The organism is Pectobacterium brasiliense, from assembly GCF_013449685.1.
Taxonomy (GTDB): domain Bacteria; phylum Pseudomonadota; class Gammaproteobacteria; order Enterobacterales; family Enterobacteriaceae; genus Pectobacterium; species Pectobacterium brasiliense_A.
In genome coordinates this window covers 250,111-305,148 of sequence record NZ_JACDSF010000016.1, presented here as the reverse complement: position 1 = coordinate 305,148, position 55,038 = coordinate 250,111, and the positions used below count along the sequence as shown (strand labels likewise).

Genomic DNA, 55,038 nt, shown 5'->3' with positions numbered 1-55,038 from the left:
TCAACCAATTAGAGTCATTACCAGGAATTCTATAAGGTGCAGCTTTCCGATGAGGTCACGGAAGTCACCTGGGATCGTTTTTTTAAAGCCGAGATTCCCGTGTATTGCGCCGTGGCGCGGGAAGGGTCGCACATTATTGGTTTCGTACACTTTGTTTTTCACGATTCGACATGGGGAGTAAACTCTTATTGTTATTTAGAGGATCTGTTTGTTACCCCCACCGCTCGCGGTAAAAACGTTGGCAAAAAACTGATTGAATACGTGAGAGAACAGGCACAGGAAAAAAGCTGCGATCGGCTGTATTGGCATACTCAGGAAACCAATAAAACCGCCCAGCGACTTTATGATTGGGTCGCGGAAAAACCCGGTGTTATCGAATATAGAATGCCGATTTAACTATCGTATTTATGCAGAAAATATAGTACTTATGCAGAAATTATAGTGCTTATGCGGAGTGAAACTTCCCTGTAAATAACACCCGCCTACTCCACCCGCCGCACCGATTCTCTGACCACCACCTGTCCGGCTAGCTCGGTGCGCTGGGCAATACCCAGCGCCTGTGCAGGCGTCATTTGCTGTGCCAGCAGCTGTAGCGCCGCGCGGGCGATGGTCTCAAACGGCAGATGCACCGTGGTGAGCGAAACGGGTAGCATGTCGAACGGCAGAATGTCGTCCATGCCCATGACGGAAATATCCTCCGGCACTCGTAGCCCATGCTGATACAGCGCGTCGATCACACCGATAGCCTGATTATCCGCGGCGCAGAAAATCGCGGTGACGCCCAGCCTGTCGGGGTTAGCCGTCAGCCAGCGCAGCAGTGCATCACGCGCGGTACGCGGATGGAAATCCGGCAGCGAGAGGATCAAATCCTCATCCACCGCAATCCCCGCCTGCGTGAGCGCATCCCGATAGCCGCGCTCGCGCTGTTTGATCGTCATGCGCGATGTCCAAGTCAGATGCAGGATCCGCGTATGCCCTTGCTCGATCAGGTAACGCACGCCCGCCGCCGCCGCATAGTGATTGGCGGGCGTCACGCTGCTCAGGCGCATTGAGGGATCTTCACCGTTGATCAGCACCGCCGGAATCCCGCTTTCCGCAACGGCGTTCAGCAGCGTTGGGTGATCGTCATTCACAATCAGAATGCCGCTCTCTTTTCCGCCCTGAAGCTCACGCAACAACTGTTGTTCGTTAATGGTGTCGTGCTCCCCCAGAAACGGACGCAACTGGATATTACGTTGCAGGCAGAGCGTTTTTAGGGCGTTGATCAGCGTCAGCGACACCAAATTGTACTCGCTCTCCAGCATCAGGTTGCGCGGCGTCGCTAGCAGAATGTGGCGCAGCGGCTCCGTCTGCGCGATGGCCGCTTTGCCCACTTTATGCAGCGGATAACCCTGCTCGGTGGCAATCGCCATAATGTGCTGCCTGACTTTGGCGCTGATCGGTGCCGTCCCGTTCAGAGCGCGGGAAACCGTGCTGATGGAAACCCCAGTGCGGTCAGCAATATCCTTGAGTGTCGCCATTATTTCATCCCCGTGTTGGCAATCCCCGTCGTGATGTATTTTTGCAGGAAGACGAACACCGCCGTCACCGGCAGAAGCGAGAGCATCGTCATCGCCAGTATATAGTGCCACTGCACCGAGAACTGCCCCTGAAACGCATTCAGCCCGATTTGTAGCGTAAAGTTCTCCTGGCTGGAGAGGACGATAAGCGGCCAGAGGAAATCATTCCAGCGCCAGATCACCGAGAAGATCGCCAGCACCGCCAGCGCGGGGGCGGTTAACGGCAGGATGATCTTCCAGTAAATACGGAACTCGCTGGCGGCATCGATACGCGCCGCTTCGATCAGCTCATCGGGGATCGTCAGCATGTATTGCCGCAGCAGGAATACGCCAGTCGGCGTCGCTACCGTAGGGATAATCACGCCCCACAGGTTATCGCCCATGTTCAGGCCAATCACCACTAGGAACGTCGGCACCATCACCACCGACAGCGGAATCATCATGGTGGAGAGAAACAGCGTCAGCACCGTACCGCGCCCGCGAAACTCGTATTTCGACAGTGCAAACGCCGCCATCGAACTGAGCAATAGGGTCAGCAGCGTCGCTATCACCGTCACGAACACGGTATTCTTCAGGTAGGTAGCAAAGTGGAACTTCGTTATCGGCGTCGTGTAGTTCTCCGTCTCCAGATGCAAGGCCTTCATTGGCACCAGATCTTTCGTCGATACACGCACCACCTCACTGGGCGCAGTTGGGTTCACCATCTGCGCGATCAGGCCGATGCGCCTGACCAGCGCCATGGTTTTCGCTTCGCCGTCGTCCTGCTTAACCTGCCACAACTCCAGCGGTTTCGGGTACTCAGGCAACGTGATGGTATCCGCCGCCTGTGGCAGAAAGCTGGGCGGAAAACGGTTGATCTCCGCAGGCGTTTTGAACGACGACATCGCCGCCCACATCACCGGAATCATCACCAGCAGCGTACCTACCACCAGCCAAACCCAGCTCATGATATCCGTGATGTGAATGCGCCCCGGATGACGGGTACGGGTGAGAAATGCGATTATTTTCATCATGGCTCCCGTTATTTTTTCCCTTCCAGCCGACGCGTCAGCAGGAACTGTAACGCCGTCAGGATCATCAACACCACGCCCATCAACACCGAGGCCGCCGAAGCCAGCCCGTAGAGCGATGCGTTTGACGAAAAGGCCGTCTGGTAGATGTACTGCACGATAAAGCTGTTGGCCGTGCCGGGGCCACCGCCGTTGGTGAGCACCCAGGCTTCATCGAAGATCTGCACGCTGTGGATGGTCAGCAGAATCACCACCACCAGAATGTTCGGTGCCAGCAGAGGCAGCGTCAGGCGATAGAAACCACGCCAGCGCGAGGTGCCGTCCACCGCCGCCGCTTCATAGATATCACGCGGGATCGCCTGCAATCCGGCCAGCAGGATCAGGGTATAAAACCCGACGTGAAACCAGACAGAAACAAACACCACCCAGAAACGCGATAGCGTCGGGTCGAGCAGGAAGGTAATCGGCTGCCCACCCAGCGATGACAGCACCAGATTCAGCAGGCCGTTGCGATTAAGGAACCATTGCCAGATCAGACCAACGACCACCGGCGACAACAGCACCGGATAGAAGAACATGGCGCGGAAAAAGCCACGGGCGATAATCTTGCGGTTGAGGATCAGCGCCGTCACCAGCGCCACCAGCAGCGTGCAGAGCACATTGAAAAAGGTGAACGACACGGTGTTGTAGACGCCGGTCCAGAACAGATCCTGTTCACAGGTGGATGGCTCGGCGTAGTTGCCGCAGCTCAACAGCGTGGAAAAGTTATCCACGCCAACGTAAGGGCGTTCCCACAGCAGGATATTGGTGCCGCCGGTAAAGGCGTAGCACACCGACAGCAGAATAGGAATGAAGACAAAAACAGCGAACAGCAGCATATTCGGCGCGATAAAAAACCACGGCATCACTTTGCGGCCACCGAGTTTTTGTAGCAGGTTCACCGCTTTTTCCACTGGCGTGACCAGCTTGTCGATCAGCGATCCTGCGGGCAGTAAGGCAATCTTTTTCATGTCGTCCTCTCCCGTCGCGATAATTAGTGCTCGGTACAACGCGGCAATGTGTCATCCGTTTTGCCGTCGAACAGATGGCAATACGCCGGTGGAAAGCGGACGAACACCGATTCGCCCGCGGCGAACTCACGGTGCTGCGCCAGATGGACAATCATCTCATCGTCAATGCCGCTCATTCGCCCGTAGATAAAGGTTTCATGCCCCATCATCTCGCAGCGATCGACACACAGCGCCATGCCCTCGCCATCCCCCACCAACTCACAGTGTGAAGGACGAATGCCGAGCGTGACGTTCTGCCCGACGGTGCCAATAAATGGCAGCACCAGACGGTTGCCAGACGGACACTGCACCTCAACGCCGTCTGCACAAGTGGCGACAATCTGCGCCGGGAACATATTCATCCGCGGTGAACCGATGAAGCCGGCGACAAATTTGTTTTTCGGCCGATTGAACAACTCCAGCGGCGTGCCAACCTGCTCAATGCGACCGGCGTTCAGCACCACAATACGCTGCGCCATCGTCATCGCTTCCACCTGATCGTGAGTCACATAAATCATGGTGGTGCGCAGCTTCTGGTGCAGGCGAGACAGCTCGCCGCGCGTCTGCACGCGCAGCTTGGCATCCAGATTGGAGAGCGGTTCGTCGAACAGGAACAGGTCGGGTTCACGCACAATCGCGCGACCTATCGCCACGCGCTGCTGCTGCCCACCCGACAGGGCACGCGGTCGGCGATCCAGATAAGGTTCCAGCCCCAGCATGCGGGCGGCTTCATCAATACGGCGAGCGATTTCGTCTTTGGGGAAGTGCAGGTTCTCCAGTCCGAACGCGAGGTTCTTACGCACCGAAAGGTGCGGATAGAGCGCGTAGGACTGGAACACCATCGCAATCTTGCGCTCTGCCGGTGTGAGATCGTTCACCTTGCGGTTGTCGATCAACAGCTCGCCGCTGCTGATCTCTTCCAGCCCGGCAATCATGCGCAGCAGCGTGGATTTTCCACAGCCCGACGGGCCAACAAAGACCATGAACTCGCCATCATGAATCGTTAAGTCCACACCTTTGATGATGTTCACCGCACCATAATTTTTGTGGACGTTTTTTAGTTCCAGACTCGCCATTGTCAGCCCTCGCAAACAGAATCTAACTGTGCCAATAACATCAGCATGACCAGCGCCTGCCCGTAAGGCACGGCGACATTGGGAATATCGCGATAGAACTGTAAGTCGTGTCCCATCGCCGTGCCGTCCGAGACACCCTGCACCACGCCCTGTGCGTCAATCTGCGCCACCACGGCGGCATAGCCTTTTTCCAGTACGTCCTGCGGGAAATCGTGCAGCATGCCCAATCGACGCGCCGTCAGAATCCCAGCAATGAATCCCGCGCTGGCGGAGGTCTCCAGCGGCGAATCTGGGTCATCCAGCAGCGTGTGCCACAGGCCAGACTCGTGCTGGCAGCGTGCCAGCGTGGTCGTTTGCTGTTCCAGAATCGCTTCCAGCGTGCGCAGAACTGGCGCGGACAGTTGATCCTCCGCCAGCACTCGCATTTCCGGCAGCACCAGCGTGATCCAGGCGTTGCCGCGTCCCCAGAACGCATTGGCATAGTGATGGCGACCGACAAACGTCCAACCGTGATACCACAGCCCGCTGCGCACATCGGCCAGATAGCGCGCATGCGTAACGAGCTGGTATTCCGCCTCTTCGATCAGATCGCGGCGGGAGAGCAATTTCCCCGCCACCACCAGAAACAGACCGGCCATGAACAGCGTGTCATCCCACAGCTGTCCGGTGTTCGGGCGCTCTTTCACCGTGTGCTGGAAGCCGCCGTCCTCGGTTTTCGGCAGCGAGTGCAGCAGCCAGTCCGCCCAGTCGCTCACCGTTTCACGCCACTGCGCGGGCGCATCCGGCTTGTCCTGACACAGCAACGCCAGCACCAGCATCGGTGCCGTCGAGTTGATCTGGCGCGGCGGCAGCCCGGCATCCAGCTTTTGCTGATACCAGTTCGCCAGCGTCGTCAGCATGGTGTCGTCCTGCGTCAGATGCGCCAGCTTCCAGAAACCGTACAGCCCGACGCCAACTTCCCAATCCCACTCTTCGAATTGAATCGTCAGTCCAGCGTCCGGCGTGTCGTCCTGCATCACGCTGTCGATTGCTTTCAGGCGGCAAAATGCCCGCGCCACCTGCGCCAGCAGCGCTTCGGTTTGTTGTCGGTTAAGTGAACCTGTCTGCATGTCATGGGTTTCCTGTGTTGAACTGCGGGACGACCGGGACATCGTCGGGAAAAATGAAAGGCTGCTGCGCCACGCTGAATCCTGCCGCGCGGCTAAAGGCCAGTTCGCCGTAATCGGGATCGTCGATACGCACGCCGTCGCTGTCCTGTATCAGCAAACGCCCTCGGAAGCGGGCAGCGAATGCGGCGAATCCTTGTGCGCCGTCGCCGCTGTCCACGGCAACGAACCAGACGTTCTGTTCGCCATACGCGCGCAGTTCGCCTTCCGCCTGCTGGCCTGCGGTCGCAACCGGCTGTAACCCAGCGGGATTATGGAAGGCGGCATAGCCGTTGCCGCCGCGTACGAAGCACCAGACGCCTTCAACGATGACGTCATCCAGCGCGGTTTGTGGCAGATAGAGATGTGTCCAGGGGCGGATATCCTGTTGCAGATCGAACACCATCAGCGCGCGATTGCGGTACTGCATCAGGTGCGGCAAGCGTCCGTTGCCCGCCCAGTAAGAAGGACGGTGCACACCGTCAGGGCGATCTTCGCCGGGGTGATTCACCCACAGGCGGGCGGCATAGTGCATACCCAAACGTACATCCAGCAGATGCTGCTGGTGTCCGGGCTGGCCGGGGTGATGATCGAAGACGGAAGAAAAGGCAACATCCTGCTGCTTCCAGGCAATGATGCGGGCGCTACGGTTCAGCCCTTGCACCCAACGTGCTTCTGCGCCGTGCGGCAGTGACCAGTGCGCGATCCGATCCGTTGTTTCCGGCGGCTGATAGTCGCTCAGGCACAGCAGCGGCAGCGCGGCGCAGTGCGGAATCAGCCAGCCCTCGCCCCACATCAACGCACACAGGCCGGACAGCTCGGTCAACATGCCGGAGCGCAGTTCTTTATCGTAGGCGCGTCCCATGGTGCCAACCGCGACGCCATTCTGATGCACCCACGCCGTCATCAGCATGATGCGGTCAATCACCACGCGAGATTTCTCGCGCAGATCGGCATCCTGCGCCAGTTCGTACAGCGCCACCAGCCCAATCAGATCGATGGGGTAATAAGCTGCCGAGTTCCACTCCACCAGCCCGTGCTCCAGAATGGAATCAAACCAGCGCGTCAGGCGCTCGTGAGCAATCGCCTTTTGCTCCAGACCGCGACGGCCGCTGCATGGGAAGGTGTCATCAGGGAAGTTTTGCCCGGCCAGATATTGCGCGACGTGGAAGCACAGGCAATGATTTTCGCTCCAGAACCACATGGTGTCGTTGCCTGGTTCATCAATCCAGTAGCGGAAGCCAAGAATGGCACTGCGCACGCGCCGCCAGTCCTGCGGTGGCAACTGCTGCCCCTGATAGCGCTGCCACAGCCAAATTAGCGGCACCAACTGGAAATCGGCACAGTCTTCGCGGCGACTGATTTTCTGCAATGCGCTGTTGAGAATCGGCGCAGCCGCATCACTGCCCTCACCCGTCGCGACAATCGCCAGCAGCCTTCCGAGGCGTTCAAAACCGTGCAGCGCGGTATGGCGCAGTACCGCTTCACGCCGTGCGGCCAGCGTCGGTAACGCAGGCATCGTTTGCGATGGCAAGCGCCCGAAACTGAGCGTGCGCGTCAACGTAATGCCGTTGCAGGTCGCGGCGCAGACCAGATCGTAGTAGCCGACTAAAACATCTGGCAGATCCACCTGCCAGCCCAGATTACTAGCAGGCAGCGTCTGTTTCTGCTGCCATGCGGGGACGGATTCGTTGACGTTGCCAATCAGCCGATGCGCCATCGTCACGGACTCCGGCAACGGCTGCGTGCTGTTCAGCACCAGTACGGGCGGTTGGAGCAGGTTATTTTCCAGCGTCAGCCCGTTTATCCAGCCATCCAGCGCGGCCAGCTGTGCGCTGAACGCCGCGTCGTCATCAAGCTGCCAGAAGAGCGTGTCGTCTCCCTGATAGCACAGGCTGAACAGGTAGTCGGTATCGCGCTCACACAGCTCTTCGCTATGCACCACCAGCGTGTTCGCCCCTGCTTGCAGCGGCAGAGTGATAGTACAGGTGTGTTCGGTGTTGCGGGTAAACGGCGTAAAGCGGGTAACCTGTTCGCCGTTCAGCCACAGCGTGACGCCGCCGCAGGTGGTGAGCGTAAACGGTGCTGGCTGCACGCTGTCGCTATGGATTACGCAGCGGGAAAAGCGCTGCACGTGAACCGGACACGGCCAGAAATCGCTGAAATTCACGCTGCGGCTTTCATCGCCGCCGCTCCACATCAGCGGGAAACGTAAATCGTCCGGCAGCACCACCTCACGCTTTGCCTCTTCCTGCAAAAAACGCACGCGACAGGGCAGCACGCCGACATCGACAAAACCGTTAATAAAGCGGTAATTCACCTTATCCGGTAGCGTATCCGGCTCGGCGAAATAACGTTTTTCCGTCAACTCGGTGATGAGAAACCGATTAATGACGCCGTTCTTCTTTAATTTCCAACCGATATTCATACGGAATCCTGTTTACGGCGTTGAAAAATAAAATAACGAAAAGGTATGGCGTAACTTAATTTGCACTTTCGCTGTGCACACCCTGCCAATATTTAGGGCAGCGAGTCATTCCCTGCACCGTGATATCGCAATTTAATGCAAATTTGCATTAAAATTTCATTTGCATTCATTTATTGACATTTCGCATTAATAAATAAGATTATCGCGTTTACATATGTGATAAATATCACAAAAATGCTTTATTTAAATCAATATTTAAAATATCTTTAACCTGCTTCACATAAATCAATCAGGGTTCTGTCCATGATTGCATGATGAAAATGACAGATGAATGCAAATTTGCATTAATAAGAAAACGGAATAATTCACAGAAATAAAATAAACCCCGTCGCCAACGCCAGGGTATTTACGTCATTAATCAAACATAAGATGTGCTCACCAACGGAGAGGTTTATGATGCGTTCCAACACCGCGTTATTTTTTTCCGCCCTTGCACTGGGGTTATTCAGCAACAGCGCGTTAGCCGCTAAAACGCAAATAACATTTTTATATAGTGACGACGATCCCGAATTAGTGCATTTCATGGAGCAGAAAGTAAAATCTTTCTCTCAGAGTAATGAGCGCATCGATGTGAATTTTGTCAGCACCGGCTATAACGCGCTGCAAACACAGTTACCGATGCAGTTGGCGGCGGGCTTAGGCCCCGATATTGCCAAAACCACGCAAATGGGGCTGCTCGGCTATACGCTAGATTTGCGCCCCTATCTGAAAGATCCAGCCGCCTTTGAGAAACGCTACAGCGCGGGTATCGAAAAGATCATGCGTGTAAAAGGCGTGCATAAAGCCGATGCACTGCCGGGCTTTGTCGCCTCCTGGACTGCCGACCTGCCATTTATTAACGTGACGCTGTTTGAGCAGGCAGGTGTGCCTCTGCCGCAGCCGGGCTACACGATTGATGATTTGATGAAAGCCTCGAAGCTGGTCGCGGAAAAAATCGGCGTGCATATTCCCTTCACCATCGACCGCAGCGGTTTCCGCTTCTCCGGCCCAGCCTATTCTTACGGTGCACGTTACGATAAAGACGGGCTGATCAACTTCCCGGACGCCGCCGCGCAGCAGTGGATTAAAGATCTGAAACGCTGGTCGGACGAAGGCGTGTTCCCGCGTGAAATGTGGGGCGCGGCAGGCGGTGGTCAGTACAAGAGCATGGCGGACGATTTCGTGAACGGCAACATCGTGACCTACTTCTCCGGCAACTGGCTGTTGAACCAATTCAGTAAGCAGATTGGCGACGGTTTTGACTGGAAAGTCCTGCCCGCGCCGTGCAAAGAGAAATGCATCTCGATGGGCGGTGCGACCTTCATCATGCCGTTCACCACCACCAAACACCCGCAGGAAGTCGCCGAATTTATGGAGTGGCTGGGCAGCGAACCGCTGCAACGTGAGATCGCCGAGCGCTTCAATATCATCGTCGGCGCGGATATCACCGATCTGCACTACCAGACCAAAGATAAGCACGTGATCGACGGCCTGAACATCGCGCGTGAAGAGATCAAAAAGATCCCGTCTTACGTCTTTGATTGGGAGCGTATGGAAAGTCTGGGCGCGAACGAACTGTATCCCATCATCCTGACGCGCTTTACCCAATATCTGAACGATCAGGTGTCGTTTGATGAGTATCTGCGCCTGACGTCAAACGATGTGAAGCGCCTCAACGAGACGATCGCGACTAATCAACAACAGCGGAAAAATGCACCGTGAAATGGCAACTGAGGGAGATCGACATCGATGGCGATCGTCCCTTTGATCGCATTAGCGAAAGCACGATATGCGAACAGCGCTGGCCGGGACAACACCGTTATTTACTGGTCACCGGCGGTTTCACCCGCCTGCTGCACTGGCATGACGGTCTGCTGACCTGCCGCGGCGGCGGCAGCTTTCCCATCGGCGACCCGGCCAGCCTGTCGCGGCTAGGGCTGTGGGCGGTACAGGAGATGCTTCAGGCCATTGAGGGCATCACGCCGCTGACACCGCTCAGTGAAGCGCTGTTCCTGCATTTCGATAAGCATATCGATCGGGTGATCGACTGGTCAAAGCAGGCACAGGCCGCTGACTACAGCACGCTCGGGCACGTTGTGCTGGCACACCCGCAGGATGCGCTGTCGGTGCAGTTGCTGACCCGCTGCGCGGGCGAGTTGAGCCTGCTACTTAACAGCCTTCCGGATTCACAAACTGAATCCGTCAGCCTCAGCGGCGATCTGGCGGTGGCTTGCCTTCCCTATATGGATTCTGGAGCGCACGCATCATGACGACATGGCTCTATGCCGGAGTGGATGGCGGCGGCACAGGCTGCCGCGCACGTATTTATCAGGCCGACGGTACACCGCTCGGTCAGGGACACGGCGGGCGCGCTAATCTGCTGCTTGGCGTGGAAAGCGTGCGCAAGTCGGTGGACGATGCCATCGCGCAGGCGTTGAAACACAGCGGGCTATCGCCGGATGACGCATCCCGGTTGAAAGTCGGGCTGGCACTCGCCAGCGCAGAACATCGCGCCGCCTACGAGGCGTTTCTGGCGTTGCCACATCCTTACGCGACGCAGGTGCTCAATACCGATGCACTGGGTGCCTGTCTGGCCGTCAATCAAGGGAAAGACGCCGGCGTGGTCATTGCCGGAACCGGCTCCTGCGGGCTGGCGTGGCAGAACCAGACGATTACCGCCTACGGCGGCCATGAATTCCCGATTTCCGATCAGGGCAGCGGCGCACGGCTTGGTCTGGCAGCGCTGCAGCATACCTATAATGTGCTGCAAGGCTGGTGCGCACCGTCTGCGCTCAGTCAGCGTATCGACGATTTCTTTTCTGCCAGCACAGCGCCCACGCAGGCCGCGAACACGCTCGATGCGCTACAGACTGTTAGCCAGCAGGCGAAACCGGGCGACTATGCGCAGTTCGCCCGCCACGTATTTGACTGCGCTCAGCAGGACGATGCCGTGTCTCATGCGCTGCTAGCGCAAACGGCCAGTGAAATCAGCATGCTATTGGCCGCCGTGGCATGCCACGCAACACCTCGCTTATCGCTCATGGGCAGCATCGGCCTGCATATTCGGCCCTGGCTACCAGACGAGTGGCAATCCCAACTCGCCGCCCCAGTGGGTGATGCGCTCGACGGTGCACGATTGATAGCCTGTCATAATTATGCGTTATACAGCCATCCGTTATAAAAAATAAATAATGCCGGAGACATTAATGACATCACTCACTCGCAGAACTTTCGTCAAGCTCGGCGCAGGCAGCGCCATTACGCTGGCTGGCGGTTTCTTTCACGCTAACGCCGAATCAGCAGCGCCCGCCAGTCCGCTGCGTATTGCCATTATTTCGGATGTTCACGTCCACAATATCTATGGCCACTACGATTTTGACGGTCTACCCGATGCACAGACCGGAAAGACGCTAACCATTCGCACCCTGAAAGATTCGGTGAATTCGACACGCATCTTCAATGAACCCTACTTTGCGCTGCTGGCCGCGCTGGATGAACTGGCAAAACAGCAGGTGAAATACGTGGTACTGTCCGGCGATTATTCTGATGACGGCCAGCAGCCTACCGTTGAAGGGATTGCCACCATCCTGACGCAGTATGAACAGCGCCATGGGATGCGCTTTTTCGCCACGACCGGTAACCACGATATCAATCGTCCGCAGGGGGATGACAGCTCGGAGAGAATGCTCAATGCTGATGGCAGCAGCACCATGCTGAGCAGCAAACCCGGCGTTAAACTTGGCGACGCGCAGTCGCTGATTGTCACCGCCAAGATGCAGGCGCTCGGTTATGAACGCGGCCTGCCGCTGATGAAGCCGTTTGGTTTCTTTAAACGCGACGACTTCCTGCACTGGGAAACGCCGTTTGGCGACAGCGATGAACTCAGCAAGCGTCAGTACCTCGCCCGCTCGCCGGACGGCAGCAAGCAGTGGAATATCGTGGACGCCTCCTATCTGGTGGAGCCGGAAGCGGGGCTGTGGCTACTTTCCATCGATGCCAACGTATATCAGGTCAAAGACGGCCCAGAGAAACGCGAAGAGATTAAAGGCTACTCAACCAGTAACGACACTGGCTGGAATGCCTTATTGACGGAAAAGCCGTTTATGCTGCCGTGGGTGAAATCGGTGGTACAGCGGGCGAAAGCACAGAATAAGAAGCTACTGGTATTCTCACATTATCCGCTGGTGGATTTCCTCGACGGCACAGTAGAGGACGAAAAGCAGCTGTTTGGCAGCAACAGCTTCATTAAACGCACGCCGCGGCCGGAGGTTGCCGAGCAGGCGCTGGCGGCTGGAATCCGCCTGCACTTCAGCGGTCACCTGCATGTTAACGATACCGGCGTGTATCGCGGAGCACAGGGGACGCTGGTGAATGTCGCGGTGCCGTCGCTGGCCGCTTACCCGCCCGCCATGAAGCTAGCGACGCTGCATAGTGACCGAGTCGATATCGATACGCTGGTCCTGCGCAACGTGCCGCAATTCAACCATCTATTCCCGTTCTATCAGAAAGAGTTGGATCGCACCGGCGAGCCGCTGGGTGACATTCTGAAAAGCCGCGATTATTACGACTTCCTGCATCATCATCTGGCGCTGCTGGTGCGTCAGCGTTTTCTGGTGCAAGACTGGCCGGAAGATTTATCGCCCCTCATCAACACGCTGAACTGCGCCGATCTGCTGTGGATCGCACAGCAACAGGAACCGCTCAGCGCCAAAACGCTGCCCGACGCCGCTGAGCGCAAACCGAATGCGGTAGCGGGTACAGATGGGTTACAGGATATTTCACTGCTCACGCTGGTGACCGACTGGTACTGCCTGCGCAACGGCAGCGATCTCGCCTGGCAGGATATTCCGGCTGCACGGGTGAAACAGTACCGCGCTCTGCTGGCGGCCTACACGCCAACGGCTACGCTACCGCCAGACAGCCTGCAATACCGCTTCGGCCTGATGCTAAAAATCCTCGCCGGTTATATCAACGATGAACCCGCGACGCACTTTGTGGTTGATATGCAGGGGAATTTCGTCACGGTGTAATGTATTCATGGAATTGGCTTTTAGTCACATTGGCTATGTAAGCTATAGAGGTGGTTTCGTGCGCTTCAAACATCGTTTTCTTCATGCTACGTCGTAGCACGCGCCCGACATAGGGGGCTACGCCAGCCCCCTATGAACCCCGGCTTTTGGCGGAAATTATGCCGCTAAAGCGGTGCCTTCGGTGCCCATGCCCGCGTTTCGAGCCGCCACTGACGCGTTCCCTACGCGGCACTGGCTTTCGCGGCATCCATGCCGCTCACTCGGCGTTCATGTTCCCCTCAGCATAATTTTTTACGCCGTGAAAAGAAGCGTCATCGCGATATGAGTTGGCTGGGGTTTGTCAGCAGTGTGGCGCACGAAATATTCCCCCAAACCAAACCAAACCTACTCGCCTTACATACTTTCTTACCTATTCCCTCTGTCGTCATCGCCAAAAAGCGATATGTTATAATATAACAATTAATCTTTTGCTGATGATAATGACACGTTTTTACTCCCTCTCCGCGCTGAAGCGCGTGTTACTGGTTTTCCTGCTGTTGGTGCCGTTGTGGCTAGTGGTTTGGTGGGCGGTGATGTTGCCATGATCGCCCTGCAAGAACTGGCCTTTGGCTATCATCGTAATCAACCACCGCTCGCGACGCTCAGCGGGTGCTTTCATCAAGGCTCGCTGACAGCAATTATCGGCGCAAACGGCACGGGCAAATCCACGCTACTAAAAACGCTGGCGGGTCTGTTGCCGCCACTATCCGGCTCACTCAGCCTCGGTAGGGGTTGTGAAGATAGCGCTATCGGCTATTTGCCTCAGCTCTCCGAATTTGATCGGCAGTTTCCTATCAACGTACGCGATCTGGTGCTCATGGGGTCACTGCCCCATCGCGGATTACTACGCAGTATCAATGCCAACTGGCATCGTAAAGCGGCAGACGCACTCGACGCCGTCTCAATGGCAGACTTTGCCGATCGGCATATTGGCATCCTGTCCGGTGGGCAGCTACAGCGTGTGCTCTTCGCGCGGCTGATGCTGACACAGGCTTCCATCATTCTGCTGGATGAGCCTTTTACCGGGGTCGATAGCCACACCACGCAGGCGCTTTTGCAGATTATTGAGCAGCTTCACGCCGAAGGCAGAACCATTCTGGCCGTGTTGCACGATCTGGAACTGGTCGGTCAGCACTTCCCGAATATCTTGCATCTCACCCCGGACGGCCCTCACTGGGGAGAGGCTCAGCCCATCTTACATAGCCTGCGCAAGGCCGACAGCGATACACCAATGCTCAGGATCGTCACGTCATGATGTTATTTCACCTTATTGCTTCGCCTTTTACCGAATTCGGTTTTATGCGTCGTGCGCTGGTCGGCTGCCTGGTCATCACGCTGAGCGCCGCGCCGTTAGGCTGTTTCCTGCTGTTGCGGCGCATGAGCCTGATTGGTGATGCGCTGTCGCACGCGGTCTTACCCGGCGTCGCCATCGGCTACCTCATATCCGGGATGTCACTGCTGGCGATGGGGATTGGCGGCTTTATCGCTGGACTGGCCGTCGCCATGCTCTCCGGCTTCGTCACCCGCCACACGGAATTAAAAGAGGACGCCAGCTTTGCCGGATTTTACCTCGGCTCGCTGGCGCTCGGCGTCACACTGGTGTCCCTGCGCGGATCCAGCGTCGATCTGCTGCATGTGCTGTTCGGGTCGATCCTCGCCGTGGATCGCACCGCGCTGATCGACATTGCGCTGATCGGATCGACCTCTTTGCTGGTGCTGGCTGCTCTCTATCGGGCGCTGGTGATTGAATCGTTTGACGTAACCTTCCTGCGCATCAGTTCAGGCCGCTATCGGGCGTTGATCCACGGCCTGTTTCTGTCGCTGGTGGTGCTTAACTTGGTCGCCGGATTCCAGCTGTTAGGCACGCTGATGACGGTCGGCATGATGATGCTGCCTGCCGCCAGCGCACGATTCTGGACACAGCGTCTGCCCGTCATGCTCGGCATTGCGGTGCTGCAAGGGATGCTCGCCAGCCTGATCGGGCTGCTGTGGTCTTACTATGCCGAGCTGCCCGCCGGGCCTGCCATCATCCTGACGATTACGCTGTTTTTCTGTTTCTCGGTTTGTGTTGGTCACAACGGTGGGCTGTTACGCCAGCGTCGTTGACCGATGAATCTCGTTATCTGCAACTTTCTGTGAGGGAAAAATGAAACGTTCACTGTTAGCTATTGCGTTATCCGGCCTGCTGCTTAGCCCACTGGCGATGGCAAAAAATCTTGATGTTGTAGCCAGCTTTTCCGTACTCGGCGATATGGTCAGCCATATTGGCGGCGATCGCGTTACCGTGACCGATCTGGTGAAGGTCAATGGCGATCCACATGAGTTTGAACCCTCTCCGAAAGACAGCAAGACGCTGGCTCACGCCGATCTGGTGTTCGTTAACGGGCTGGGGCTAGAAGGGTGGATCGACCGACTGGTCACTGCCTCCGGCTATCATGGCGACGTCATTACGGCCTCAAACGGAATTGAAACCCGCACCATGGTGGAAGATGGCAAAACAGAAACCGACCCGCATGCCTGGAACAGCATGAGCAACGGCGTGGTCTACGCGCACAACATCGTCAATGCGCTGGTAAAAGCCGATCCAACGAATGCCGATTACTATCGTCAGCAGGGTGAAGCCTACATCAAGCAGCTACAGGAGCTGGATAGCTATGCGAAGAAAACCTTTGCCGCTATTCCGCCAGAAAAGCGTAAGGTGCTGACCAGCCACGACGCGTTTGGTTATTTCGGCCATGCCTACAGCGTGACGTTCCTGTCGCCGATGGGCTACTCTACCGAATCGGAAGCCAGCAGCAAAAAAGTGGCCTCGCTGATTAAGCAAATCAAACAAGAGAAGGTGAAAAGCTACTTCATTGAAAACCAAACCGATGGTCGTCTGGTGAAACAAATCGCCGATGCCAGCGGCGCGCAACCCGGCGGTGAACTGTACCCAGAAGCCCTGACTGACGCCTCCGGCCCCGCATCAACCTACACGGCTGCGTTTAAACACAACGTCGATACCCTCGCCGCCAGCATGAAGTAAACGTGATGGTGCGCGCCACTGCCGCTTTTTGCCGCTACTGAGAGCCGCCATAGGACTACAGCTAGTCAGAAGGAGCGGGCGTGATGTACCGTCCGTGATATGTCATCGCAGGCATCATCCTGATAGGATCTGCACCGGGGAAGCTTTACGCTGCCCGCCCATGGAAGAAAAAGGGCGGGCAGACGTTCAGGCATTAAGACGTTTGCCGCTGGCCTGATCAAAAACATGAACCGTATTGGCTTTAGGACGCAGATAAACCCGATCGCCCGCTTGCAGCATCAGGCGTGTTTTCTGGCTGACAGTAATGCGGCGACGATCGCTCAACAAGCAAAAAACATGCAGGTCACTGCCAGTATTTTCCACCGTTTCGACCGTAGCCGCGATCGTGTTATTACCCTCTTCCACCCATTCAAAGTGTTCAGGGCGTACTGCATAGACGATTTGTTGGCCTACCGTAACCGTCACATCTTGCGGCACGGGCATTTGGGTATGTTCATCCAGTTGCAACACGCAGGTGCCCTGATGTTCAACCGCCCAGCCGGACAATTGGTTAATCTCAGGAGAGCCAATAAATCCCGCCACAAAACGGTTGGCAGGACGATCGTACAGATCGAGTGGCGACCCTACCTGTTCAATCACGCCATCACGCAGCACCACAATCATTTCGCCCATGGTCATGGCTTCAATTTGATCGTGCGTAACATAAACCGATGTCGTATGTAGACGCTGGTGCAGTTCACGAATTTCCGCCCGTACCTGAGTACGCAGCTTGGCATCCAGATTGGAGAGCGGCTCATCGAACAAAAACACCTGTGGGTTGCGCACAATCGCACGTCCCATCGCCACACGCTGACGTTGGCCACCAGACAACTCTTTCGGCAAACGGTCAAGCAATTTTTCCAACCCAAGCAGGACGGCAACGTCATCCACCTTCTGGTTGATCTCTTTTTTCGGCATCTTTGCTAATTTAAGTGCAAAGCCCATATTTTCCCGCACTGTCATTTGCGGATAGAGGGCGTAGCTTTGGAACACCATAGCGATATCACGCAATTTGGGTTCCTGTTCGGTCACATTCAGACCATTGATGTGAACCTCTCCCTCAGTGACCTCTTCCAAACCCGCGATTAAGCGTAATAAAGTCGATTTACCACAACCGCTGGGGCCAACCAGCACGCAGAACTTCCCGTCTGGGATCTCCAGTGACACATCACGAATGATTTTCGTGTTATCAAAAGATTTGCTGACGTTTTTAAGAATGACAGAACCCATAGTAATCCTCAGTCTCATTCACAGGACGCGCATAACTGCCGCCAAAACCAACCGGTGGCGCNNGGCGCGCCACAACACAACGGGAAATCACCCTTTTACTGCACCAGACATCAGCCCACGGTTGAAATATTTTTGCAGTCCCAGGTAGACAATGGCGCTTGGCAACATCGCCAGCAGGGTGATCGCGATAAAGACGTTAGGTGAACTGTTTTCATCCGAGCTGAGCACACGCAACATCACCTGAATGGTATACATGCTCTCCTGATTCACCACGATCAGCGGCAGCAGATACTGATCCCAAATCATGATGAAACCAAAAATCACCACCGTACCCAGCGCGGGACGAACCAAAGGCAGAATCACATTCCAGAAAATTTGCCATTCGGAAGCCCCGTCGACGCGGGCAGCATCTTCCAGATCCTTAGGAATGGCGGACATAAATTCACTCAACACAAAAATCGAAAAGGCCCAACCAACAATCGGCAAGATCATGCCCATGTAGCTGTTGGCAATCGAGGCATCCAACACAGGTAACTTCCAGTTGATAATGACGTACAGCGGAATAGCGATCACTTCTTCTGGCAACATCATTGTGGACAGGATAATCAACCCGACGACGGACGCGCCGCGAAATTTTTTGCGCGACAGGGCGTAGGCAGCCAATGCGCTCACCCCAACCTGTAAGATCAAACCGAAAGCCACCACCACCAGCGAATTAAACAGAAATTTCCAAACGCCAACCTCAAACCAGGCGCGACGAAAATTCTCCAACGTAAAATGTGAGGGCCACAGCACCAGCTCTCCCGGTTTCACCGTCGCACCGCTGAACGCAGTCATAACGATACCGATAAACGGCCCCACGAAAACAATCAGTACCGCCGCATAAATAATGCCGCAACCGATACGATCCCACAGTTTCATTTTCATCTACTCATACCTCTGGTGCCTTTCAAATTAATACTTCACGTAACGTTTCTTGACGGCAAAATGAATTAACGTCAGCAACACGGTAAAGATGAACAGCACAAACGACACCGCCGAGGCATAGCCGTAATCAAACTGAACGAATCCGGCCTTATAAATTTGCGTCATCACCACTTCTGTCGAACCTGACGGTCCCCCTCCTGTTGAGGCGTAGATTTCGGCAAATACGCGAAAACCGCGAATGAAGGACAGCATAATGATGACCGAAATCGCAGGAATCAGCCCCGGCAAAGTCACATAACGCAAACGATTCCAACGACTGGCGCCGTCAACGTTAGCTGCGTCATACAGTTCCCGGTTAATGGTGGCGAGCCCAGCAATGAAGATCACCATGTTGTATGGCACCGCTTTCCAAATTTGCAGCAGCATCACCATCGGCATAGCCTGGTGCGGATCGGTAAGAAAGCCCTGCGCATCAATGCTAAACCACGACAACATGTGGTTGATCACGCCGTTGGGCGTAGGGTTGAACATAATTTTCCACATTTCTGCCACGATAGCCGCGCTGGTGATCGCTGGCAGGAAAATCGCAGTACGGATAAAACGCAAATGCCGTGCTGGCCCTTCCAACACAATGGCGATAAAGAAAGCAATAAATGCTGACGCCAGCGCGGTCACTACCACGTTAAGCAAGGTGTTGAGCGTGGCATCATGGAGATCGCCGTCGTTCACTATGCGTGAAAAGTTTGCCAGCCCGACCCAATTATCGGGCTGACCAAAGTTGATCTGATAAAAACTCATCACCATGCCCTGCACCATTGGAATGAATTTAAACCAGGTAAAAACGATCAATGCCGGTGCCAAAAATAGCCAAGGCGTTAACCAGCGTTTAGTACGTGGGGAAAGGATGCTCATATTCACCGCCTGAATGCATCGCCATCGCGGCCACCAACAACAAGTGGACGCGATGACGTGGAATGACTTATTTTGCTAAAACTTTTTGTTTACCCAGTTCAATATTCACTTTTTCATTGAGCTGTTTCAGATCAGTTGGAATATCAGACTGGCAATTGGACAGGATTTTGTTGAAACCATCGGCAGTTACCTGACGAATTGGCGTCCAGTTCGGCACGGCAGGCACATAGTGACCATCAGAGGCATACTGCTCAGCAAATACGCCCCAACGTTGATCCTGATAAATCGCATTGGCATCCACCGTTTTATTCACCGGCAAACGAACGATCGGTTCGTTAGGCGTGCCGACAGCAGTACCGATCTTCTGTCCTTCCGGCGAGATAAAGAAGTCGATAAACTTCAGCGCCTGTGCTTTTTGCTTACTGCTTTTTACTAGGAAGATCGCTTCACCTTCCGCCAGGCTAGCGTTGCTGACCGGACCACGCGGCGGTTTTACCACTTCAAACTTATCCGGACCTGGCTCATTAGAGAACACGGGCATACTGTATGGGCCAGACAGCACCATACCCACCTGACCAGAGCGGAAGGCGTTGGAAATATCAGAGGTTACTGCGTTGATAGCCCCCGGCTGAACCACTTTGTCACACACCATGCCCCGCATGAAGGTTACGGCATCGACCACGCCTTTATCATCCAGTGAGGCTTTGAAAGCATCACCTTGACGGCTCACAAATTCGCCCCCCGCCTGCCAAATAAAGGAAGAGAGGATCCAACTGGTATAACCACGCGTAGCGGAACCCGGTAGGCCAAAACCGTAGGTATCATTTTTACCGTTGCCATCGGGATCCTTTTCAGTAAAAGCTTGCGCAAGCGCCTTCAGATCATCCCACGTTTTCGGCTGCGGTAACCCAAGCTTTTCACGCCAGTCTTTGCGAATATAGAGTGCGGAAGCCTGCACCGACGTCGGAATACCGTAGTATTTACCATCGCCAAATTTCAGGCTGTTCAACGCCACAGGTTGCAGATCCTTCCCATAGGACAACTGACTTGGCTCAATAGCATCTACCACGTTTAATTGAATCAACTGCCCCATGTAAGCCGCATCATTAATGATCAGATCCGGCAGTGTATTGCCCACGGCTGCACGAGCCAGACGCTGTTCAAAGTCAGTGCTGGCACTGAAGTAGCTCACTTTGATACCGGTTTGCTTCTCAAACGCTGCTGCTTCTTGTTCATAGATGACGCGGGCGTTGTTGTTGGCCCGGATCCAGACATTCAGTTCATCAGCGGCGTGAACCGCCAACGAACTTCCCGCCAACAGCGCGGTCGCAACTACCTTGGCTACTATTTTTTTCATTATGGTTGTTCCTCGTTTTCGGATGGCCCTGGTGTCAGACGCATAAAGCGTTATTCTTCATTGCGATGACTGAACGGATGCAAAAACACTTCCCGCGATTCAATCTCTACAGGGAATGCCGCCTTGCACCAAATGATTACTAAACAGATATTTTTATAGTAAACAAAAATACAACATAGTAAATTGGACAGATCGCGATTTGTGATTAAGATCGACATGTCCTTTCCTATCAGACTGCGGTATCGGCATGGGCAAAACAGATAGCCACCGTCTTAATCTCATAAGGTGTGAACGTCAATGTCAGCGGTCCCTGCTGTGGCGCTTTCCCGCTTTCCGGCACTTCCAACAGATCGCACTCTCTCCACTCGCGGATAGGCAGCGAGCTATCAAGCGTGAGTTGCTGCCGCCCACCGGCAAACTCATGCAGTCGCACGATAACCCACTCGCTTTGTTCTGCTTTCTTAATCGCATCCAACGCAACAAAAGGATGATCACAGCGAATCACACCATTTGCTGCTTCTCGCCATTCTCCCGGCAATACCTGCAATGGCTCATTGAGCGAGAAGGCCTGTTGTGCCACGGCAGCATCACGCCAGTCTCCGGCATGTGGCAGCAGCGCATAAGTAAACTCATGTTCGCCGCGATCGGCATGAGCATCTGGACTAACCGCAGATTTGATCAGCGTCAGTTGCATCACGTTATCTTTGATCGCATGACCGTACTTGCAGTCATTCAGTAGGCTAACGCCATAGCCGTATTCCGAAAGATCGGCCCACTGGTGTGCCACGCTCTCGAAGCGCGCAGCGTCCCAGGTGGTGTTCCAGGTTGTGGGCCGTTTGACGTTGCCAAACTGGACGTCATAGGTGGCCTCTGTGGCACGCACCGCCACTGGGAAAACCACCTTAAGGAGTTGATTAAAGTCTTGCCAGTCGACACGGGTATGGAAATCGATACGGCGCAGTTGGCTATAAACCTGCATCTGCTGTACCACGCGACTGTGATGGTAACGCCATACAAACTCAATTGAGCAGCGCAAGGCACCTTGTTCAACAACGCGTACTGATTCCAATTCGGTTACTGGGTGCTGTTTCTGGAAGTAGAAAATTTCGATATCCCAAGCGTCGTATTTCAATGGTTTATCTTCATATACCGTCAATACGTTGCCGTGATCCGCCAAGACCTCACGCTGATACTGTCGGTCGTAAATACGCGTCAAATGGCCTTGTTCATTCCAGACAATCAGGTAGTGTGGCGTTTCCAATTGACCTTCACCGAACACAAACGGGGTATTTTCTTCGACATTCGTTTCCAACGGCGTAGCGTAGATCGTCGTACCTGACAGCGAAGGCAAATCACTTACCTGCACCAGGCTTCCGCCATCCACAGGCTGCGATAACAGCATTTGTCCTTGCGCATCACGCCATACCACATCGCTAGCACCAGGAATAAAGGCCATATCGTCGCGCTTCCAGGAGCCGCTGTTCACTAAGCTCACTGCATCCTGATGCGGCGTCACCAAGTGATGCCAGCTTTCATTAAGCACGTCAGCCACGATGTTTTCTGCCTCCTGATACTCCAACGCCGCATCCTGATACACCTCAGCAATGGAGGAACCAGGAATGATGTCGTGGAACTGATTGCGCAGCAGGATTTTCCAACCGTCAGTCAAATCGTCAGCGCGATACTGTGACCAGCCACCACCTGTCAAGGCGCTCAGCACCTGAACCCACTCTGCTCGACGGTAGCGTAACTCGGCCTGACGGTTCGCCTTTTTCACTTGAGCCTGACTGGTGTAGGTACCACGATGGCTTTCAAAATAGAGTTCACCGTCCCAGGTGTGTTGGTATTCATTACTGTCCTGCAAGCGCGCATCAAGGCGGGTAAAGTAATCATCCACACGCCCCATCTGAATCGCAGGTAGTGCCGGCATTTTTTCAAAGCGGCGTAACAACTCCAGCATCTCTTCCGTTGGGCCACCGCCACCGTCACCATAGCCGTAGGCCAGCAGTAATTCCTGATTGAGCGGTTTGTCTTTATAGTTGTCCCAAATGCCCTGCACCGATTCCGCATTCACCATGCCGTTATAGGTATAACGAGGATGACCAGCCTCTGGTGTAGTGATGAAGTGAGCCAACACATCGCTACCGTCAATACCGCGCCAGGTAAAAGTATCATGCGGCATCTTATTGAATTCATTCCAACTTATCTTCGTTGTCATGAAGTACTTGATACCGCTTTTTTTCAGAATTTGTGGCAATGCCCACGAATAACCGAAAACATCAGGCAGCCATAGGCAGTGTGGCGTGATACCAAATTCCTCTTGCATAAAGCGACTACCCAGAAGAATCTGGCGCACAAAAGACTCACCCGAGGGTAAGTTACAATCCGCTTCAACCCACATTGCCCCGTCCACTTCCCAGCGCCCTTCTTTGATGCGCTGTTTTATTTGACGATAAAGATCGGGGTAATCCTGTTTAATGTAGTCATACAACTGGGGCTGAGACTGGAAGAAGGTGTATTCAGGATAGCGTTCCATCAAGCGCAGCACCGTGGAGAATGAACGAGCGCATTTTTCACGTGTGTGTTTGAGTTGCCATAAAAAGGCGACGTCGATATGCGTATGCCCGACACAATGCACCGTCACTGGGTGTGACTTGTTGGGCTGCGCATAGTCACGCTCCAACTGAGTCGAAGCGTCAGTAATGGAGCGGTAAAAACCGTCACTGCCGGGATCTCGCCAATCAATCAGGCGGTAGGCAGCATCAGTGACCGTTAATAATCGTATACGCCAGGGATCGTTTTCCGGCAACACTGCCAGCGTTTGCAAGATTGCCAATGTGGTGTAATAGAGCGTGTCAGTCGGTTTATCCAGAACGGCAAATTGCGCCTTTTCAAACCCATTTCCGACATGAAATGCCTGAAAATGTTTACGAACCTTGCCTTCCAGAATACCCGACCAAAGACGGAAACAAAGTTCGAGGGTTTTACCCTGATATTCCTCAGGGAAAACAACCTGCGCATGGTTTTGATCGATGCCATGAAACGGCAGACCGTCAATATACAGCAGAGCTTCAAAGTCAGGCCGTTGCACGCCCAAACCAAAATCAAAATTCCCGACGACAGTGTATTGCGGGCACGTCTGTGGCAACGTTACACGTAATTTCAGCCAGGCATAAATATCCCGTTCCTGCCAACGGAATCCTTGTTTACAGGGCTGCCAGTCAGCCTCGGTGCCCGGTGGGTAAGCCCCGTTTTTTCCTTCACGATCAAAGCAAATCTCCGCCAGCTCCACCGATTGAATCTGTCGCAATCGATATTGGGCTACTTCGTCCAAGCGCTGGCTTAACTTTTCCTCGGTAAAAAACATAGCGTGCTCACTGTAATCATAGGGGGGTAAATGCGGCTCCTATGTAATAGCACTCAGTGTTTTTTTAGTAAACAAAATGAGTTTTTTAATTAAACATCCGTGATGTGATTCACAACATGGCGTTATTTTTTCATATGCCATGACAATAAAAAAACACAACACAATGATTAATAAAGGTTAAAACCAAAACACACTTGTCTAAACCCTCAAAACATCGATTGAGTTTAGTAAACATAAAAAGTACCCTAGACGAAAATTAACAATTTATAGCGCCTCTAATTTATGGCGTATCTCTGTCGCCAGTGGGCGGCATAGGAGCGAAACACCATGTTAAGTTTGGGCATTGATATCGGCGGGTCTAAAATCGAGGCCGTGGTGCTGAACGCAGCGGGCGAAGTCGTCTATCTACAGCGCTATGCCACAGAAAAGCAGAGCTATGAATCTTTCTTTCACCGGCTATGCCAAGTGATTGAAGAGGTGCGGAAAGCCCTTCAGCAGCCTTTTACCATTGGCATCTGCCTACCCGGCACGGTAGAAGCCAGTAACCGCTGTATCAAGAACTCCAATATTCTGGTGATTAACCAGCAACCGCTGCCAGCCATGTTGGAGGCATACGTAAAGCAACCCATCGCCATTAGCAACGATGCCAACTGTTTCACGCTCTCTGAAGCTATCGACGGAGCGGGCCAAGGCTACGATACCGTATTCGGTGTCATTCTCGGCACCGGTTGCGGTGGTGGTATCGCTATTCATCAGCGGGTACTGGATGGCCGTAATCGCTGTGCAGGTGAGTTGGGGCACAATGCGCTGCCACGCTATACGCCAGAGTATGACGGCCCAGCGGTCAGTTGCTATTGTGGGCAAAGCAACTGTATTGAATCGTTTGTCTCTGGTACCGGTTTAGCTCAACGCTACAACCACTTTAATGGTACTACACTGAGCGCCAGAGAAATTATGGATGCAGTCGAATTCAAAGAGAGCAATGCGCTGGCTTACTTTCAGCGTTATCAGGATCAACTCGCACGTGCATTGTCCAGTGTGGTCAACCTGCTCGATCCCGACGTGATCGTACTGGGCGGCGGGTTATCAAATAGTGAAGCGATTTATACCGATCTTGGCGATCGTATTGCCCGCTACGTGTTTAGCAATACCTTTATGACGCCGATCGTACAAGCCAGATACGGCGACAGTAGCGGTGTGCGGGGCGCTGCCTGGCTCGGTGCAAAAGCCGGTTACCCCATGCCGGACGATAAAACGTTGTGATAACATAATGCAATCATCACGGAGTTCCTTTTTATTCACAGCGTAAGGTAACGCATGACCAAGCGGATCAGGATCAGAGATATTGCCGCCGCATCCGGCGTGTCCACGGGAGCAGTGTCGCGAGCCCTAAAAGGACAGCCAGGACTAAAAGAAGAGACTCGGCAGCGCATTCTCTCTATCGCCCAGCAACAGGGTTATGATTTTACTCGATTGCGTACAGAAAAAATTCGTCGAGTCCTGTTTCTGCTACACCGTCAACACAACATTACCAGTGCATTATCCTTCTATTCTCCACTGTTGCTCGGTGTTGAAAATGCTTGCCGTCAGGAAGGCATTGCCTTGAGTTTTCTTGCATTAGGGCCGATGGACCCCGTCGAGGAACAAGTCAGGCTGCACGAGCCGGACGCATTACTGTGTGCAGGTTTCTTTGAGCCTGAGCTTCTGGCCGTGCTGCACAAGATGCAACTGCCTTTGGCATTGGTGGATCTTTGGGCACCTGATTTACCCAGCGTCAACCCAGATAATGTGCAAGGTGGTTATCTGGCGACCCAGCATCTGATCGCCCAAGGCCGGACACGTATCGCCTATTTGGCAAGCAGCTTGGCTCATTACAGTATTCGCCAACGAGAAAAAGGCTACCGCCAAGCGCTATATGAAGCGAAATTGCTGATGCCCCCAGAGTATGAAGCGATCGCCCCACCATTGCTGGATACCGAAAAGGCGCTGACGCAGGCGGTGGAAGAGCTGCTGGCACTGCCGCAGCGTCCTGACGCCATTTTTGCCTATAATGATTCCGCGGCGTTGATTGCTATGCGCGTCTGTCAAAAACAAGGGCTTAATCTGCCGCAAGATATGGCAATTGTCGGGTTTGATGACATTGATTCTGCACGTTTGGCTCATCCGCCCTTAACCACAGTTGCGATTGATAAAGCACAGTTAGGTCATCAAGCACTCGCTCTCTTACTTGACCCTGAACGGCGCGTGGGCGCTCAGCATCTCGCAGTGCAGCTAGTGATCCGTAAAAGTGCAGGTGAAGAGTAGTATTCCTTTTACCTTGGAGACATTATGCCTTCACAACCCCACCTGTTCTCTTTGACCAGCCATGATGGCCAACTTGCTGCCACGCTGAGTACGGCGGGTGGCATTTTGACTTCGCTACGTTACAAGACATCCGTTCTGCCGCCCCGAGAAGTGCTCTACCGCGCCCCTTGGCTGGATGATGTAGCAGCCTGTGCCAATCTTCCGCCATTAATGCAGCGCCTCGCGGGAGAGTGGGTGGCCGTCCCATTTGGCCATAGTTCACAGGATGGTGAGGGCTTTTTTCATCATGCTTCACATGGTTTGCCTGTTAACGGTGAATGGCAGGTTACATCTCAGAAAGAAAACGTCATTCAGCTCCAGTTTCTGTTTGCTGAGGATTTTCCGCTCACACGCTTAACGCGTGAAGTAACGTTGCAAGACGATGGAAGGGCCTGTTTTCGACTGATTGTTGAAGCGCGCCGAGAATGCCGTTTTCCTATCGGCCTACATCCCATCTTTCCCATCGGCAATGACGCAGGAGATGTCATTTTAACGGCAGAAAACATGCAAAGTGGGCTGGTGTACCCCGAAGCACCGGAGCCAGGCATCAGCCAATTACGCCCCTTGGCAAGGTTCAACAGCCTTGCTACTGTGCCAACGGTATCAGGCAATGTGATGAATCTGCAACGGCTTCCATTAGCAGAAGCCACGGAAGAAATCGTCCAGCTACTGAGCCCAGTATCAGCCATCAGTCTGCATTATCCAGCACAACAGCACCGCGTCACGCTGCGTTGGGACACGCAGTCGCTTCCTCACTGCTTGCTGTGGTTTAGCAATGGTGGCCGTGCTTATGCACCCTGGAATGGGCGAAACCGCTGTTTGGGGGTTGAACCCATTTGTTCGGCCTGGGATCTTGGCCCCAAAAGTCTCAAGGAAAATCCTATCGCCGCGCAAGGTTATGCGACCAACCAACAAATAACGCCGGAAAACCCACTGAAGATTGATTACCAGCTACATTGTCAGCCCGCTTAAACGGTAAACATGCTTAAACAAGATGCAGTTGATAAGGTTGTGCGTTGAGCTGCTGCTGCACCTCAAACGCTAACGCGCTGTCGGTGATGATATCGGTCAGCGCTGACAGCGGCGTGACGCAGAACAGTGAGTACGCGCCGTATTTGCTGCTGTCGGCCAGCAGTATCCGGCGACTGGCATTCGCGCCAAGATCTTGTTTTACGCCCGCTTTCTCTTCCGTCGGCGTGGTGACGCCTTTATCCAGACTCCATGAGTTACAGCTGATAAACGCAATATCGGGATAAATGCTGCGCAACAGACGGCGGCCGTGTTCGCCGATGCAGGACTGGCTGCTGTCATCAATACGTCCACCGATAATCGTCACTTCGATCTGCTTGAACTCAGACAGGAACAGCGCAATTTGCAGATCGGCGGTAATCACGCGCAGCGGCAGATGCGTCAGGTTTCGCGCCAGCTCCAGCATGGTCGTTCCTGCATCCAGCACCACCGCGCTGCCCGGTTTGACTAGCGTTGCGGCATAGCGCGCTATCGCCTGCTTTTCCTGAAGACTGCGTTGTAATTTCTCATTCGTGGTCGGCTGGGAAGGAATAAAACGATTGAGCGTCACACCGCCATGACTGCGACTAATCACGCCCTGCTCATCCAACTTGATTAAATCACGACGGATCGTCGCCGGAGAAGCGTCGATCACGGACACCAGTTCATCGACTGTCACCAGATTATGGCTTTTCAGATAATCCATAATCTGATCAAGACGACTCTGGCCTCTTACTTTATCCCCGCTCATGCGGAAAGCATCAGTTAATGTAGGATCCACGGCGATATCCATCTTGCGGTTGTTAAACTCTCTATTCTTTATTGCAGGATACCAGAAACCTTCCCGAACGCGGGAAGGAAGATATCCTGCAATGCGTGCTGTATCGCGTTTTATTCGCTTACAAAAACCGTGCTATCAACCGTGATGGGTTACCGCCAATCAGGCCAGCTGCATGGCGAGCTGGATAGAGATCGCCATACTTTCTGACTTCGCTTTACCCGTCCAGGCAATATCAAACGCCGTGCCGTGGTCAGCAGACGTACGGATGAACGGCAATCCGGCGGTGATATTCACCCCATCATAGAAGCCCAGCAGCTTCAGCGGAATGTGCCCCTGATCGTGATACATCGCCACCACCATGTCGTACTGGCCTTCATACGCCTGTAGATAGACGGTATCCGGCGGGCATGGGCCATACACATCAATGCCTTTGGCCTTCATGGCTTCCACCGATGGCGACACAATTTTGATCTCTTCATCACCAAACAGGCCATTCTCGCCCGCATGCGGGTTAACCCCAGCAACGGCGATACGCGGGTGGGTAAAACCAACGCGCTTGAGGAAGACATCCGCCATGTCGATCACCGTTTCCACGCGATCGCGGTTCAGCGTGTCCAGGAATTTACGCAGCGCGATGTGTGTTGAAACATGGATCACCTTCAACTTATCGGTATACAGCACCATCGCATAGTCGCGGCTGTTGGTCAGCTTCGCTAGCAGTTCGGTGTGGCCCGGATAGAGGTGGCCCGCCGAGTGCAGCGCTTCTTTATTCAGCGGTGCGGTGGCAATCGCATGGACTTCACCCGCCATCGCCAGTTCGGTCGCTTTCTTGATGCAGCGGTAAGCCAAATCGCCCGCCTGCGCCTGAACAACGCCAGGCTTCAGTGCCTGAGGATCTTCCAGCGGCTCATCAATCATGTTGATTACGCCCGGCGCGAAGACCGCGTCAGCCGGTTTATCAATGATTTTCAGCTCTACGGCTGGCACGATATTCAGCGCCAGAATACGTCGCATAGTCTGTACACAGCCCACCACCACAGCAGATGCGCCGGAAAGCTCGCCTTCGGCCAGCGACTTGATAATAATTTCCGGTCCAATCCCTGCCGGATCACCCATCGTTACCGCAATAATTTTACTCACTGACCTTCTCCTCAATAAAACGTAAAACGTCGAGCAAAGTAGTTTCGTTGCCAAAACCCCCCGCTTTAGTCATCACAGGGGTCGTGCCGACAACGCTGTTCAGCAGGTATCCCCAGGGCACACAGGATGCGATTTGCCCCTTAATCTGAAAGCCGGTCGCGCCCAGTGCGGTTGCCACGGCAATCGCAATGTCACCACCGGATAAATACAGTCCGCCCGGCAGACGCTGGTTAGCGCTGCCCGCCGTCAGGCTGTCTAGCGCCTGAACAATATTGCGCGTAAGTTCCCCCAGATAGTGGCTGATCGTTTCGCCAAGCTGCTGTCGGCTAAGCCCAAGCTGCTGGCACCGCGCGTCGATCTCGAAGCGCTGATTTTCGTTATGACAGGTGCGAATAATGCAGTGATTACCGCTCATCAGCGCCTTCACCGCGTCCTCACACTGGGATGCCATGACGGTGGATGACTCGGCTGAAAAGAGTGCGTTGATATCAATATCAACCAGCGTGACATCGCTGCGCAGCCTGACGGCCGCAATCTGTTTTTGAGCGATGTCGCTCATCGACCCGACGACAGCCAGCAGCGGCTTTTCGGTTTTACGCGTAAAATTCTGCGTATTCGCCAGCGCTTCGCTCAGCCCCGCCGAGCCGACCAGCAAGGGGCGAAACGGCAACTTTCTGGCGGCATCAACGATATGTGTCAGATCGTCCTGCACGTCCGTATCAAGAATAATCAGACGCACGCCCTCGTCCGCCAGCTGCTGCAAACGGTGGGCTAAATTAGCCTGACGGACGTCATCAAGGTGTATCTCCGCCACAGGTAACGCGGTTTGTTCTGCCAGACGGGCAGCGATAGAAGCGGAGGTCACCGGCGTTTTGGGATCGCTGGCAAACTCCGTGTCGGTAAGCAGGCGACCATTCACCCAGACTTCACCTTTGCGGGTCACACGCCCCAGCGTCGGCGACGCCGCGGCAATCAGCGCAACGGGCACGGCTGCCGCAGACAGCGCGGCGGCGATTTCCGCCCCCAAATTCCCACGCAGCGTCGAATCAATCTTCTTGATAATCCAGCCTTGTCCGCCAGCGGCGTGCCAGGCTGCAACCGCTTCTGCGGTACGTTGAGACGCCACGTCGTCACGCGCCGCACGGCTATCGGTGTTGATCACCACCGCATCGCCCAGTAAATCCGCGTGCAGTTTATTAACGTCAAAGACGACGCTAACCCGCGCGCCATGCTGCGCCAGACCGACGCCCGCATCATTGGCACCCGTAAAGTCATCAGCGACCACTAATACCTGTTCTGCTGATTGCTGCACGTTTGGCATACCTCATCCCCGGTTCATGATTACCTGATAATGATTATATTGAATCACATTTGATTATATGTGAGCAATATCAAATTATTTAAAAGGAATTTCACCTATAAATTATCACCACGATGTGGCAAATGGCGTTTAGCAGTGACTAAAACCATTCCATTTGACTGAAAGTAATCACCATCGCAACCATTATCATCGCGATAACGCTCTGGCGAAGAAGAGAAAAGGCAAGGTAATAAGCATGAATATCAATAGCACTATCCTCAGCGGTTACCGGGTACTTCAGGACATTAGTCACCTGTTGGCAGGGAAACAGCACGTTTTATTTGTCACCGACAAAAACATCGTCGGGCTGCCTGACGTTCAGGCGCTGATCGCACAAGTTAAGCACGCCGTTCCGCAGGTTCTGTTGGTTGATCATGTTCCTGCCGAACCAAGCCAGCACGACGTGGCACAGATACTGAGCCAGCTCAACCAAATCCAGACCGATCTGGTCATCGGCGTGGGCGGCGGCAGCGTACTGGACGTCGCCAAACTGCTTTCCGTACTGTGCGCGGGCGATGAAACCGTCACGCTGGATAGCCTGCTGGCGGGAGAGAAACCGACGCGCCGCACGACATCCCTGCTTATCCCGACCACCGCAGGAACCGGCTCAGAAGCCACGCCGAATGCCATTCTGGCGATCCCGGAAAAAGAGACCAAAGTCGGCATTATTACGCCAGTGATGCTGCCGGACTATGTTGCGCTGGTGCCGGAGCTGACCATCAGCATGCCGTCACATATCGCCGCTTCAACCGGTATCGATGCGCTCTGCCACCTGATTGAATGCTTCACCTCAACGATTGCCAACCCGGTCAGCGACAACTACGCGCTGATTGGCCTGAAAAAGCTGTTTGCCAACCTCGAAACCTCCGTGCGCGAGCAGAGCAATATGGAAGCCAAGCTGAACATGCTGTGGGCGTCCTACTACGGCGGTGCCGCCATTGCCCACTCCGGTACACATCTGGTTCACGCCATGTCTTACCCGCTGGGCGGCAAGTACCACATCCCACACGGCGTAGCGAACGCCATCCTGCTCGCCCCTTGCATGCGTTTCGTGCAGGACGCCGCACAGGAGAAATTCGCACAGGCGTATGACCTGCTGCCGGATGCCGATCTGACGCTCAGTACAGCGGAAAAAGCGCAAGCGCTGGTGACCTACTTCAGCGAGTTGGTTAAACGCCTCAACCTGCCTAACACCTTACAGCAGCTTGGCGTGGAAAAAGACCACCTGCCGTATCTGGTTGATGCCGCCTTACAGGTTCAACGCCTGATGAAAAACGTGCCAACACAGGTCAGCGCTGACGACGTCCGCGAGGTTTATCTGACCCTCTTTTAAAGCGCGGATTTAGGCAAAACGGTTTTAAATTTTCATCTTTTTGATTACGTGTCACGAGGAAGAACAATGCGTAAAAATATTACCGGCGTCCTGACCGCCATCGTCACGCCGTTTGATAACCAAGGCGAATTTAATCCCGCTGCTATGCGTCTTCAGGTTCAGCGCCAGATGCGCTATGGCAACGGTATTTTCTGTAACGGCACCAACGGTGAGTTTTTCGTTCTACACACCGATGAGAAAGTTGCCGTCACGGAAACCTGCGTTGATGAAGTTGCCGGAAAAGTGCCGGTTGTCGGCCATATCGGTGAAATATCCACGCGGGAAACCATCAAGCTCGGCAAGCGCATCGCCGCGCTGGGTGTTGATGCCGTTTCGGTCATCACCCCGTATTTCATCCCACTCAAACAGGAAGAACTGATCGCCCATTACACCGCCGTCGCCGATGCGCTGACTGTGCCGGTGTTTCTCTACAACATTCCTGCACGCACGGGGAATACGCTGGCGCCGGAAACCGTCCGCACGCTGGCGGATCACCCGAACATCATCGGCATTAAAGACAGCGCAGGCAGCTATGAAAGCCTGAGCGGTTATGTGCAAGCGGTGAAAGGTGTACAGGGCTTTAACATATTGAATGGCACAGACTCGCTCATTCACCAGGGCTTTGTTGACGGCTGCTCCGCCTGTATTTCCGGGCTGGCTAACGTGGCTCCGGAACCGATCAGCCAGATTTGGCATCGTTTCCACGCCGGTGACATCGAAGGCTCCCGTCAGGCACAAGAACAGGTTGCCGAGTTGCGTAAGACACTGTACGCCATCGCGTTCTCACCGGCTGTGGTGAAAAAAGCGCTGGCGATCATGGGTGAAGATGTCGGCGTCAGCCGCTATCCAATCCAGTTTTCCGCACAGGATGAAGACAACATCCGCAACATCCTTAATCAATTCTCGCAGTAACAGAGAAATATCAATTTCCATTTAAGGCCGAGAAGATATGAACCATTTTGACTTCACCGATACCCTCATCATCATTGGGATGATAGTGTTTTATATCGCGTTTACCTCTTGGTTAACGCTCAAACTACGCAGTAAATCAAACGCTGAGTTCATGGAAGGATCGCGTGCGCTACCGGCATTTATCGTCGGTGTTTTGCTGATGACCGAATTCATCGGCGCCAAATCGACGGTCGGTACGGCACAGTCTGCCTTTGAAAACGGCATCGCCGCCTCATGGTCAGTAATTGGTGCCGCGATCGGCTTTCTTTTGTTCGGTATGATTCTGGTTAAGAAAATTTATAACACCGGCAAATTGACTATTTCTGGTGCTATCGCCGAGAAATACGGTACAAGTACCAAAAATATCATTTCGATCATCATGATCTACGCTCTACTGTTGGTAAACGTGGGCAACTACGTCAGCGGTGCAGCCGCAATCTCTACAGTGTTGAAGATTTCTCTGCCCGTCGCCGCACTGATCACGGCGATCGTCAGTACCTTCTATTTCTACTTTGGTGGTTTAAAAGGCGTGGCTTACGTCACCCTGATTCACAGTGCCATCAAATACATTGGTGTGATGATCATCCTGTACGTCGCATTGAAAATGACCGGCGGCATTACCCCGATGATCGAACAAATGCCGGATTACTACTGGACATGGGACGGTAACATCGGGGCCAGCACTATCTTTGCTTGGTTGATTGGCACCATCGGTTCCATCTTCTGTACCCAGTTCGTGATTCAGGCCATCTCTTCAACCAGCAGTGCAAAATCAGCCAAACGCGCAACCTGGGTTGCTTTCTTTTTCTGTATGCCTATCGCAATTGCTATTGCGGTCATCGGTGTTGCAGCGAAGTTTGCTCACCCAGAAATCAAAAGCCTCTACGCTATGCCGATTTTTCTACAAGATATGAATCCATGGGTTGCCGGTCTGGTTACGACGTCACTGGTCGCGTCTATCTTCATCAGCGTGAGTACCGTCGCACTGGCGATTGCTTCACTGATTGTTAAAGACTTTTATGTTCCGTATTACAACCCAACACCAGAAAAAGAAATGAAGATGACGCGCGTATTCTCGCTCATCATCGGCTTCCTGCCATTGATCTTCGTTTTACTGGTGCCTGAAGTTCTCAAGCTGTCATTCTTTACCCGAGCCATCCGCCTTTCTATCTCGGTGGTCGCCATCATTGCCTTCTATCTGCCGTTCTTTAACAGCACCCGAGGCGCGAATGCCAGCCTGATATCAGCCTGCGTCGCCACCTCTGTTTGGTATATTCTCGGCAACCCGTACGGTATCGATAATATGTACGTCGCGTTGATTACTCCGGCTATCGTCATGCTGATCGACCGCATGATTCCGAACAAAGCACACAAAATTAAAGTTTCTCAAACTGAAAATAAATCAGGAGCCTGAGTCATGAGTAGCGAAACCATTACCGTGGAACGTAGCGGAAAAGTTCATCACGCAGAAGGCGATGCCGCGCGTCTGGATGCCTACATTCCATCGGAATGCCCGCAGAATCATGCGGCCAACCTGCTCCATCTGCCGAACGGCGATGTGCTGTGCGTCTGGTTTGGTGGTACACAGGAAGGGATTGCGGATATCTCTATCTATATGTCCCGCCTGGTGAAAGGCAGCGATAGCTGGACTAAAGCCGTTAAGCTGTCTGAAGATGCCACGCGTTCCGAACAGAACCCGGTTCTGTTCCTCGCGCCGGATAACGTCCTGTGGCTGCTGTATACCGCGCAGAAATCCGGTAATCAGGACACCGCCATTGTGCGCTACCGCCAGTCTACGGATTTGGGCGCAACCTGGGGCGAGATTGGCACGCTGCTCGATCAGCCGGGAACGTTCATCCGCCAGCCTATCACCGTGCTGGCAAACGGTGACTGGCTGCTGCCGGTGTTCTACTGCCGCGTTCAGCCGGGTGAAAAATGGGTCGGCAACGATGATGACAGCGCCGTAAAAATTTCCAGCGATCAGGGGAAAACCTGGCAGGAATATCCAGTGCCGAACAGCACGGGCTGCGTGCATATGAACATCACCCCGCTGAAGGACAGCACGCTGCTGGCGCTGTACCGTAGCCGCTGGGCGGATTTCATCTACCAAAGCCGTTCAACGGATGGCGGTAAAACCTGGTCGGATCCCGTGCCGACCGAGTTGCCGAACAACAACTCGTCCATTCAGGTGACGACGCTGGAGAATGGCCATCTGGCGCTGGTGTTCAACCATATGAGCGCCGCCGATGCCACCGAACGCCGTCTGTCGCTGTACGATGAAATCGAGGATGAAGAAGACAAAGCCAGCAATGCCAAAATGCCGGAAGTGCAAGCCGGTGGTCGTAGCGCCTTCTGGGGTGCCCCACGCGCGCCGATGACGCTCGCCATTTCGGAAGACGGCGGTAAAAGCTGGCCATGGCAGCGTAATATCGAAGTGGGCGACGGCTACTGCATGACCAATAACTCCACGGAGAAGCTGAACCGCGAGTTCTCTTACCCCAGCGTTAAACAAGCGCAGGACGGTAAGTTGCACGTTGCGTTCACCTACTTCCGTCAGGCGATCAAGCACGTCGTGGTGAGTGAGGAGTGGGTCAAAGCGAACTAAACCACGCTACTTTTTCTCTTTGTCAGCGGGGGGCGCTCCCCCGCTACCTTCAGGACACTATTATGATTGCAGGAAACCTCAACACCCTCAAACTCGCTACGCTGCCTGAAGCGCTATGGACCATTCTATCCGCACCCGGCATGTCGTTAGCTGAACTGAATGCGCTGCCCGAAGGCCGCTATCAGCCGGAAGGGGCCGAATGGTTCTACAACATCGGCACCGTGAACACCGCACCGCGCGCCACGCGACATACCGAATTTCACAGCAACTATCTCGATATTCAGTTGATTCTGGAAGGTGAGGAGATTATCGGCTACGGTCTGAATGATGTGCATGGTCAGCCCGCGACCGAGCGTAAACCGGATCTTTATATTCTGGATAACCCACAGGTGCCACATCAGATCCATCTGCGGGCAGGCGACTTCGTCACGTTTTATCCGGGCGAAGCCCATCAGGCGCTGTGTGCCATTAACGACAGCCCTGCTCCGGTCAAAAAAGCCGTGTTTAAAATCCCCGTCACGTTGTTGTGATTCAGAATGGGCATCAAAGCCGTTAAGTTTGATTAAGGAGACACATGTCAGCGACAGCCCCCAAACACGCCCTGATTACCGGTAGCAGCTCAGGGATCGGTGCCGCCATCGCACAAAAATTACTGGCGGAAGGCTGGCGGGTAACCGGCCTGTCGCGCAAGCTGGGTGATTATTCACATCCACACTTTACCCACCGTGCGGTGGATATCATGGATACATCCGCGCTGACGGCCATTCTGGACGAGATGACGCAGGTCGATGCCGTCATCCATGCCGCGGGCATCATGAAAGCCGCTCCGCTCGGTCAGCTTTCGCTGGAAGACGGTGAAACGCTATGGCGATTGCATATCAACGCGGCGCAGGTGCTCGCCGACCGTCTGGTCGATAAGCTGCCGCAAGGTGGCCGAATTGTGCTGCTGGGCAGCCGTACATCCAGCGGCTCCGCGGGGCGCAGCCAGTACGTCACGACAAAATCCGCGATGATCGGCATGGCAAGAAGCTGGGCAGCGGAACTGGCTCCGCGCGGCATTACGGTAAACATTGTCGCACCGGGTGCCACAGAAACGCCGATGCTGACGATGCCGGGCCGCCAGAGTTCTCCGCCGAAGCTGCCACCGATTGGGCGTTTCATCCGGCCGCAAGAAGTGGCCGATCTGGTGGGTTACCTGCTCTCCCCATCTGCCGCAGCCATTACCGGCCAGCAGTTGGTGATGTGCGGCGGTGCCTCGCTGTAATTCATCGTGATTTCCTTGCTAAACCGGCCCCGCAGGCCGGTTTAGTTAGCTGCTGGCGCGGGGTTCAAAGATAAACTTCACTTTTTCCACTACCGGTGGATGCTCGTCGTTGTCCATCATGGCAAGCACCAGACGCCCGACCTCCGCGCCCAGCTTTTCATAATCAAGCCGCATCGCAGTCAGCGCGGGAAACGCGTGTTCGCATTGTTCAGAACCATCCAGACAGGCAATCGCCAGATCGTAAGGAACTTTCATCAGACGGCGTTGGCATTCAAAGAGCGCGCCCAACGCAATTTCTTCATGGCTACAGATAATCGCATCCAGTTCCGGCTGGTTTTGTAGCAGCTCCGTCATCGCATAGCGGCCAAACTGTAGGCTGGGAGCTTCCGGGATCGTAATTTTCAAATCCGCATTGTGATAATGCACCAGCATGGCTTTATTCCAGCCGTTCAACTGCTGTTTTTGCAAACGGTTATCCGTATGCGCGCCGATATAAGCCACATGACGATACCCCTTTTCCAGCAAAGACCTCGTCAGTTGTTCCGCCGCTTCGGCAAGGGCGATATCAATATTGATGTTTGCACTCAGCGCGGCTGCGCCGGACACATTCACCGTAATGACGTTGCTGGCCTGTATGATGTCCTGAGTACGTTGTGAGAGTTGCGCACTGAATAACACCAGTGCGGCAGGACGCTGCTGCAAGAGTTTTTCCACCATTCCCGCTTCGGTATGCTGGCGATATTCATGGCAGCCCATGATTAACGAAACGTTATGCTTACCCACTGCCTGTTGCAGCGCCTGCACAAAACGCACGCTGGCGCGATCTTGCTGAAAAGGATAAAGCACCGCAATAGCGGGCTGATAGGCTGACGCCAAGGCGCCTGCGGCCTGGTTCGGTACATAGCCCAGCGTTTTTATCGCATCATTGATTTTCTTCTGTGTGGCATCGGAGACCAGTCCTGGCTCCCTCAATGCGCGGGACACCGTCATCGCGCCGACACCAGCATGGTTCGCAATGTCCTGTAGCGTGACGCGACTTGTACTTTCGGTAAGCTGGCTGGCTTCTTGATTGGGTTCATAGCCCAATGTTCTGGCGGCCAGTTCCACTTTGCTGCGTAACTTCTCAGAGACCAGATCGGGTTTGCGCATCACGCGCGATACCGTCATCGTCCCGACGCCCGCGTAGTCGGCGACATCCTGTAGCGTAACCTTACCGGTACTACGACGCTTACGCATGCTCACTTCCTCTCCATTCGTCATTTTTCTCATCGCATGGTCGCGATAACAGCCTATTACATCATTGCCTTCAGGCTAGCGTGAAGGGCGAACGCCCCGCTTGTGCTAAGCAGGTCACAGTTAATGATAGTCATATCAGTTAGCGCTATCTTTTTAGATGTTAATCACATTATTTTCGAGGACGGCACACTATCCTGCGTTCAGAATGATACAGAGGTGACTCTAATGCTTAACACTTTACTAACACCAGACGTTGTTCAGATTTTACCTGCCTGTGATGACTGGCGTCACGCTATCGCCTTGTCCTGTAAGCCTTTATTGGATAACAGGTCGATTGAACCCACCTATGTTGAAGCGATCTACCACTCTCATGAGGCTATCGGTCCTTACTATGTCGTCGGCCCGGGGATTGCCATGCCGCATGCACGCCCGGAAGACGGCGTGAACCAACTTGCCGTCAGCCTGACACTGATTCGCGACGGCGTGGTTTTCCATTCCGAAGGCAACGATCCCGTACATTTACTGATCGTTCTGGCCGCCACGGACAGCAATAGCCATATCGATATTATTTCACAGCTCGCTCAGTTGTTCGACACGCCTGATGACGTCGCCGCGTTAATTAACGCGACGGAAGTAGAACAGGTGCTTTCCGTTATTTCTCGTTATTAATTGCCACCAGAGGACACAGATTATGAAAATTACAGTCGTATGCGGTAACGGCCTGGGTACCAGCCTGATGATGGAAATGAGCATTAAAAACATCGTTAAAGAACTCGGCGTGGTTGCTGACGTGGACCACGTGGATTTAGGTTCGGCGAAAGGTACGGACAGCGACATTTTTGTCGGAACCAAAGACATTGCCGATCAACTCGTCGCGCAGGCAGTGGGGGGGAAAATTGTGTCCCTAAATAACATGATCGATAAAGTGGCGATGAAAGAGCGCCTGTCGGTCGCCCTGACAGAACTTGGCGCGTTATAAGCGAGGGATCAAAAATGGAATTCTTCCGTTTTTTAATGAGTGATGTGCTGTCTGAACCGTCCATATTGGTCGGTTTGATTGCGCTTATCGGCCTGATTGCACAGAAAAAACCGGCCACGGAATGCATCAAGGGCACGGTGAAAACCGTAATGGGCTTCCTGATCCTCGGGGCGGGCGCGAGCCTGATCGTGTCCTCGCTGGGGGATTTCGCCCAGATTTTCCACCATGCGTTTGGTATCGCCGGTGTGGTACCGAACAATGAAGCCATTGTCGCGGTAGCACAGAAGAACTTCGGCACCGAGATGGCGATGATCATGTTCTTTGCGATGGTCATTAACATCGCGATCGCCCGCTTTACACCGTGGAAATACATTTTCCTGACTGGCCACCACACGCTGTTTATGTCGATGATGGTTGCGGTGATTCTGGCAACAGCAGGCATGAAAGGGGTGATGCTGATTACCGTTGGGTCGCTGGTCGTCGGGGTATCGATGGTGCTGTTCCCTGCCATTATTCACCCGTATATGAAGAAAGTCACAGGCTCGGATGACGTCGCCTTTGGTCACTTCTCTGCGATATCACAGCTGCTGTCAGCGTTTATCGGCAGCAAGTTTGGTAATAAAGAGAAATCAACCGAAGACATGGAAGTGCCGAAGAGCCTGCTGTTCCTGCGTGATACGCCGGTCGCCATCGCCTTTACCATGTTTTTCATCTTCATTTTCACCTGTCTGTTTGCCGGCCCTGAAGCGGTGAAAACGATGAACGCCGGTGGGAAAAACTGGTTCATGTTTTCGCTGATTCAATCCATTACCTTTGCTGCCGGCGTGTACATCGTGCTGCAAGGCGTGCGGATGGTGATTGCGGAAATCGTGCCCGCGTTTAAAGGCATTTCTGACAAACTGGTTCCCAATGCTAAACCGGCATTAGATTGCCCCGTTGTCTTCCCCTATGCCCCGAATGCCGTTCTGGTTGGTTTCCTGAGCAGCTTTGCGGCTGGGGTGATCGGTATGGTGCTGCTCTACCTGTTGGGTATGACGGTGATCATCCCTGGCGTGGTGCCGCACTTCTTCGTCGGCGCAGCGGCCGGGGTCTTTGGTAACGCCACCGGTGGGCGTCGCGGCGCGATTTTAGGTTCTTTCGCCAACGGACTGCTGATTACCTTCCTGCCTGTTTTCCTGCTGCCAGTATTGGGCAGTATCGGACTGGCAAACACCACGTTCAGTGATTCCGATTTCGGCGCGGTGGGGATTCTGCTGGGCATCATCGTGCGCTAAGCCCGCATGATGAATCTCACCCGACACCAGTTTTAGTTTACGGAGGCAATGATGGAATTCTATTTAGATACGGCTGATGTGGCCGCAGTAGAACGGCTTGCTGGCGTGTTACCGATTAAAGGCGTGACCACCAACCCGAGTATTGTCGCACGCGGAAAAGCCGATATTTATACCGTGCTGCGGGAGATGCAGGCCGTTATCGGCACGGAAGGACAGCTGTTTGCTCAGGTGATGGCACGCGATCCTGACGTGATGGTGGAAGAAGCGCTGAAGCTCAGAGATGTCATTCCTTCTCTGGTCGTCAAAGTGCCAGTGACGCATGCAGGTTTAGTGGCAATTAAGCGATTAACGGCGCTGGATGTTCCCACCCTCGGCACCGCCGTCTACGGTGCGGGGCAAGGGTTTTATGCCGCGCTGGCGGGGGCTCGCTATATCGCGCCTTACGTCAACCGTATTGATGCACAGGGTGGCGATGGGATTGCGCTGGTGAAAGAGCTGCAAACCCTGATTAACCTGCACAGCCCGCAAACTCAGGTGCTGGCAGCCAGCTTTAGGACGCCACGTCAGGTTCTGGACTGTCTGCTGGCCGGGTGTCGGGCGATTACCGTTGACCCTGCCGTCGCCGAGCTGTTCCTGCAAGACCCCGCGGTTGACGATGCCCTTAACCGGTTCGATCATGACTGGCAGGCACGTTTCGGTCATGCCGATCTCGGCTGACTGATGGCAAAACACCACCCGCCTGTCGGGTGGTGTGTCCAACATAACCGTGTTCTCAACACGATCGCATTGCCAAATGCGGTCGTGTTGCCAAAAAGCATCAATGCAGGACGAACTCGCGGTACTTTTCCACCAGCGTCAGAAAATCATCCAGACCGCATAAAGACAGGCTCTCTTCGTCGTAATAACTCATGCCTTCTTCCAGCTCATCCGTGGTAAAAGACAGCTGATTTGCCTGCACCATCACTTCTTCTTCATCCAGCGACAGCGTATATTCATGACCTACGCGCCGCCACTGCCGCTCACTGCCCGCAACAGAGCGCGCCGCTTCTTCAACATCAGTCAATACCGTTAGCTGGCCTTTTACTTCTTCATTGAACCAGTGCCCGATCGCTTCATGTCCCATCGACATACGAACGATGACCTGGCCCGTCACATCCCGCAAAAATTCATAGTCCATGATGCCATCCTCACTGTGATGTTTCTTCTGTTCAGTTTAGTCGCCTATGCGCCCTACCGTCGTGACGCACCTTCACCTTTGATGTTGCAGATGCACCATTGATATTGCAGATGCACAATACCCGCAGCCAATGGCCAGCGAACAGACAACGTGAAGTATGAAAACAGGCAGAAAAAAAGGAGGCACAAGGCCTCCTTCGGTGTAGAGATGCGAACTATAGCGAGTTAGACAGTCGTCTGGAAGATCACGCCATCGGCTTTCTCGGTATATTGACCTAACTGGTCAAAATTCAGATAGCGATAGGTGTCCTGCGCGGTTTTATCCACCTGCGACATGTAGGTCTGGTACTCTTCTGACGTCGGCAGGCGACCCAGCAGAGAAGCGACCGCAGCCAGCTCAGCAGACGCCAGATACACGTTGGCACCGGTGCCCAAACGGTTCGGGAAGTTACGCGTCGAGGTAGAAACGACCGTCGCACCATCCGCTACCCGCGCCTGGTTACCCATACACAGCGAGCAGCCAGGGATCTCGATACGTGCTCCGCTCTTACCAAACACGCTGTAGTAACCTTCTTCGGTCAGCTGTGCCGCATCCATCTTGGTCGGCGGCGCAACCCACAGGCGGGTCGGCAGCTGGCCTTTGTGGCTATCCAGCAGTTTACCTGCCGCACGGAAGTGCCCGATGTTGGTCATACAGGAACCGATGAAGACTTCATCAATCTTCTCGCCCTGCACATCAGACAACCAGCGCGCATCGTCTGGATCGTTTGGCGCACACAGGATCGGCTCTTTGATATCAGCCAGATCGATGTCGATCACCGCGGCGTACTCGGCATCGGCATCCGCTTCCAGCAGTTGTGGATCGGCCAACCATTTTTCCATGCCCTGAATACGACGCTCCAGCGTACGGCGATCGCCGTAGCCTTCGGAGATCATCCACTTCAGCAGCACGATGTTGGAGTTCAGATACTCGATGATCGGCGCTTTATCCAGCTTGATCGTACAGCCAGCCGCAGAACGTTCCGCCGAGGCGTCGGTCAGTTCAAACGCCTGCTCGACTTTCAGATCCGGCAGACCTTCGATTTCCAGAATACGACCGGAGAAGATGTTCTTCTTACCTTTCTTCTCAACGGTCAGCAGGCCCTGCTTGATGGCATACAGCGGGATGGCGTGAACCAGATCGCGCAGAGTAATGCCCGGCTGCATTTTGCCTTTGAAACGTACCAGAACGGATTCCGGCATATCCAGCGGCATCACGCCCGTCGCGGCAGCAAACGCCACCAGACCGGAGCCCGCAGGGAAAGAAATACCGATTGGGAAACGAGTATGGGAGTCACCACCCGTACCAACGGTATCCGGCAGCAGCATACGGTTCAGCCAGGAGTGGATAACCCCATCGCCCGGACGCAGTGAGACGCCACCACGGTTCATGATGAAATCAGGCAGCGTGTGGTGCGTGGTCACATCAACCGGCTTCGGATAGGCCGCGGTGTGACAGAATGACTGCATCACCAGATCGGCGGAGAAGCCCAGACAGGCCAGGTCTTTCAGCTCATCACGGGTCATCGGCCCGGTAGTATCCTGTGAACCTACAGAGGTCATCTTCGGTTCGCAGTATTCGTCAGGGCGAATGCCCGCGACGCCACAGGCACGGCCCACCATTTTCTGCGCCAGCGAGAAGCCTTTTTTGCTGGCTTCAACCGCTTTGGAAATACGGAACACATCGCTGTGCGGCAAGCCCAGTGACTCACGCGCTTTGGACGTCAGACCGCGGCCGATGATCAGTGGAATACGGCCACCGGCACGCACTTCATCCAGCAATACATCGGTCTTCAGCGCAAACGTCGCCAGCACTTCATTGGTGTCGTGGCGGCGTACTTCGCCTTCATACGGGTAAATGTCGATCACATCGCCCATATTCAGATCGTTCACATCCACTTCGATCGGCAGCGCGCCGGCATCTTCCATGGTGTTGAAGAAGATCGGGGCGATCTTACCGCCCAGTACCACACCACCACCGCGTTTGTTCGGGACATAAGGAATATCTTCGCCCATGAACCACAGTACGGAGTTGGTTGCCGATTTACGCGACGAACCGGTACCGACAACGTCGCCGACGTAAGCCAGCGGGAAGCCTTTCTTATTCAGTTCTTCGATTTGTTTGATCGGGCCCACGGCGCCAGGTTGATCGGGATCGATACCTTCACGGGCGTTTTTCAGCATCGCCAGCGCGTGCAGCGGGATGTCAGGGCGTGACCAGGCATCAGGCGCCGGAGACAGGTCATCCGTGTTGGTTTCACCGGTGACTTTAAAGACGGTAACGGTAATTTTTTCCGCCAGTTTCGGGCGGGACAGGAACCACTCGGCATCAGCCCAGGATTGAATCACTTTCTTGGCGTGCGCATTGCCTGCTTTCGCTTTTTCTTCCACATCGTAGAAGTTATCAAACATCAGCAGCGTATGAGACAGCGCTTCGGCGGCAATCGGTGCCAGTTTGTCGTTGTCTAACGCATCAATCAGCGGATGGATGTTATACCCACCCTGCATGGTACCCAGCAGCTCAACCGCTTTTTCCTGGCTAACCAAGGGGGAAGTGGCTTCGCCTTTAGCGACGGCAGCCAAAAAACCGGCCTTCACATAGGCGGCTTCATCAACACCGGGAGGGACGCGATTAATCAGCAGATCAAGCAATGCTTCTTCTTCGCCTGCCGGGGGATTCTTGAGTGACTCAACCAGCGCGGCCATCTGCGTGGCATCTAACGGTTTAGGAACAATCCCCTGCGCAGCCCGCTCGGCTACGTGCTTACGATATTCTTCTAGCACGACGTTCTCCTCGCTCTCATTGTCTTCATTATGCCGGCGCTCTTGTTCCCAATTGTGGTGTCCATGCCTGGGTGTCAGCGTGTGGATGTAAGGTAGTAGAGTGTCCGGTCCAGCCTCGTCAGCATATCAGGATTTGAATTGATTGTTAATTCGTTCACATAATAGCAACATTAATTTTTATTCAACTATGCTATGTGCCCAATTTCATTATCGCTGAAAAATGCCGACATCAGCAGAATAGCATGTCCCTGACGGCACACACTAACTATGCTGAGTTAACCACATAATAGGTAAGTTTTTAACAACATAGCGCGATTAATCATCGTTTGATGGCGTAGCGATAATCAGAATGTTCGAAATAGAGTCGGGAAAAGTGAATGTGGCGGGTACGGAACACTATCTCGCTCGAAGCCGAGGATATGATAAGCTCAATATATTAGGTATCACTAAATTAGTCAGTTATGCAGGATGGTAGGAACATGACGTTAAGCGATTCGGATCGAGAATTCATGCAGGACGGTGCAGCAAAAGCAGCGGCTATGCTGCGCGCGATTGGCAACGAGAACAGGCTACTAGTGCTTTGTCTGCTTATCGAGCACGGTGAAATGTCGGTTGGTACGCTGCTTGAACACATCCCGCTGAGCCAGTCTGCCCTCTCGCAGCATCTGGCAAAAATGCGTGAAGAAGGGTTGATTAGCTATCGGCGCGAATCACAAACGCTGTACTACCGCATCGAAAATCAGGACGTGGAAAAAATCGTCGCCACCTTAAAAGGCATTTTCTGTCCCTGATAACTGCAATAAAAAAACGCCACGGCACAATGGCACCGTGGCGTTCGCGATTCAGTATGACGGAGATAAAACTTAGAACGACGTATTCACGCTGACAAAGAAAGTCCGTCCCGGTTCGTTATAGGTTGCCGCACCGGCACCCGCAATGGTAACCACGTTATTGTTCACCACATCCTGCGCATTACCCGCGCGGAACAGGCGTTTATCAAACAGGTTATCGACACCACCGGTCACGCTCAGGTTCTTGTTAAACTTATAGGTACTGCTTAACCCGAATAGCGCATAAGGGCTTAACTCATTGGTTGCGCACCCGTTACGCGCTCACCTTTGTAGTTATATTTCTTCGGCTTCTGGCGACCATACCAGGTCACATCGGCCAGGAAGGAAAGGTTCTCCGTTGCCTGCCAGTCCACAGATGAGTTCAGGGTAAACTCCGGCGTAATCGACAGATAATCGCCTGTGGTTTTATTTTTCGATTCCAGCATCCAGGTCAGGTTGTTACGCCAGTTGATGCTTTCCGTGACAGGAACGGTCAGGTTACCTTCCAGTCCCTGAATAACGGCTTTCGGTACATTGCCCCACTGGAAGATGTTGGCATTAGCATATTGGGCATTGGTTCCGCCTACCGCTTTACCGATAACATTGTTGCCTGCTTCAATTTTGTTACGGTAATCGTTGTGGAAGTAGGTGATGCCCGCGATCAACCCATCACGGTGAAACTCCAGACCAATCTCTTTATTCAGGCTGGTTTCCGCCTTCAGGTCTTCATTACCGATCAGGTAGCAAGAGGTGCCGCCAGAACAGCCCTGTCCACGGCTATAGAGGAGATAATTCTCGTTAGTCTGATACAGATTCGGCGCTTTGTAAGCACGAGCGATACCTAACTTCAGAGTGTAATCGTCACCCAGCTCCTGCGACAGGTTGAGCGACGGGCTCCAGTTGGTGCCTGCCGTGCTGTGATGATCGACACGTAACGCCGGCGTCAACATGGTACTGTCCGTCAGTTGGACGTTATCTTCCACGAAAGCGGAAGCCAGACGAGCGGCGGATTTCTCACTGCGGCCACTGCTGCTCAGTGAACCTACGCTTCCCGCTTCGGTTGTCGTCTGCGTGTTCGAAACCGGATCCGTCATCTTCTGCTCGTTCCACTCGACCCCGAACGTGAGTACCTGCTCGACCCAGAGATTAAGCGGAATATTCACTTCATTGTGCGCAGTGAAATTATCCAGTTTTATCGTGCCATATTGGTTCGGATTAGTGGTATCAAAAATCCCTTCTAAACCGCCAGACAGTCCTTCAAGGATACGGGTATTGTGCGTGCGTTCGTATTGCAGATACGACGTAGAACTGACGCCGCTGTCCCAGTAGCCGCGATGCGTGACCGCAAAGTTCTGGCGGTACATGCGGTTGGTTTCCTTGCCATAATTACTCACGACAAGCGGGTTGGTGTTGGTATTTTGCGAATCGCCCGCATAGATATTGCCCTGACGGCTGGAACCCGCTTCGAATTCCAGCGACTGCTGCTTGGTCATATCCCAACGCAACAGGCCGTTGATATCTTTATTACGCACCCCTTCGCGCCCGGAAGGCAGTGAAGCTGACTGATTACCCGCACGTGCGGACTGATGCCCTTGGTTAATATCGCGCGCATCAGCTTGGGTTTTGTTCAGATTACCAAACAGACGGAAGCTCAGACTGTCAGTCAGACCGCCCATCAGGCTGAAATCGGTACGCTTGGTTGCGCCTTCTGAACTATGCTCCGGCGCGTTCAGGAAGGTATTCCAGGTGCCGTGCCATTCTTGCGTCGGCTGTTTGGTGATGATGTTAACCACACCGCCCGCTGCGCCGTTGCCATAGCGCGCCGCGGCTGGGCCGCGCAGCACTTCAATGCGCTCGACCATATCAGCAGGCACCCAGTTGGTGTCACCACGGGTATCGCGCTCGCCGCGCCAGCCGTAACGCACAGCTGTACGACTCGACACGGGCTTGCCATCCACCAGAATCAGTGTGTTTTCCGGTCCCATGCCGCGGATATCGATCTGGCGGTTGTTACCGCGCTGGCCGCTGGTTGAGTTACCGGATAGGTTGACGCCCGGCATGGTGCGAATCAGATCGGACAGATCGTTAGCAGGCGGACGTTTACTGATATCTTCAGCCGTAATCACCGACACGCCCGGAGCCTGACGGGTTTGCTCAGCGGCCGTCACCACCATCGTATCGCCCGATGCTTTACTTTCGGCCTGATTCTGCACCTGAGGGGCAGGTTCCGTTGAAGGCGAGGTCTGCGCAGCGCTCAGAAACGACGTCATCCCGCAGCTAACGCCAATGAGCGTCGCCAGATAACGACGCGATTGTGGTAGTTTCATCAAAATTATCCTGCCCTGTAAGAAATGAGGCCTCGCACCGTGATATCCTCAACGAAAAATGCTATTGAGAAGTATTTGCATTACCATTTTGGCGCGGTCATTGTTACATTTGTCATTCAGGACGGGGTTTGCTCTAGCAGCAAAATGTTTTGCCAAAGCATCAAAATGGAAGGCGCAGGTCGAAGGGTTTAATCAGGTAGGTAATCACGTGCGCAGCTTCACTCAGTCATCAAAGCCGATCTATAAAGATCACATCGTTCAGCAATCGAGTCTGGTCGCGAATAATTACCGTTTTATCGGCCCCCGGCTGATCGATAACACGCCGGTGCTATTCGGGTCGTTCACTGTCGTGCAGCTCAATCCTCATCTGATCCTGCATACCGCGGATGTGATTAATCGCCACAACATGAAAACCCAAAACCTGCTGGATGACGCAATCAAGCTGGCCATCGTGGTAAGTGGCAATGCACACATCTCCTTTGGTCATCAGGAACTGCATCTGGGAGAGAAGCAGCCCGCCTCGCTGATTGCGCTGACGGAGCCGACGATGTTTACCCGCATCGGCAAGCGCGATGAATATGAGCGAACGATTACGCTGACGTTCAACAGGGAATGGCTGTACGGCAATATGATGGACACCGTTGGCGACTGGCAGGCTATCCACGATTTCACGCAGACCCATCTGGCGACACACCTGTGGACACCGTCCCGGCAGGCGCTGGCGATTGCTTTACAAACGCTGGATGCCGAACCTTGTCAAACGCCGCTCCAGCGCCTGTATCTGGAAATGCAGTGTATGAGCCTGATTATCGAGGCGTTTACTTCATTGACCGCCAGCGTCGCGCAGGAAAAAAGCAGCGGTGTTACCCTGCGCAGCTACCATCGCATTCAACAGGTCAGAGATATGCTGGAAAGCGGCAGCGCCGACCATCTTTCGATGAGTGAAATCGCTAAAAGCGTCAACATGAGTGAAAGCACGCTACAGCGCCATTTTCGTCAGACGTTCAATATGAGCGTGTTTGAATACCTGCGTAACTGCCGTTTGCAGCGCGCTATGCTGGCCTTGCAGAAAGACGGGATCGGTATTGCCCAAGCCGCCAGCATCGCCGGTTACAACAGCCCCGCCAACTTTGCCACCGCTCTGCGCCGTGCATTCGGTATCACGCCGGGGCAGCTAAAAGACCGCTTCTGATCTTCAATCAATAATAACCAAATGGAATTTGTTATTCCGTTTGGTTATTAATTGCTCTTCAGCAATGCGCAGTAAATTAGTATTTTTCCGCCAGCACACGACTATCCATGACCAATCAGACTGATATCACCGCAACGCTTGCCCACCACATCATCCATAGCGAACCTCATCGAGAAGCGCTAGAGGCCGCCCGTAACGGGGTGACTGACTTCGTTTCCACCGCACTTCCCATCGTACAGGGTGCGATTGCCGATAGCGGGCTTGCGCCGTTAAAGCAGGTCTTCAGCGGCACGGACAGCCTGACGCGTAGCTTGATTCTGGGTTATGCCGGTCACGTATTGGATTTTGACGATTACCATCCGGCGTTTCGCGGCCACCCCAGCACTGTCATTCTGCCTGCCCTGTTTGCTCTGGCTGCAGAAGATCCCTCCGTCACGGAAGAGGCATTTTTGACGGCGTATGTGATCGGTGTGGAAGCCGCAGGCAGAATCGGGCTGGCATGCGGTCCGCGTCATTACAGTCTCGGCTACCACAACACGGCGACGCTCGGCGCTATCGCCGCCGCTGCCGCTGCTGCACGTCTGGCTGGTGCTTCGCTAGAACAGACGCAAACCATTCTTGGTCTTGCCGCCACACAGGCCGCAGGGCTGCGGGCGCAGTTTGGTTCAGCGGTCAAACCACTACATGCTGGGCTTTCCGCCAGAGCGGGGCTAACCGCCGTCAAGCTGGGCTTAGCGGGCTTCGAGGGCAACGAACAGCAGGTGATTGACGCCTTTCTTGCGGCGCACGGCGATCAAAAACAGCAGCCGGAGCTGCTGGTTGAAAACTGGGGCGCGCCGTGGCGCATGCTGTCTCCTGGTCTGGAGTTCAAGCGCTACCCAACCTGTGGCGGCACCCACAGCGCTGCCGAGGCGGCTTTTGCCCTGCGGGAACGGTGGCACAAGCAGAATGGTGTAAATGCCGATCTGGCCGATGCCATCGAACAGATCACGGTGACTTTCCCACCGGGCGGCGATGTTGCTCCCTTTATCCGTAACGCGACAAACGGCGTAGAAGCCCGGTTCAGTCTGGAATATGTGATTGCGGCGGCACTGATTGAAGGGGAGCTAAAGCTGGCTCATTTTTCAGAAGCTCCGGTTGAAACCACGATCTCCGCGCTGGCGAACCGCGTCATACGCCGCGCCGATGAAACCGCGCCACCCGATGAGCTTGACCCAGAGGCGCGCTTTCATGAGGTTACGCTGCACCTGCGTAACGGCAGCACGCTAATCCAGCGCACCACACGTCAGGAAACCTCGGCGCGCCCCACCGATCTCCGTGCCAAGCTGCGGCAAACAATCGGTTCGCTGGCGCATCTCGACAGCAGCAAGATCGCCGACCGCTGCGCATTACGGCAAGAAGGCGATCTACGCTATTTGCTTGGGCTGTTGTTTTAACAAGGTACTGTTTTAATAAGGTACTGGTTTTAGCGGGATGCAGGTTTTAGCCACTGGTCCAGAAAGCGAAACACTTCTTCCTGCTGTTCCTGATAGAAGACGTGCCCCAGCTCAGGCCAGATTTTGGTTTGCAGCTTGTTGTCCGCCCGTTGGGATTGCCACACCTTATGCATCTTGGCGTAGGCATCTTCAACGGATTTCGTCGGGAACAGCTTGTCTTTGCCGCCGTTAAATAACAGCATCGGTTTTGGCGCGGCGACACTCGCCACATCGGGGAAATCAAAGCGCGTCGATAGTCCAGGATGCAGCATATAGAATGCCGACTGGCCTCTCAGCACGTTATTTCCCGGCGTCATTAACCCGTCATATGTACCAATCCAAGATACCGCGGCCGTTGCCGCTACCTTGTCGGACAGCGCGGCGAGCTGCCAGGCACGATAAGCACCCATTGAAAAACCCACGACGCCGATACGTTGCTTATCAACCTGTTCAAGCGATGCCAGAAAGTCCGTCGCCCGCATGTCTTCGTAGGCCATCAGACCCGCGAGTGAGCGCCCCAGATTAAATAAATTACTCGCCAGCGCCTGCTGCTGCTCATATTTGATCGGCCCGCGCGATCCCCAACCTAGCGCATCAACCGCCAGCACCACATAACCCCGCTTCGCCAGTTCATCCCCGACAAAGCGGCCGGTGAAGAACTTATCTGCCCACGCCTGTGCGGAATCGAGCTGTGCGTCATTGCCCCACGGCTTAATCATCTTCTCTTTGCCGATATCAAACTTCGCGCCGTGATCGTGCAGCAGGATCACCGCAGGGTGCGGCCCCGCACTTTTTGGCGTCAGGAGCAACGCGTCTACGCGGCTTTCATCGGTCAAGTTGAAAGCGACTTTCTCCGCGGTATAGCTGCCGCGATCCTGTTTTTCCATCGCCTGCGGAGCAAAGTCTTTGGTGGAATCCGGCGTCAGAAGCAGCGAACGCAGGGTTTTTCTCGACTGGGCTTGCCACTCGCTAAAATCCGTAAAACGCCCAGATAGCCAGGAATCCGTGTAGGTCATCTGCTGTTTAAGCTGCGGATAAAATGAAGGCAGTCCTTCATCCGTCACCGCCTGATCTGTCGCGGGTTGAATCGTAGGGTTCATATCGTTCGCCATCAGTGAAGGGCTGGTCAGCAAAGCCGCCAGTAGCCAGACAGAAGAGCGTAAGGTATTAAGATTCATCATAACCTCAAAAATAAAACATCGTTTCTTTTTGAGGTTTGATTGTAATTGACACCGCTAAAAATAAACGGACGGAGCGCGCATTCTGCGAAGCGTCTGGCAAAAAATCGCACCAGACACTTTACCGTCGCGCCATGGGGAAGCCGTGTTGTCTGGCAGACCACACTACAACGAACGCAATCAATAACAGCACCAACAGCGCCGGAGAGAAAGCGGCAACGCCGAGACGCTCCAGCAGAACACCACCGATGATACCGCCCCCTGCGATAGCCATGTTCCAGGCGGTAACCAACATAGACTGCGCCACGTCAGTCCCTCCTTCAGCCGTTCTGACAAGAGCCGTCTGGAATAGCGTTGCCGCACCGCCGAAGGCGATTCCCCAGACGGCCACTGCCGCATAGACCACAGCTGGTACATCACCTGCCACGCCAAGCGCCAGTACGGACAGGCAGAACAATGCCGAGCAGGCGAGCGTCAGGGCTCGCAAATAGCGGTCAATCAGCACGCCGACGATCCAGATGCCTAGCAGTGACGTAACGCCGAATACCAGCAGCACCAAACCAGTTTGTGCAACCATGCCCACCGCCGCGAGAAACGACGCAATGTAGGTGTAGAGAATGTTATGCGCCAGCACAAAGGCCAGCACTGCGCACAGCACGGGTCGCACGCCTGCCATGGTGAACACCTGCCCCAGAGATAGCCTCCTGCTTGCAGATTGCCCAGCGAAATCCGGTACCTGAATACGTACCCACAACATGAGCACGACTGCCAAACCACTCATCATACCGAAACACATTCGCCAGCCGATCACGTTGCCAAGAAAGGTTCCTGCGGGCACACCGAGCGACAAGGCTAATGGCGTGCCGACCATCGCTATCGCAATAGCTCGTCCCTTCTGGTGTTCGGGCACCATACGGGCCGCATAGCCCGCCAGTAGCGCCCACAGCAACCCAGCGGCAACACCCACTAGAAAACGCGCCGCCATCGTTAACACATAGCTACCGGAAAATGCCGTAATCGCATTGGCGACAGCGAAACCTGCAATAGCTACCAGCAACAGCAGGCGGCGACGCACACCTTGCGTCGCGGCGGTCAACGGAATCGCTGCCGCCAGAGAACCCATGGCGTAGATAGTGACGGTTTGTCCGACCCAGGCTTCGGACACCGCTAGACCTTGCGCCATTTGTGGCAGCAAACCCGCTGGCAGCGCTTCGGTCAGGATAGTGATGAAAGCTGCCGTGGCTAACGCCAGCAATGAGGCGATGGGCAGTCTGTCACGGTGTATATCGGTCAGCGAGGCCGTCATCGTGCTGCCCCCAGTTCGCCATACACGGCATCGCGCAGTTCAGTGACAAAACTCCCCGACATCCCTTCGTACATCGTGTTAGTGAAAGCCACTACGCTCAAACCTTGTGTTCGATCGACAAACCATGAATGACCGTAGGCACCTCCCCAGCGCCAGGTGCCAGACGATTCAGGCGACCCGGCTAACAGCGGATCGCGCAAGACGGAGAAACCGAGGCCAAAACCGCAGCCCGGTGCATTGGGCAGTTCCAGACCCTGTGTTTGATCGCGTTCCATCTCCTCGATCAGCGCGTCAGGCAGCGGGACACCGCCACCTTTACGCAGAGCTTCCAGCAGGCGCAACAGATCCCAAGCCGTGCCAGCCATGCCTGCACCGCCTGATGGAAAGGCCTGAGGATCACAGATGCGAGCAGGGCTGTACGCGATACCAATTGCCCCTTCAAAGGGAGAAACCGTTTCACCTTCGGTCAGTCGGTGCGGCTGCGGGGTGTCGTTCACGTAAGAGGTAGTCAGGCGCGATGGGTCACGCACAACGAAGCCGGTATCGTGCATGCCCAGCGGGTCGGTCACCAGTTGGCGAACCGCCTCATTCAATGACGTACCGTAAATGCGTTCGATCAAGGCGCCCAATACATCTGTTGCCAGCGAATAACCCCAAGCCTCTCCCGGCACGTATTGCAGCGGAACGCTGGCGATACGACGCAGGTTCTCCGTCAGGCTGATGCCAGAGGCATCCATACCGTCTGAGACACCCGCCTGTGCGTAGGAGCCGTCCGCATGAGTTTCGAAAAAGCGGTAGCTCAAACCCGCGGTGTGGCTAAGCAACTGCCGCGCGGTAACGCGAGCAGGGCTGCCGTCGGCGAGCCGGAGCTGGAACGTCGGCATCCAGCGAGTAATATCCTCATCCAGATCGAGCCGACCTTGCGCCACCAGTACCAGTGCCGCGACTGACACGATAGGCTTGCTGACAGAAGCCAGCCGGAAGATGGCGTCCAGCGCCATAGGACGGGCGCTCTCCCGATCAGCCCATCCTGCAGCCTGCTGATGAATCAATTCTCCGTTGCGCGCGACCAGCACGACAGCACCGACCAAACGCTCATCGTCCAACGCCTGTTGGAACAACGGCCTGAATTCGGGCAGAGAGAGGGGCGATTGAGGCACCGGTATCCAGAGAAAATACGGGAGTTATCACGGGGTGTTCCTTTTATCAATGGGCGTTCCCGTTACGATAGAAAATCAGCAATTAAAGAAAAAGTAGGCTACAGTTCCTCGATATACGGAATAAACCGTCCGTAATAAAAAGGGAGTAATATGGACAGCCTGAATGGCTTCGTGGTGTTTGTGCAGGTAGCAGAAACGCGCAGTTTTGTTGCCGCGGGCAGGTTACTGGGCGTGTCGGCGTCTGCGGTTGGCAAAAGCGTCGCACGGCTTGAAGAAAAACTGGGCGTGAGGCTATTTCACCGCAGTACGCGCAGCATCACATTGACCGCCGAAGGCTCACTATTTCTGGCGCGTAGCCGACGGATTCTGGCTGAAATCGAAGCAGCAGAACTGGAGCTGTCGCAGACCAGCGCCGTACCGCGCGGACGCCTGCGAGTCAGTCTGCCGTTGGTCAGTTCACTGGTGTTGCCCGTACTCGGCGAATTCATGCGTGAATACCCCGAGATCGAACTGGATCTGGACTTCACCGACCGCATGGTGGACGTCATTGAAGAAGGTTTCGATGCTGTGGTACGGACAGGAGACCCCATTGACTCACGCCTTACCGCACGGAGGCTGGGAGCCTTCCGTTCTCTGCTAGTCGCTGCGCCAGACTACCTTACCCGGCGTGGCACCCCTCAGATACCCGTCGATCTGATGCAGCACGCCTGTCTGCACTACCGTTTTCCCAACAGCGGCAAACTGGAGCCGTGGGCGCTACGACTTCCCCCCAGCGAACCAGAGTTGCCATTACCCACCTCGATGGTCTGCAACAACATCGAAACGCGCCTCTGTTTCGCGCTGCAAGGGTTGGGGATCGCCTACCTGCCAGACTTCTCCATCCGTGAACCGCTGGCCAGCGGCCATCTACAGCCGATCCTGACCGACTATGTGGAGCGCAGCGGCGTCTTCTATGTGTTGTGGCCTGCCAGCAAACACCCGTCACCAAAAGTACGGGCACTCGTCGATTTCCTCTGCGCGCGAGTA

General features: G+C 54.4%; 43 protein-coding genes and 3 pseudogenes (1 of these 46 only partly in view). 25 read left to right on the top strand and 21 right to left on the bottom strand.

The genetic code is table 11. The annotated features are described in order from the left end of the window. Positions 1-18: 18 nt before the first annotated feature. Positions 19-396 (top strand): annotated as a pseudogene (locus H0248_RS07790) (GNAT family N-acetyltransferase); the annotation flags it as partial. Positions 397-482: 86 nt separating this feature from the next. On the opposite strand, the gene H0248_RS07785 reads toward H0248_RS07790, so the two are convergent. From H0248_RS07785 to H0248_RS07760, 6 genes are read right to left on the bottom strand one after another with little or no spacing between them, the layout of a single operon-like run. Then, entirely contained in the window at positions 483-1,520 is a 1,038-nt protein-coding gene (locus H0248_RS07785) for a LacI family DNA-binding transcriptional regulator (RefSeq protein ID WP_180785392.1), read from the bottom strand. Further along, positions 1,520-2,572, bottom strand: coding sequence for a carbohydrate ABC transporter permease (locus H0248_RS07780; protein WP_205558238.1), 1,053 nt, complete (start codon positions 2,570-2,572; stop codon positions 1,520-1,522). The genes H0248_RS07785 and H0248_RS07780 overlap by 1 nt, the downstream gene beginning before the upstream one ends. 8 nt (positions 2,573-2,580) lie before the next feature. After that, entirely contained in the window at positions 2,581-3,579 is a 999-nt protein-coding gene (locus H0248_RS07775; RefSeq protein WP_180785391.1) for a carbohydrate ABC transporter permease, read from the bottom strand. Positions 3,580-3,602: 23 nt separating this feature from the next. Beyond that, a complete protein-coding gene (locus H0248_RS07770; RefSeq protein WP_180785390.1) occupies positions 3,603-4,694 on the bottom strand; it encodes an ABC transporter ATP-binding protein in 1,092 nt (363 codons plus the stop codon). Between the two features lie 2 nt (positions 4,695-4,696). After that, a complete protein-coding gene (gene bglB / locus H0248_RS07765) occupies positions 4,697-5,803 on the bottom strand; it encodes a beta-galactosidase BglB (RefSeq protein WP_180785389.1) in 1,107 nt (368 codons plus the stop codon). A 1-nt stretch (position 5,804) separates the two neighbouring features. Then, positions 5,805-8,267 carry a hypothetical protein gene (locus H0248_RS07760; protein WP_180785388.1) on the bottom strand — a complete coding sequence of 821 codons (2,463 nt, stop codon included), beginning with the start codon at positions 8,265-8,267 and terminating at the stop codon, positions 5,805-5,807. Between the two features lie 453 nt (positions 8,268-8,720). Between H0248_RS07760 and H0248_RS07755 the strand changes: the two genes are divergently transcribed. From H0248_RS07755 to H0248_RS07725, 7 genes are all read left to right on the top strand, one after another. Continuing rightward, the gene (locus H0248_RS07755; protein WP_180785387.1) at positions 8,721-10,028 is read left to right on the top strand and encodes an ABC transporter substrate-binding protein; all 1,308 of its coding nucleotides are present in this window, start codon (positions 8,721-8,723) and stop codon (positions 10,026-10,028) included. After that, on the top strand, positions 10,025-10,576 hold the full coding sequence (locus tag H0248_RS07750; RefSeq protein WP_180785386.1) for a glucosamine kinase: 552 nt from the start codon (positions 10,025-10,027) through the stop codon (positions 10,574-10,576). Before H0248_RS07755 ends, H0248_RS07750 begins: the two co-directional genes overlap by 4 nt. Beyond that, entirely contained in the window at positions 10,573-11,487 is a 915-nt protein-coding gene (locus H0248_RS07745) for a BadF/BadG/BcrA/BcrD ATPase family protein (protein ID WP_180785385.1), read from the top strand. The genes H0248_RS07750 and H0248_RS07745 overlap by 4 nt, the downstream gene beginning before the upstream one ends. A gap of 25 nt (positions 11,488-11,512) precedes the next feature. Continuing rightward, positions 11,513-13,336 carry a metallophosphoesterase gene (locus tag H0248_RS07740; protein WP_180785384.1) on the top strand — a complete coding sequence of 608 codons (1,824 nt, stop codon included), beginning with the start codon at positions 11,513-11,515 and terminating at the stop codon, positions 13,334-13,336. Positions 13,337-13,916: 580 nt separating this feature from the next. Then, positions 13,917-14,630, top strand: coding sequence for a metal ABC transporter ATP-binding protein (locus tag H0248_RS07735; RefSeq protein WP_180785404.1), 714 nt, complete (start codon positions 13,917-13,919; stop codon positions 14,628-14,630). Beyond that, positions 14,627-15,481, top strand: a complete 855-nt coding sequence (locus H0248_RS07730) for a metal ABC transporter permease (protein WP_180785383.1) — start codon at positions 14,627-14,629, stop codon at positions 15,479-15,481. The genes H0248_RS07735 and H0248_RS07730 overlap by 4 nt, the downstream gene beginning before the upstream one ends. A gap of 40 nt (positions 15,482-15,521) precedes the next feature. Then, the gene (locus H0248_RS07725) at positions 15,522-16,400 is read left to right on the top strand and encodes a metal ABC transporter substrate-binding protein (protein WP_180785382.1); all 879 of its coding nucleotides are present in this window, start codon (positions 15,522-15,524) and stop codon (positions 16,398-16,400) included. 186 nt (positions 16,401-16,586) lie between these two features. Here H0248_RS07725 and H0248_RS07720 read toward each other — a convergent pair whose 3' ends face one another. The 5 genes from H0248_RS07720 to H0248_RS07700 form a co-directional block, all read right to left on the bottom strand. Further along, on the bottom strand, positions 16,587-17,669 hold the full coding sequence (locus H0248_RS07720) for an ABC transporter ATP-binding protein (protein WP_102117317.1): 1,083 nt from the start codon (positions 17,667-17,669) through the stop codon (positions 16,587-16,589). 87 nt (positions 17,670-17,756) lie between these two features. Then, positions 17,757-18,596 carry a carbohydrate ABC transporter permease gene (locus H0248_RS07715; RefSeq protein WP_102117318.1) on the bottom strand — a complete coding sequence of 280 codons (840 nt, stop codon included), beginning with the start codon at positions 18,594-18,596 and terminating at the stop codon, positions 17,757-17,759. Positions 18,597-18,623: 27 nt separating this feature from the next. Continuing rightward, entirely contained in the window at positions 18,624-19,508 is an 885-nt protein-coding gene (locus H0248_RS07710; protein ID WP_102117319.1) for a carbohydrate ABC transporter permease, read from the bottom strand. A 67-nt stretch (positions 19,509-19,575) separates the two neighbouring features. Next, positions 19,576-20,865 (bottom strand): ABC transporter substrate-binding protein, encoded by a 1,290-nt coding sequence (locus tag H0248_RS07705; protein WP_180785381.1) that lies wholly within the window; start codon positions 20,863-20,865, stop codon positions 19,576-19,578. A gap of 229 nt (positions 20,866-21,094) precedes the next feature. Further along, positions 21,095-24,232, bottom strand: a complete 3,138-nt coding sequence (locus tag H0248_RS07700) for an alpha-mannosidase (protein WP_180785380.1) — start codon at positions 24,230-24,232, stop codon at positions 21,095-21,097. A 327-nt stretch (positions 24,233-24,559) separates the two neighbouring features. On the opposite strand from H0248_RS07700, the gene H0248_RS07695 reads away from it, so the two are divergent. The 3 genes from H0248_RS07695 to H0248_RS07685 are packed head-to-tail and all read left to right on the top strand — an operon-like array spanning position 24,560 to position 27,547. Then, entirely contained in the window at positions 24,560-25,495 is a 936-nt protein-coding gene (locus H0248_RS07695) for an ROK family protein (RefSeq protein ID WP_180785379.1), read from the top strand. A 54-nt stretch (positions 25,496-25,549) separates the two neighbouring features. After that, on the top strand, positions 25,550-26,536 hold the full coding sequence (locus H0248_RS07690) for a LacI family DNA-binding transcriptional regulator (RefSeq protein ID WP_102117323.1): 987 nt from the start codon (positions 25,550-25,552) through the stop codon (positions 26,534-26,536). Positions 26,537-26,560: 24 nt separating this feature from the next. After that, the gene (locus tag H0248_RS07685; RefSeq protein ID WP_180785378.1) at positions 26,561-27,547 is read left to right on the top strand and encodes an aldose epimerase family protein; all 987 of its coding nucleotides are present in this window, start codon (positions 26,561-26,563) and stop codon (positions 27,545-27,547) included. Positions 27,548-27,560: 13 nt separating this feature from the next. Here the strand turns inward: H0248_RS07685 and H0248_RS07680 are convergent, their stop codons facing one another. The 3 genes from H0248_RS07680 to dtnK form a co-directional block, all read right to left on the bottom strand. Then, positions 27,561-28,376: a DeoR/GlpR family DNA-binding transcription regulator gene (locus H0248_RS07680; protein WP_180785377.1), complete on the bottom strand. Its 816-nt coding sequence runs from the start codon at positions 28,374-28,376 to the stop codon at positions 27,561-27,563. 147 nt (positions 28,377-28,523) lie between these two features. Beyond that, on the bottom strand, positions 28,524-29,504 hold the full coding sequence (locus H0248_RS07675; protein WP_014916602.1) for a D-threonate 4-phosphate dehydrogenase: 981 nt from the start codon (positions 29,502-29,504) through the stop codon (positions 28,524-28,526). After that, a complete protein-coding gene (gene dtnK, locus H0248_RS07670) occupies positions 29,497-30,825 on the bottom strand; it encodes a D-threonate kinase (RefSeq protein ID WP_180785376.1) in 1,329 nt (442 codons plus the stop codon). Before dtnK ends, H0248_RS07675 begins: the two co-directional genes overlap by 8 nt. 235 nt (positions 30,826-31,060) lie before the next feature. Between dtnK and H0248_RS07665 the strand changes: the two genes are divergently transcribed. The 6 genes from H0248_RS07665 to H0248_RS07640 all read left to right on the top strand — a co-directional run bounded on the left by H0248_RS07665 (position 31,061) and on the right by H0248_RS07640 (position 37,056). Beyond that, positions 31,061-32,197, top strand: coding sequence for an iron-containing alcohol dehydrogenase (locus H0248_RS07665; RefSeq protein WP_180785375.1), 1,137 nt, complete (start codon positions 31,061-31,063; stop codon positions 32,195-32,197). Between the two features lie 66 nt (positions 32,198-32,263). Then, positions 32,264-33,148, top strand: coding sequence for a dihydrodipicolinate synthase family protein (locus tag H0248_RS07660; protein WP_180785374.1), 885 nt, complete (start codon positions 32,264-32,266; stop codon positions 33,146-33,148). Positions 33,149-33,185: 37 nt separating this feature from the next. Beyond that, complete coding sequence (locus H0248_RS07655) at positions 33,186-34,601, top strand: sodium:solute symporter family protein (protein WP_180785373.1); 1,416 nt, start codon at positions 33,186-33,188, stop codon at positions 34,599-34,601. A 3-nt stretch (positions 34,602-34,604) separates the two neighbouring features. Next, entirely contained in the window at positions 34,605-35,792 is a 1,188-nt protein-coding gene (locus tag H0248_RS07650) for a sialidase family protein (protein WP_180785372.1), read from the top strand. 62 nt (positions 35,793-35,854) lie between these two features. Then, on the top strand, positions 35,855-36,322 hold the full coding sequence (locus H0248_RS07645) for a YhcH/YjgK/YiaL family protein (RefSeq protein WP_180785371.1): 468 nt from the start codon (positions 35,855-35,857) through the stop codon (positions 36,320-36,322). Positions 36,323-36,366: 44 nt separating this feature from the next. Further along, positions 36,367-37,056 (top strand): SDR family NAD(P)-dependent oxidoreductase, encoded by a 690-nt coding sequence (locus H0248_RS07640; protein ID WP_180785370.1) that lies wholly within the window; start codon positions 36,367-36,369, stop codon positions 37,054-37,056. A gap of 45 nt (positions 37,057-37,101) precedes the next feature. On the opposite strand, the gene H0248_RS07635 is transcribed toward H0248_RS07640, so the two are convergent. Next, a complete protein-coding gene (locus H0248_RS07635; RefSeq protein WP_180785369.1) occupies positions 37,102-38,292 on the bottom strand; it encodes a LacI family DNA-binding transcriptional regulator in 1,191 nt (396 codons plus the stop codon). 225 nt (positions 38,293-38,517) lie between these two features. Here H0248_RS07635 and H0248_RS07630 point away from each other — a divergent pair, with 225 nt between their 5' ends. From H0248_RS07630 to fsa, 4 genes are read left to right on the top strand one after another with little or no spacing between them, the layout of a single operon-like run. Next, on the top strand, positions 38,518-38,961 hold the full coding sequence (locus H0248_RS07630) for a PTS sugar transporter subunit IIA (protein WP_180785368.1): 444 nt from the start codon (positions 38,518-38,520) through the stop codon (positions 38,959-38,961). 22 nt (positions 38,962-38,983) lie between these two features. Beyond that, on the top strand, positions 38,984-39,271 hold the full coding sequence (locus tag H0248_RS07625) for a PTS sugar transporter subunit IIB (protein WP_010286822.1): 288 nt from the start codon (positions 38,984-38,986) through the stop codon (positions 39,269-39,271). A gap of 14 nt (positions 39,272-39,285) precedes the next feature. Then, positions 39,286-40,545 (top strand): PTS ascorbate transporter subunit IIC, encoded by a 1,260-nt coding sequence (locus H0248_RS07620; protein WP_014916611.1) that lies wholly within the window; start codon positions 39,286-39,288, stop codon positions 40,543-40,545. A 51-nt stretch (positions 40,546-40,596) separates the two neighbouring features. Next, the gene (gene fsa, locus H0248_RS07615) at positions 40,597-41,262 is read left to right on the top strand and encodes a fructose-6-phosphate aldolase (protein ID WP_180785403.1); all 666 of its coding nucleotides are present in this window, start codon (positions 40,597-40,599) and stop codon (positions 41,260-41,262) included. A 100-nt stretch (positions 41,263-41,362) separates the two neighbouring features. On the opposite strand, the gene yacL is transcribed toward fsa, so the two are convergent. Further along, positions 41,363-41,722: a protein YacL gene (gene yacL, locus H0248_RS07610; RefSeq protein ID WP_015841688.1), complete on the bottom strand. Its 360-nt coding sequence runs from the start codon at positions 41,720-41,722 to the stop codon at positions 41,363-41,365. A gap of 224 nt (positions 41,723-41,946) precedes the next feature. Further along, positions 41,947-44,544 carry a bifunctional aconitate hydratase 2/2-methylisocitrate dehydratase gene (gene acnB / locus H0248_RS07605; protein WP_180785367.1) on the bottom strand — a complete coding sequence of 866 codons (2,598 nt, stop codon included), beginning with the start codon at positions 44,542-44,544 and terminating at the stop codon, positions 41,947-41,949. 479 nt (positions 44,545-45,023) lie between these two features. On the opposite strand from acnB, the gene H0248_RS07600 reads away from it, so the two are divergent. Beyond that, on the top strand, positions 45,024-45,335 hold the full coding sequence (locus H0248_RS07600; RefSeq protein WP_039278378.1) for an ArsR/SmtB family transcription factor: 312 nt from the start codon (positions 45,024-45,026) through the stop codon (positions 45,333-45,335). Positions 45,336-45,407: 72 nt separating this feature from the next. On the opposite strand, the pseudogene H0248_RS07595 reads toward H0248_RS07600, so the two are convergent. Further along, a pseudogene (locus tag H0248_RS07595) lies at positions 45,408-47,701 on the bottom strand (TonB-dependent siderophore receptor). A gap of 208 nt (positions 47,702-47,909) precedes the next feature. Between H0248_RS07595 and H0248_RS07590 the strand changes: the two are divergent. After that, the gene (locus H0248_RS07590; RefSeq protein ID WP_180785366.1) at positions 47,910-48,893 is read left to right on the top strand and encodes a helix-turn-helix transcriptional regulator; all 984 of its coding nucleotides are present in this window, start codon (positions 47,910-47,912) and stop codon (positions 48,891-48,893) included. Between the two features lie 107 nt (positions 48,894-49,000). Continuing rightward, entirely contained in the window at positions 49,001-50,329 is a 1,329-nt protein-coding gene (locus tag H0248_RS07585) for an MmgE/PrpD family protein (protein ID WP_180785365.1), read from the top strand. A 29-nt stretch (positions 50,330-50,358) separates the two neighbouring features. Here H0248_RS07585 and H0248_RS07580 read toward each other — a convergent pair whose 3' ends face one another. The 3 genes and pseudogenes from H0248_RS07580 to H0248_RS07570 form a co-directional block, all read right to left on the bottom strand. After that, positions 50,359-51,546, bottom strand: coding sequence for a dienelactone hydrolase family protein (locus tag H0248_RS07580; RefSeq protein WP_180785402.1), 1,188 nt, complete (start codon positions 51,544-51,546; stop codon positions 50,359-50,361). 121 nt (positions 51,547-51,667) lie between these two features. Then, positions 51,668-52,852, bottom strand: coding sequence for an MFS transporter (locus H0248_RS07575; RefSeq protein WP_180785364.1), 1,185 nt, complete (start codon positions 52,850-52,852; stop codon positions 51,668-51,670). Then, a pseudogene (locus H0248_RS07570) lies at positions 52,849-54,043 on the bottom strand (serine hydrolase domain-containing protein). Before H0248_RS07570 ends, H0248_RS07575 begins: the two are co-directional and overlap by 4 nt. A 119-nt stretch (positions 54,044-54,162) precedes the next feature. On the opposite strand from H0248_RS07570, the gene H0248_RS07565 reads away from it, so the two are divergent. Further along, positions 54,163-55,038, top strand: partial view of a LysR family transcriptional regulator gene (locus H0248_RS07565; RefSeq protein WP_180785363.1) — the 5' portion only. It continues 21 nt past the right edge of the window; the window shows 876 of its 897 coding nt (coding positions 1-876); its start codon is at positions 54,163-54,165; its stop codon lies beyond the right edge, outside the window.

Excerpts from the sequence above, each read along its gene's own strand:
- H0248_RS07785 (WP_180785392.1), bottom strand. The coding sequence starts at position 1,520 with ATGGCGACACTCAAGGATATTGCTGACCGCACTGGGGTTTCCATCAGC.
- H0248_RS07780 (WP_205558238.1), bottom strand. The coding sequence starts at position 2,572 with ATGATGAAAATAATCGCATTTCTCACCCGTACCCGTCATCCGGGGCGC.
- H0248_RS07775 (WP_180785391.1), bottom strand. The coding sequence starts at position 3,579 with ATGAAAAAGATTGCCTTACTGCCCGCAGGATCGCTGATCGACAAGCTG.
- H0248_RS07770 (WP_180785390.1), bottom strand. The coding sequence starts at position 4,694 with ATGGCGAGTCTGGAACTAAAAAACGTCCACAAAAATTATGGTGCGGTG.
- bglB (WP_180785389.1), bottom strand. The coding sequence starts at position 5,803 with ATGCAGACAGGTTCACTTAACCGACAACAAACCGAAGCGCTGCTGGCG.
- H0248_RS07760 (WP_180785388.1), bottom strand. The coding sequence starts at position 8,267 with ATGAATATCGGTTGGAAATTAAAGAAGAACGGCGTCATTAATCGGTTT.
- H0248_RS07755 (WP_180785387.1), top strand. The coding sequence starts at position 8,721 with ATGATGCGTTCCAACACCGCGTTATTTTTTTCCGCCCTTGCACTGGGG.
- H0248_RS07745 (WP_180785385.1), top strand. The coding sequence starts at position 10,573 with ATGACGACATGGCTCTATGCCGGAGTGGATGGCGGCGGCACAGGCTGC.
- H0248_RS07740 (WP_180785384.1), top strand. The coding sequence starts at position 11,513 with ATGACATCACTCACTCGCAGAACTTTCGTCAAGCTCGGCGCAGGCAGC.
- H0248_RS07735 (WP_180785404.1), top strand. The coding sequence starts at position 13,917 with ATGATCGCCCTGCAAGAACTGGCCTTTGGCTATCATCGTAATCAACCA.
- H0248_RS07730 (WP_180785383.1), top strand. The coding sequence starts at position 14,627 with ATGATGTTATTTCACCTTATTGCTTCGCCTTTTACCGAATTCGGTTTT.
- H0248_RS07725 (WP_180785382.1), top strand. The coding sequence starts at position 15,522 with ATGAAACGTTCACTGTTAGCTATTGCGTTATCCGGCCTGCTGCTTAGC.
- H0248_RS07720 (WP_102117317.1), bottom strand. The coding sequence starts at position 17,669 with ATGGGTTCTGTCATTCTTAAAAACGTCAGCAAATCTTTTGATAACACG.
- H0248_RS07715 (WP_102117318.1), bottom strand. The coding sequence starts at position 18,596 with ATGAAAATGAAACTGTGGGATCGTATCGGTTGCGGCATTATTTATGCG.
- H0248_RS07710 (WP_102117319.1), bottom strand. The coding sequence starts at position 19,508 with ATGAGCATCCTTTCCCCACGTACTAAACGCTGGTTAACGCCTTGGCTA.
- H0248_RS07705 (WP_180785381.1), bottom strand. The coding sequence starts at position 20,865 with ATGAAAAAAATAGTAGCCAAGGTAGTTGCGACCGCGCTGTTGGCGGGA.
- H0248_RS07700 (WP_180785380.1), bottom strand. The coding sequence starts at position 24,232 with ATGTTTTTTACCGAGGAAAAGTTAAGCCAGCGCTTGGACGAAGTAGCC.
- H0248_RS07695 (WP_180785379.1), top strand. The coding sequence starts at position 24,560 with ATGTTAAGTTTGGGCATTGATATCGGCGGGTCTAAAATCGAGGCCGTG.
- H0248_RS07690 (WP_102117323.1), top strand. The coding sequence starts at position 25,550 with ATGACCAAGCGGATCAGGATCAGAGATATTGCCGCCGCATCCGGCGTG.
- H0248_RS07685 (WP_180785378.1), top strand. The coding sequence starts at position 26,561 with ATGCCTTCACAACCCCACCTGTTCTCTTTGACCAGCCATGATGGCCAA.
- H0248_RS07680 (WP_180785377.1), bottom strand. The coding sequence starts at position 28,376 with ATGGATATCGCCGTGGATCCTACATTAACTGATGCTTTCCGCATGAGC.
- dtnK (WP_180785376.1), bottom strand. The coding sequence starts at position 30,825 with ATGCCAAACGTGCAGCAATCAGCAGAACAGGTATTAGTGGTCGCTGAT.
- H0248_RS07665 (WP_180785375.1), top strand. The coding sequence starts at position 31,061 with ATGAATATCAATAGCACTATCCTCAGCGGTTACCGGGTACTTCAGGAC.
- H0248_RS07660 (WP_180785374.1), top strand. The coding sequence starts at position 32,264 with ATGCGTAAAAATATTACCGGCGTCCTGACCGCCATCGTCACGCCGTTT.
- H0248_RS07655 (WP_180785373.1), top strand. The coding sequence starts at position 33,186 with ATGAACCATTTTGACTTCACCGATACCCTCATCATCATTGGGATGATA.
- H0248_RS07650 (WP_180785372.1), top strand. The coding sequence starts at position 34,605 with ATGAGTAGCGAAACCATTACCGTGGAACGTAGCGGAAAAGTTCATCAC.
- H0248_RS07645 (WP_180785371.1), top strand. The coding sequence starts at position 35,855 with ATGATTGCAGGAAACCTCAACACCCTCAAACTCGCTACGCTGCCTGAA.
- H0248_RS07640 (WP_180785370.1), top strand. The coding sequence starts at position 36,367 with ATGTCAGCGACAGCCCCCAAACACGCCCTGATTACCGGTAGCAGCTCA.
- H0248_RS07635 (WP_180785369.1), bottom strand. The coding sequence starts at position 38,292 with ATGCGTAAGCGTCGTAGTACCGGTAAGGTTACGCTACAGGATGTCGCC.
- H0248_RS07630 (WP_180785368.1), top strand. The coding sequence starts at position 38,518 with ATGCTTAACACTTTACTAACACCAGACGTTGTTCAGATTTTACCTGCC.
- H0248_RS07625 (WP_010286822.1), top strand. The coding sequence starts at position 38,984 with ATGAAAATTACAGTCGTATGCGGTAACGGCCTGGGTACCAGCCTGATG.
- H0248_RS07620 (WP_014916611.1), top strand. The coding sequence starts at position 39,286 with ATGGAATTCTTCCGTTTTTTAATGAGTGATGTGCTGTCTGAACCGTCC.
- fsa (WP_180785403.1), top strand. The coding sequence starts at position 40,597 with ATGGAATTCTATTTAGATACGGCTGATGTGGCCGCAGTAGAACGGCTT.
- yacL (WP_015841688.1), bottom strand. The coding sequence starts at position 41,722 with ATGGACTATGAATTTTTGCGGGATGTGACGGGCCAGGTCATCGTTCGT.
- H0248_RS07600 (WP_039278378.1), top strand. The coding sequence starts at position 45,024 with ATGACGTTAAGCGATTCGGATCGAGAATTCATGCAGGACGGTGCAGCA.
- H0248_RS07585 (WP_180785365.1), top strand. The coding sequence starts at position 49,001 with ATGACCAATCAGACTGATATCACCGCAACGCTTGCCCACCACATCATC.
- H0248_RS07580 (WP_180785402.1), bottom strand. The coding sequence starts at position 51,546 with ATGAATCTTAATACCTTACGCTCTTCTGTCTGGCTACTGGCGGCTTTG.
- H0248_RS07575 (WP_180785364.1), bottom strand. The coding sequence starts at position 52,852 with ATGACGGCCTCGCTGACCGATATACACCGTGACAGACTGCCCATCGCC.